At 49.7% G+C, this 57,671-nt stretch carries 51 protein-coding genes (1 of these 51 running past the window's edge); 34 read left to right on the top strand and 17 right to left on the bottom strand.

Going from position 1 to position 57,671, the window contains the following annotated elements; genetic code table 11:
• Positions 1 to 1,320: the 5' portion of a hypothetical protein gene (locus tag EA408_02335; protein ID TVR74568.1), read on the bottom strand. Its footprint begins 198 nt before the window's first position; only the first 1,320 of its 1,518 coding nucleotides appear in the window; the start codon lies at positions 1,318 to 1,320; its stop codon lies beyond the left edge, outside the window.
• A gap of 106 nt (positions 1,321 to 1,426) precedes the next feature.
• Complete coding sequence (locus EA408_02330) at positions 1,427 to 2,944, bottom strand: hypothetical protein (protein ID TVR74567.1); 1,518 nt, start codon at positions 2,942 to 2,944, stop codon at positions 1,427 to 1,429.
• On the opposite strand from EA408_02330, the gene EA408_02325 reads away from it, so the two are divergent.
• The 3 genes from EA408_02325 to EA408_02315 are packed head-to-tail and all read left to right on the top strand — an operon-like array spanning position 2,945 to position 5,508.
• A complete protein-coding gene (locus tag EA408_02325) occupies positions 2,945 to 3,391 on the top strand; it encodes a DUF393 domain-containing protein (protein ID TVR74566.1) in 447 nt (148 codons plus the stop codon).
• Between the two features lie 12 nt (positions 3,392 to 3,403).
• Positions 3,404 to 4,552 (top strand): DUF3078 domain-containing protein, encoded by a 1,149-nt coding sequence (locus EA408_02320; protein ID TVR74565.1) that lies wholly within the window; start codon positions 3,404 to 3,406, stop codon positions 4,550 to 4,552.
• Positions 4,553 to 4,572: 20 nt separating this feature from the next.
• Positions 4,573 to 5,508: a DUF2279 domain-containing protein gene (locus EA408_02315; protein TVR74564.1), complete on the top strand. Its 936-nt coding sequence runs from the start codon at positions 4,573 to 4,575 to the stop codon at positions 5,506 to 5,508.
• A gap of 5 nt (positions 5,509 to 5,513) precedes the next feature.
• Here the strand turns inward: EA408_02315 and EA408_02310 are convergent, their stop codons facing one another.
• From EA408_02310 to EA408_02285, 6 genes are all read right to left on the bottom strand, one after another.
• On the bottom strand, positions 5,514 to 5,912 hold the full coding sequence (locus EA408_02310; protein TVR74563.1) for an RNA-binding S4 domain-containing protein: 399 nt from the start codon (positions 5,910 to 5,912) through the stop codon (positions 5,514 to 5,516).
• 50 nt (positions 5,913 to 5,962) lie between these two features.
• Positions 5,963 to 6,526: an aminoacyl-tRNA hydrolase gene (locus EA408_02305; GenBank protein TVR74562.1), complete on the bottom strand. Its 564-nt coding sequence runs from the start codon at positions 6,524 to 6,526 to the stop codon at positions 5,963 to 5,965.
• A gap of 24 nt (positions 6,527 to 6,550) precedes the next feature.
• Positions 6,551 to 7,228: a 50S ribosomal protein L25/general stress protein Ctc gene (locus EA408_02300; GenBank protein TVR74561.1), complete on the bottom strand. Its 678-nt coding sequence runs from the start codon at positions 7,226 to 7,228 to the stop codon at positions 6,551 to 6,553.
• Positions 7,229 to 7,343: 115 nt separating this feature from the next.
• Positions 7,344 to 8,282, bottom strand: coding sequence for a ribose-phosphate pyrophosphokinase (locus tag EA408_02295; protein TVR74560.1), 939 nt, complete (start codon positions 8,280 to 8,282; stop codon positions 7,344 to 7,346).
• Positions 8,283 to 8,344: 62 nt separating this feature from the next.
• Complete coding sequence (locus tag EA408_02290) at positions 8,345 to 8,956, bottom strand: YihA family ribosome biogenesis GTP-binding protein (protein TVR74559.1); 612 nt, start codon at positions 8,954 to 8,956, stop codon at positions 8,345 to 8,347.
• A 16-nt stretch (positions 8,957 to 8,972) separates the two neighbouring features.
• Positions 8,973 to 9,962, bottom strand: a complete 990-nt coding sequence (locus tag EA408_02285) for a mannose-6-phosphate isomerase (protein TVR74558.1) — start codon at positions 9,960 to 9,962, stop codon at positions 8,973 to 8,975.
• Positions 9,963 to 10,059: 97 nt separating this feature from the next.
• Between EA408_02285 and EA408_02280 the strand changes: the two genes are divergently transcribed.
• Positions 10,060 to 10,683 (top strand): uridine kinase, encoded by a 624-nt coding sequence (locus EA408_02280; protein TVR74557.1) that lies wholly within the window; start codon positions 10,060 to 10,062, stop codon positions 10,681 to 10,683.
• A gap of 15 nt (positions 10,684 to 10,698) precedes the next feature.
• Here EA408_02280 and EA408_02275 read toward each other — a convergent pair whose 3' ends face one another.
• Together EA408_02275 and EA408_02270 are read right to left on the bottom strand one after the other, a co-directional pair.
• Positions 10,699 to 11,502, bottom strand: coding sequence for an alpha/beta fold hydrolase (locus tag EA408_02275; protein ID TVR74556.1), 804 nt, complete (start codon positions 11,500 to 11,502; stop codon positions 10,699 to 10,701).
• 25 nt (positions 11,503 to 11,527) lie between these two features.
• On the bottom strand, positions 11,528 to 12,268 hold the full coding sequence (locus EA408_02270; GenBank protein ID TVR74641.1) for a pyridoxine 5'-phosphate synthase: 741 nt from the start codon (positions 12,266 to 12,268) through the stop codon (positions 11,528 to 11,530).
• A 63-nt stretch (positions 12,269 to 12,331) separates the two neighbouring features.
• On the opposite strand from EA408_02270, the gene EA408_02265 reads away from it, so the two are divergent.
• The 9 genes from EA408_02265 to murI all read left to right on the top strand — a co-directional run bounded on the left by EA408_02265 (position 12,332) and on the right by murI (position 20,854).
• On the top strand, positions 12,332 to 12,997 hold the full coding sequence (locus EA408_02265) for a CBS domain-containing protein (protein TVR74555.1): 666 nt from the start codon (positions 12,332 to 12,334) through the stop codon (positions 12,995 to 12,997).
• A 13-nt stretch (positions 12,998 to 13,010) separates the two neighbouring features.
• Complete coding sequence (locus EA408_02260) at positions 13,011 to 13,889, top strand: NAD kinase (GenBank protein ID TVR74554.1); 879 nt, start codon at positions 13,011 to 13,013, stop codon at positions 13,887 to 13,889.
• 111 nt (positions 13,890 to 14,000) lie between these two features.
• Positions 14,001 to 14,735, top strand: coding sequence for a hypothetical protein (locus EA408_02255; protein ID TVR74553.1), 735 nt, complete (start codon positions 14,001 to 14,003; stop codon positions 14,733 to 14,735).
• A 21-nt stretch (positions 14,736 to 14,756) separates the two neighbouring features.
• Positions 14,757 to 15,422 (top strand): hypothetical protein, encoded by a 666-nt coding sequence (locus tag EA408_02250; protein ID TVR74552.1) that lies wholly within the window; start codon positions 14,757 to 14,759, stop codon positions 15,420 to 15,422.
• 11 nt (positions 15,423 to 15,433) lie between these two features.
• Positions 15,434 to 16,183 carry an isoprenyl transferase gene (locus tag EA408_02245; protein ID TVR74551.1) on the top strand — a complete coding sequence of 250 codons (750 nt, stop codon included), beginning with the start codon at positions 15,434 to 15,436 and terminating at the stop codon, positions 16,181 to 16,183.
• Between the two features lie 3 nt (positions 16,184 to 16,186).
• Positions 16,187 to 18,679, top strand: a complete 2,493-nt coding sequence (gene bamA / locus EA408_02240) for an outer membrane protein assembly factor BamA (protein TVR74550.1) — start codon at positions 16,187 to 16,189, stop codon at positions 18,677 to 18,679.
• Between the two features lie 108 nt (positions 18,680 to 18,787).
• Positions 18,788 to 19,285 carry an OmpH family outer membrane protein gene (locus EA408_02235; GenBank protein ID TVR74640.1) on the top strand — a complete coding sequence of 166 codons (498 nt, stop codon included), beginning with the start codon at positions 18,788 to 18,790 and terminating at the stop codon, positions 19,283 to 19,285.
• Positions 19,286 to 19,400: 115 nt separating this feature from the next.
• The gene (locus EA408_02230; protein TVR74549.1) at positions 19,401 to 19,913 is read left to right on the top strand and encodes an OmpH family outer membrane protein; all 513 of its coding nucleotides are present in this window, start codon (positions 19,401 to 19,403) and stop codon (positions 19,911 to 19,913) included.
• A gap of 5 nt (positions 19,914 to 19,918) precedes the next feature.
• Positions 19,919 to 20,854 (top strand): glutamate racemase, encoded by a 936-nt coding sequence (gene murI, locus EA408_02225; GenBank protein TVR74548.1) that lies wholly within the window; start codon positions 19,919 to 19,921, stop codon positions 20,852 to 20,854.
• 1 nt (position 20,855) lies between these two features.
• On the opposite strand, the gene EA408_02220 is transcribed toward murI, so the two are convergent.
• A complete protein-coding gene (locus EA408_02220; protein TVR74639.1) occupies positions 20,856 to 21,371 on the bottom strand; it encodes a gamma carbonic anhydrase family protein in 516 nt (171 codons plus the stop codon).
• Between the two features lie 297 nt (positions 21,372 to 21,668).
• Here EA408_02220 and EA408_02215 point away from each other — a divergent pair, with 297 nt between their 5' ends.
• The 4 genes from EA408_02215 to EA408_02200 all read left to right on the top strand — a co-directional run bounded on the left by EA408_02215 (position 21,669) and on the right by EA408_02200 (position 28,319).
• Positions 21,669 to 23,522, top strand: coding sequence for a 2-oxoacid:acceptor oxidoreductase subunit alpha (locus EA408_02215; protein TVR74547.1), 1,854 nt, complete (start codon positions 21,669 to 21,671; stop codon positions 23,520 to 23,522).
• Positions 23,519 to 24,553: a 2-oxoacid:ferredoxin oxidoreductase subunit beta gene (locus EA408_02210; protein TVR74546.1), complete on the top strand. Its 1,035-nt coding sequence runs from the start codon at positions 23,519 to 23,521 to the stop codon at positions 24,551 to 24,553. The genes EA408_02215 and EA408_02210 overlap by 4 nt, the downstream gene beginning before the upstream one ends.
• A gap of 1 nt (position 24,554) precedes the next feature.
• Positions 24,555 to 25,043: a protease complex subunit PrcB family protein gene (locus EA408_02205; GenBank protein TVR74545.1), complete on the top strand. Its 489-nt coding sequence runs from the start codon at positions 24,555 to 24,557 to the stop codon at positions 25,041 to 25,043.
• Between the two features lie 177 nt (positions 25,044 to 25,220).
• Positions 25,221 to 28,319 carry a tolB protein precursor gene (locus tag EA408_02200; protein TVR74544.1) on the top strand — a complete coding sequence of 1,033 codons (3,099 nt, stop codon included), beginning with the start codon at positions 25,221 to 25,223 and terminating at the stop codon, positions 28,317 to 28,319.
• 43 nt (positions 28,320 to 28,362) lie between these two features.
• Here EA408_02200 and EA408_02195 read toward each other — a convergent pair whose 3' ends face one another.
• Genes EA408_02195 through ychF form a run of 3 tightly spaced genes read right to left on the bottom strand, consistent with a single transcriptional unit; the run spans position 28,363 to position 32,890 of the window.
• Positions 28,363 to 29,976 (bottom strand): alkaline phosphatase family protein, encoded by a 1,614-nt coding sequence (locus EA408_02195; GenBank protein ID TVR74543.1) that lies wholly within the window; start codon positions 29,974 to 29,976, stop codon positions 28,363 to 28,365.
• 49 nt (positions 29,977 to 30,025) lie between these two features.
• A complete protein-coding gene (locus EA408_02190) occupies positions 30,026 to 31,786 on the bottom strand; it encodes a hypothetical protein (protein ID TVR74542.1) in 1,761 nt (586 codons plus the stop codon).
• Between the two features lie 12 nt (positions 31,787 to 31,798).
• Positions 31,799 to 32,890: a redox-regulated ATPase YchF gene (ychF, locus tag EA408_02185; GenBank protein TVR74541.1), complete on the bottom strand. Its 1,092-nt coding sequence runs from the start codon at positions 32,888 to 32,890 to the stop codon at positions 31,799 to 31,801.
• Positions 32,891 to 33,156: 266 nt separating this feature from the next.
• On the opposite strand from ychF, the gene EA408_02180 reads away from it, so the two are divergent.
• The 5 genes from EA408_02180 to EA408_02160 all read left to right on the top strand — a co-directional run bounded on the left by EA408_02180 (position 33,157) and on the right by EA408_02160 (position 38,054).
• Positions 33,157 to 35,223 carry a transketolase gene (locus EA408_02180; GenBank protein ID TVR74540.1) on the top strand — a complete coding sequence of 689 codons (2,067 nt, stop codon included), beginning with the start codon at positions 33,157 to 33,159 and terminating at the stop codon, positions 35,221 to 35,223.
• A gap of 209 nt (positions 35,224 to 35,432) precedes the next feature.
• The gene (locus tag EA408_02175; protein TVR74539.1) at positions 35,433 to 35,981 is read left to right on the top strand and encodes a sigma-70 family RNA polymerase sigma factor; all 549 of its coding nucleotides are present in this window, start codon (positions 35,433 to 35,435) and stop codon (positions 35,979 to 35,981) included.
• Positions 35,982 to 36,015: 34 nt separating this feature from the next.
• Positions 36,016 to 36,486 carry a hypothetical protein gene (locus EA408_02170; GenBank protein ID TVR74538.1) on the top strand — a complete coding sequence of 157 codons (471 nt, stop codon included), beginning with the start codon at positions 36,016 to 36,018 and terminating at the stop codon, positions 36,484 to 36,486.
• Positions 36,487 to 36,502: 16 nt separating this feature from the next.
• Positions 36,503 to 36,991: a hypothetical protein gene (locus EA408_02165; protein TVR74537.1), complete on the top strand. Its 489-nt coding sequence runs from the start codon at positions 36,503 to 36,505 to the stop codon at positions 36,989 to 36,991.
• Positions 36,992 to 37,256: 265 nt separating this feature from the next.
• Positions 37,257 to 38,054, top strand: coding sequence for an ion transporter (locus EA408_02160; GenBank protein ID TVR74536.1), 798 nt, complete (start codon positions 37,257 to 37,259; stop codon positions 38,052 to 38,054).
• Between the two features lie 179 nt (positions 38,055 to 38,233).
• Here the strand turns inward: EA408_02160 and hutH are convergent, their stop codons facing one another.
• From hutH to EA408_02145, 3 genes are all read right to left on the bottom strand, one after another.
• Positions 38,234 to 39,736: a histidine ammonia-lyase gene (hutH, locus tag EA408_02155; protein TVR74535.1), complete on the bottom strand. Its 1,503-nt coding sequence runs from the start codon at positions 39,734 to 39,736 to the stop codon at positions 38,234 to 38,236.
• A 6-nt stretch (positions 39,737 to 39,742) separates the two neighbouring features.
• Positions 39,743 to 41,884, bottom strand: a complete 2,142-nt coding sequence (locus EA408_02150; GenBank protein TVR74638.1) for a hydrolase — start codon at positions 41,882 to 41,884, stop codon at positions 39,743 to 39,745.
• A 113-nt stretch (positions 41,885 to 41,997) separates the two neighbouring features.
• Complete coding sequence (locus EA408_02145) at positions 41,998 to 42,765, bottom strand: DUF1080 domain-containing protein (protein TVR74534.1); 768 nt, start codon at positions 42,763 to 42,765, stop codon at positions 41,998 to 42,000.
• Between the two features lie 237 nt (positions 42,766 to 43,002).
• Here EA408_02145 and EA408_02140 point away from each other — a divergent pair, with 237 nt between their 5' ends.
• From EA408_02140 to EA408_02085, 12 genes are all read left to right on the top strand, one after another.
• Positions 43,003 to 43,965 carry a nitrilase gene (locus EA408_02140; protein TVR74533.1) on the top strand — a complete coding sequence of 321 codons (963 nt, stop codon included), beginning with the start codon at positions 43,003 to 43,005 and terminating at the stop codon, positions 43,963 to 43,965.
• A 239-nt stretch (positions 43,966 to 44,204) separates the two neighbouring features.
• Positions 44,205 to 45,005: a hypothetical protein gene (locus tag EA408_02135; GenBank protein TVR74532.1), complete on the top strand. Its 801-nt coding sequence runs from the start codon at positions 44,205 to 44,207 to the stop codon at positions 45,003 to 45,005.
• A 360-nt stretch (positions 45,006 to 45,365) separates the two neighbouring features.
• Complete coding sequence (locus EA408_02130) at positions 45,366 to 46,586, top strand: alcohol dehydrogenase (protein ID TVR74531.1); 1,221 nt, start codon at positions 45,366 to 45,368, stop codon at positions 46,584 to 46,586.
• Between the two features lie 19 nt (positions 46,587 to 46,605).
• Positions 46,606 to 47,820, top strand: coding sequence for an alcohol dehydrogenase (locus EA408_02125; protein ID TVR74530.1), 1,215 nt, complete (start codon positions 46,606 to 46,608; stop codon positions 47,818 to 47,820).
• 208 nt (positions 47,821 to 48,028) lie between these two features.
• On the top strand, positions 48,029 to 49,282 hold the full coding sequence (locus EA408_02120; protein TVR74529.1) for an alcohol dehydrogenase: 1,254 nt from the start codon (positions 48,029 to 48,031) through the stop codon (positions 49,280 to 49,282).
• 69 nt (positions 49,283 to 49,351) lie between these two features.
• On the top strand, positions 49,352 to 50,788 hold the full coding sequence (locus EA408_02115; GenBank protein TVR74528.1) for a hypothetical protein: 1,437 nt from the start codon (positions 49,352 to 49,354) through the stop codon (positions 50,786 to 50,788).
• 5 nt (positions 50,789 to 50,793) lie between these two features.
• Positions 50,794 to 51,756, top strand: a complete 963-nt coding sequence (locus EA408_02110) for a hypothetical protein (protein TVR74527.1) — start codon at positions 50,794 to 50,796, stop codon at positions 51,754 to 51,756.
• Complete coding sequence (locus EA408_02105; protein TVR74526.1) at positions 51,753 to 51,974, top strand: hypothetical protein; 222 nt, start codon at positions 51,753 to 51,755, stop codon at positions 51,972 to 51,974. The genes EA408_02110 and EA408_02105 overlap by 4 nt, the downstream gene beginning before the upstream one ends.
• Positions 51,975 to 51,986: 12 nt before the next feature.
• The gene (locus tag EA408_02100; GenBank protein ID TVR74525.1) at positions 51,987 to 52,565 is read left to right on the top strand and encodes a ferredoxin; all 579 of its coding nucleotides are present in this window, start codon (positions 51,987 to 51,989) and stop codon (positions 52,563 to 52,565) included.
• Between the two features lie 33 nt (positions 52,566 to 52,598).
• Positions 52,599 to 53,939 (top strand): 4Fe-4S binding protein, encoded by a 1,341-nt coding sequence (locus EA408_02095; GenBank protein ID TVR74524.1) that lies wholly within the window; start codon positions 52,599 to 52,601, stop codon positions 53,937 to 53,939.
• A gap of 67 nt (positions 53,940 to 54,006) precedes the next feature.
• Positions 54,007 to 55,857 (top strand): hypothetical protein, encoded by a 1,851-nt coding sequence (locus EA408_02090; protein TVR74523.1) that lies wholly within the window; start codon positions 54,007 to 54,009, stop codon positions 55,855 to 55,857.
• Between the two features lie 16 nt (positions 55,858 to 55,873).
• Positions 55,874 to 57,671, top strand: a 1,798-nt coding sequence (locus EA408_02085; GenBank protein TVR74522.1) for a proton-conducting membrane transporter, incomplete at its 3' end; no start/stop codon positions are given.

Genomic DNA, 57,671 nt, shown 5'->3' with positions numbered 1-57,671 from the left:
TGCAGGTCCTGCCGGATCCACTACGGTCCCTGACGGGTACAATGAATAGGCATCAGGCGCATACCAGTCCCCCGTAAACTCAAACACATTTCCCAGCATATGCTCAAGTCCGAATGGATTGGGCCTGACAGATCCCGGAGGCTGGGTGCGTGCTTCACTGTTCTCCCTGTAGATAACATAGGAGCTGATCACTGCAGTGTCGGGACCAAAGATCCTGTTGCGCAGACTTTCACGGGTAAACCTCCTGGGGTCTCCCTCAAAGAAATAGGGACCTTCAGTTCCGCCACGTGCAGCATACTCCCATTCGGCCTCTGTCGGCAACCTGTAGGTTCTGCCGGTCACTGCGGAGAGCCACCTGCAGTAGGTTTCTGCTGCATACCATGTCATTGTTATTGCAGGCCTGGACCCCATCCCCCATCCCTGGTCGGGCAGTCCCCACGGGGGAGTGGGTCCCGATATGGCATCAACCTCTCCGAGGTTGGTGGCGTAAATATTATCCTGCCTGCCCTCAGCTGCAGTCGCATTGTAAAAGGCAAGAAACTCATCCCAGCTCACCTGGGCACGACCCATAAAAAAAGAACTTACCTCTACATCCCTTACGGGCCCCTCGTCATCCCTCCTGTAAGATTCGTCGGGAGGGCTTCCCATTTTAAAGGTCCCGCCGGGGATGGCTGCCATCTCAAAGCTGACAGAAGTTCCCGGAATCTTTTCGGTAAAGTTCACAAAATCTTCAACCTGGGCCGGTTCGGTGAATACTTCCCTCGCAACTTCATCTGCAACCCCGAACTGAATACCCTCCTGCACAATATCGGAGTAGTGACCGGTATGGAGGTGGCAGTTGAGGCAGCTCAGATCGTCCTCATGCTGCTGATAGTAAAGATGTGCCTGCTGTCCGTCCTGCGAAAGCTGCATGGGAAAAAGATTCTGGTGGCACTTGATACACGATTCGTCATATGTGTACCTGACAGCCTTTTCAACTGTCCGCTTTGCTTCCCAGTTGATCGACTCCGGATCCTTGAACAGCCAGCCGTAAACATCATGGGCTCCGTGCTTTGCCTTGGCAAGAAGGTATTTCAGGTTGCCGGGAGGCGGAAGGTGGCACTCCGCACACTGGACATATATCCCTGAACGGTTATCGTAGTGGGATGACCTCCTCCAGGACTCCTCAGCATGCGGATGGCTGTGGCAGGCATAACAGAATTCGTTTGTGGAGGTGTAACGGACTATACGGTCACCCATAAAAAGGAACAATGCGGTAAGTATTACGGGCAGTATTATTATGTACCTGCGCCCGCGCCTGGTAGATCTGCTCTTGCTCATCAAACTAATAATATTGAAATACGGGTTACTGACCCGGTAAATAAAAAGTCAGATTTTTTAACAGAAGCAATAATACGCATATTTTTCAAAAATCCTAATGATATTATTATATATTTATCGCGGTTTTTTCCCTGCAGGATCTCATTACCGGGTCAAGTCCCGCAGCAATATCATCAGCAAGTTCTGTGACAGTTTTCCGGTCATCAGGTGCAGATACAAGGGAACGGTAAACAGCGGTCATCCTGCCGGCCCTTTCCGAATACCTGTAACACCAGTGGGCAAGAAGTCCGGTAACCGGCATGGCAACAAGGAGCGTAGCGGCAACACCCGCAGGAAGGGTTAAAAAAAGAATAATCCCTGCAATCAGGTAATTAAGGGGAACAAGAACGAAGCCAAGGACATATTTGAAGGAGCTTATGAACTGCGGGTCCTTTAACTTCATCAATGCAAGCCTTATCAATGCAAGAGGCACCAGGTGGATGACCGCTCCTGCAAGGAAAACCGGATAGCAGAGCAATCTCAGCATTCCGGCAGCCAGGATCCTTCCCCTTCCGGGCAAGCGGACTGCCGTCAGGTCAGCTCCATGCCTGTTAAGCAGTTCCAGCAGCCTGCCGCCAAGATCACGCAGCTCTTCTGCAGCCGAAGGCTCACGGTCAAAATATTCGTACATTGCCTCTGCGAAAGCTTTCTGAATTAAAAAACGGCTGCTGCATCCGGGGCCATCACCTGTCTCCTGCTTTTTAAGAGTCCCGGAACCGGTCTCCATCAATAACCGGTCAACCTCATAGTTCTTCTCATCCCTGATATTGATCACCAAATCCTGCATCCTGGCCGACAACTCATCCCTGATGGCATTGATGCCTTTTTGCGGATGTTCCCTGTAAAGGTCCATGTAACCGGAGACGGCTATCGGACTGCCGTAATTGACAACCAGCTCTTCACGAAAACGCCTGGTATCAGTAAAGTCAAGTCCCACAGGCACTATCCTTACTCCGTGCCCATTTCTGAAATCATCCATCGCCCTGAACGCTATCCGGAAGATCCCCTTTTTCAGCATACGAATCCTTTTCTGGTCACCGTGGTTTCCTTCAGGCATTATACCTATACATCCCCCGCCGGCCAGCACAGCTGACGTTTTTTCGAATGTCGCCTCATTCTGTCCCATTGACCCCACCCCATCCCTGAAACGGTAAACCGGCACGATCTTCAGGAACCGGAGTATCATGGCAGCAAACCTGTTTCTGAAAATATCAGCCCTTGCAAGGTAGACCGGCTGGTATTGATTCGTAAGCAGCACCGCCAGGGCGTCCATCAGTGCATTCCTGTGGTTTGCCGCAAAGATAAGTCCCCCGTCCCCGGGTATGTTTTCCCGGCCGTATACTTCTATCCTTCTGTAGAATATAAAAAACGCAGCCCTTGCAAGGTTTTTCAGCGCCTGGTAACCTGTTGACCACCGGCCCGTATTTTCGTGCATCTCTTTTTCCATTTGACAGGCAAGATAGCCATTATTTGAAAAATTCCAATTGTGAGGCTGCCCCCTTATGATAAGCAGAAAATCGATTTCCATCAATAATTTGTAATTTAGCCGCCTGCATAATTGTTTGAACCGGGAGCGACCTGGCATATGAGCGGTAAAACTTTCAGAGAAAAAGAAAACAACAAACTATTTGTGCTCTTTGACGGGCATTGTGTGCTGTGTTCCAGGACGGTGAATTTTATCATTCGCAGGGACAAAAAGGACCTGTTCAGATTTGCACCTTTACAGGGACCGGGAATATCGGGGAAAATACCCGGATCATGGATACCGGAAAACAATGACAGTGTAATACTGATTGAGAAAGGCAGGGTCTGGCACAGGTCTTCTGCAGTATTAAGGATAATGCGCCGGCTTCCTTACGGCTGGCCTCTTCTTTACCTGCTTATCATCATCCCGGCGCCGGTTCGTGACTTTTTTTATAAATTTGTCGCCAAAAGCAGATACAGATGGTTCGGCAGGTATGACAACTGCCTGGTGCCTGACAAAAGAATAAGAAACAAGTTTACAGAAGATATCCCTATCCAAATTGATTAATATTAAAGACCTATGCGCCTGATAAGAAATATTATAATATTAGCCCTGCTGCTAGTTTTTCCGGCAGCAGGTTTTCCCGGCACGGATAATGCCAGGCAAAAGAATGATACGAAACACACGAGCCATATTGAACACTATGCGGGCCTGAGCAAACTGACTGGTATACTGAACCCTGTCGACACCCTGCAGACCAATGACACAGTTCAGCTCAACGGCACTGTGCAACCTGGCGACACCCTGCAGGTCAATGACACCCTGCAGGTCAATGACACCTTGCAGATCAATGACACCTTGCAGATCAACGATAAGATCCCTGCAGAAGAGATTGCTCCTGATGAAGAGGTTGCTGAAGAGCCCAAACCTTCATACTGGTCCAAAGGGCTCCACACGGCTGCCAATTTTTCGCAGATATCGCTTTCAAACTGGACTGCCGGGGGGCAAAATTCGGTTTCGCTAACATCCTTCTTCAATGCCTTTATAAACTACGAAGCCCCCGATGAACGGTTTACCTGGGAAAACAGCCTGGACCTTGGATACGGTCTTATCAACCAGGAACACAGGCGAACAGTCAAAAGTGACGACAAGATCGACTTTTCCACCAAATTCGGCCGGAGAGCTTCAGAAACATGGTCATACAGCACATTGCTTAATTTCCGCACGCAGTTTGCTCCCGGGTTTAAGTCACCCGGCGACACCCTTAAAATATCAAATTTCATGGCTCCGGGATATCTCAACCTCTCTGTTGGCATGAACCACCGGCTCGATCAGTATATTACCCTGTACATGTCGCCGCTGGCCGGCAGGATAGTTTACCTCTGGGACGAGGAGCTTGACGGCTCTTTCGGCGTTGAAGCCGGAGAGAATAAAAGGTATGAGCTTGGAGGCTTTATAAGGATTCAGTTCAGGGCCAGCCTGATGGACAATATAAATGTTAACTCAAGGCTTGAGCTGTTTTCCAATTACCTTGACAAGCCAAAAAATTTTGATGTCAACGCCGAAGCCAGGATAACCATGCAGATCACCCGCTTTATTGCTGCAAATATTTTGTTGCAGGCTGTTTACAATGAAAATGCCAGGGTAAGGCTGGCAGACGGCACCGAACTGGGACCGAGACTGCAGCTCAAACAGGTATTCGGGCTGGGCTTGTCATACAGACTCTGATATCTGCTAACGCCACAAATATGTGCCTGTTCTTATCCCCGAAAGGGGGGAAATTCTTAATTTCTGCCGGACTTGCAATCATTGTTGTTGCAAGAGCCTTTGCTTCGGCCGACACCATTCCTGCCAATACCACAGACCGGAAAAGGTTATGCATTACTCTTTCAGCCACTGCCGTCGCATGGGGAGGCGGGATGTTACTGCTGAACGAAGCATGGTACAAAAACTACCCCAGATCATCGTTCCACTTCTATAATGATATGGGACAGTGGTACGACATGGATAAGACCGGCCACCTTTTCTCTTCCTATACCTTAAGCCTTGCAGGTATGCACCTGATGAAACAGACCGGCATGGAAAGCCGGAAGGCGGCATGGATCGGGGGGCTATACGGGCCTGTTTTTCTTTCAACAATTGAGATACTTGACGGATTCTCAGAGGAGTGGGGATTTTCGGTGCCCGACATGGCCTTCAACATTGCGGGCTCGGCCATAGCGGTATCACAGGAGCTTTTGTTTGGCCGCCAGGTTGCAAGAATAAAGTATTCCTACCGTGATAGCGGACTGGCTCACTACCGTCCCGATGCACTCGGCAGCAATCTACCCGAAAGGATGCTTAAAGATTATAACGGGCAAACACACTGGCTTTCGGTCAGTCCCGGCCGGTTTCCGGGAGAGGGTGCACCTATACCCCCGTGGCTGGCTATATCAATTGGATACGGTGCACACGGATTGCTCGGAGGCAGTTCAAACCCGCCAGAACATGACGGCCGCGAACTGCCGCATTATGAACGTTACAGGAGGTTTTTCATCTCTCCTGACCTGGATCTTTCTGAGATTGAAACCGGATCGGAGATCATTAACAGGGTGCTGCGGCTGCTTAATTTCCTGAAGGTGCCTGCCCCGGCTGTTGAGTTCAACAGGGTTGACGGGATAAGGTTTCATATCCTGTTTTTTTGAATCGGTCAGTCGTTGCCGGAAAGCCTGTCAAGTATCCTCCTCTCCTTCTTGGTGGGCCGGCCTGCGCCCCTGTCGCGGCGCACAAACATCACGAGATTGCGGTGACCGGCCTTCTCTTTTTCTTCCTCCGGAGTCAGATCCTCCAGGTAGTTGGCGACCAGCCTGGCCGGCTGCCTCTTCCCGACCGTCTGCAACACCCTGTAGGTATACACTGATGGCGGGCGCCTGAGGTTAATTTTGTCTCCCTCCTTTACTGAACGGGATGGTTTAACCGGAACATCCCCTATTTTGACACGTCCCGTTCGGCAGGCCTCGGTTGCAAGGCTCCGCGTCTTGAAAAGCCTTACCGCCCAGAGCCACTTATCGATCCTTACTTCGTCGTTCTCATCTTCACTTTTTCCCATAACCGTTCAACATTTGCCTTCAGGACCAGCCGGAACAAGCTGTAATTCCCCTACCTGTTATTGTACAGGTTCATTGTCCGTTCAATGCCTGCTGTTACAAAGCTGTGGACCGCATCAATAACCTTCTCAACCCTTGCAGGGAGTATTTCCTGCTCCTGATCATCCATTTCTCCAAGAACATAGTCCACCTGTGATCCTCTGCCGTACTCTCCGCCTATCCCGAATCTCAACCTCGGATAATCCTGCCTGCCGAGAACCTGGTTTATGTTGTAAAGACCGTTATGGCCGCCGTCACCTCCTTTTGCCCTTATCCTTATAGTTCCAAAAGGAAGTGCAAGGTCATCAACAATAACGAACATGTTCTCAACGGGAATTTTCTCTTTCTGCAGCCAGTAATTAACTGCGCGGCCGCTGAGGTTCATATAGGTGGTCGGTTTAAGAAGTACGCAGGTCCGTGCCCTGTACCTGTATCCGGCAACAAAGCCATAACGGCGGTCCTCAAAAGAAATATTGGACACCCCTGCAAGAGTGTCCAATACCATAAACCCTATGTTATGCCTTGTATTGGCATACTTTTCGCCAAAGTTTCCTAGTCCGGCAATGAGATACTTCATAGGCACCGGTTAAAATTCAGCTTATCAACTATCAACCTGGCCTTCTGCACCAGAACCTTCCTGTTTTTCACCTTCCGGCTTATCTCCTTCGCCTTCGCCCTCTCCTTCGACAGCTTCTTCGCCTTCAGCCTCCTCTTCTTCATCCGTCAAACCACGTGCAGCTCTTGTAAGCTTGACTGATGCTATCACAAGGTTTGGAAAATCAAGCAATTCCAATCCTTCAAATTCAAGTTCACCCACTTTAACCGACTTGCCCAGCCCTATGTTGGTAACATCAACATTCAGAATGTCGGGCATGTCTTTTGGAAGGCCCCTTACCCTTAGCCTGCGGGCCTCAAGAGCAAGCTTCCCCCCATGCTTTACACCTTCAGGCACTCCATGCAGCTGAACAGGCACATCTATTGAAACGGGCCTGTCTTCAAATACCTGGAAAAAATCCATATGCAGAATCCGGTCTGTTACCGGATGAAACTGAATATCCTGAAGAACCGCATCATAAACCTTTCCCTCAATGTCAAGCTTCAGCAGAAAAACCTTGGGGCTGTAAACCAGGTGCCTGAAATCATTCTCGGGTGCGGTAAAATGGATGTTTTCACCTCCCCCGTAAAGCACACAGGGCACACCACCCTGTTTTCTGAGCTTTCTGGAATCCTTCTTGCCTACCGACTCGCGCAGGCTGCACTTAATCTCTAACAACTTCATCAATGAAAATTTAACTATTAATAATGGGTGCTACTTAGTTCCGGATTAAGAGAAAAACATCGCGGACCTCCATCACACCATTGCCTGTAAATTTTGAGGTGCAAATATAGTAAACTTAGACAATAAAAGTGGAACTGATTGACTGGTAATTGTAAACTTTGCCAATAACCTCGGCAAACAGGTCGGCCACGGTAAGGACCGTAATCTTGTCAGATTTTTGTTTCAACGGTATTGTATCCGTCACAACAACCTCGCGTAGAGAAGACTTTTCAATTTTTTCAATCGCCTGCCCTGACAGAACCGGATGTGTTGAAACTGCCCGCACCGAACTGGCTCCTTTCTGCATCATCAGGTCGGCAGCCAGAAGCAATGTGCCGGCCGTATCGATCATGTCATCAACTATCACCACGTTCTTCCCCTCCACATCACCTATTATGGTAATCTCATCAACGAAGTTGGCCTTTTTCCTGAGCTTGTAGCAGATGACCATTTCTGAATTAAGAAAACGTGAATAGGCATTTGCCCGCTTGGTTCCTCCCATATCGGGAGCCGCTATCGCCAGGTTGTCCAGTTGCATTTTCTTAATGTAGGGAACAAATATGGCTGAAGCATAAAGGTGGTCGACTGGCACGTCGAAGAACCCCTGTATCTGGTCTGCATGCAGATCCATGGTCATTATCCTTGAGACTCCGGCCTTGGAGAGAAGGTCGGCCACCAGTTTTGCCCCGATCGATACTCTCGGCTTATCTTTCCTGTCCTGCCGGGCAAAACCGAGGTAGGGAATTACCGCAACAACCTTGTAGGCAGAAGCCCTTTTCGCAGCATCTATCATGAGCAGCAGCTCAAAAAGATTTTCAGTCGGCGGGAAAGTGGATTGAACGATGAAGACCACACAACCTCTTACCGATTCATCAAAACATGGCTGAAATTCACCGTCGCTGAACTGGATCACGGAAGACTTACCGAGTTCCATGCCGTAGCTCTTGGCAATTTTGTCGGCAAGATACATTGAAGACTTGCCTGAAAAGAATTTGATCGGAGCTTTATGGGTCATTTTGGCTATGATTATTATTACGATATCAGGGTTGCAAAAATAAATATTATAAGCAAATATTTCTAATTTCCGATGGCAGCATAATTATAGTTCCCATTTTCAATATATCCAAGGATCTCCTCCCGCCCCCTGTAGTCGTTCACAGACGCACAAAACCAGGGCGGAGGTGTTTCCCACTCCTGTTCCAGGCGTTTCAGATAAACATCTACATTTCTCTGCAGGAGCGCGGGCGACAATTTGTCGCTTTTCGTGAATACAATAGCAAAGGGGACCCCGTTATAACCGAGTGAATTAATGAAATTCAAATCTGATACCTGCGGCTCATGCCTGGAATCAACAAGGACAAACAGCGACACAAGGTTTTCACGCACTCTTATATAACTCTCTATCAGCCTGCCGAAACCCTTTCTTTCACTGCGTGAAGTCCGCGCATAACCGTACCCCGGCAGGTCGGCCAGGTACCACTGGTCATTGATCAGGAAATGATTCACAAGCTTTGTCTTTCCTGGAGTTGAGGAGGTCTTTGCCAGCCTTTTGTGACCTGTGAGCATATTTATCAGCGAGGATTTACCGACATTTGACCTGCCGGTAAAAGCATATTCGGGTATGTCCGGTGGAGGAAACTGACCGGCAGCGGCCGAGCTTTTGACAAATTCTGCACTTTTTATAACCATTGGCGGATTATCAGCGTTAATTTTTTATGTACACTTCAAGTATCTCTGTAATTGCACTGGTTTCAAGCACCACCTCATCAAGAACGGCAGGTATCAGCACTGTTTCTCCCCCCGAAACCGCAACTCTATCCTTTCCGCCATTATATATAATATTATACCCACCCTTTGTGCATATATGAATTACAAATGAATCGGCAAGGCTGTAATCACGCGGGAGTCTCCGTCTGAACAAGAGGCGCTGTGTCGTGAACCACTGGCAGTCAGCCAGCAATACAGGCACATCCTCCCGGCCGGAAACAACTGTCTTGTAATCATTATGACATGTATAGTCGATCGCATCAAGCGCAAGATCGACATGAAGCTCCCGGGACTTTCCTTCAGAATCAACCCTGTCCCAGTCATATACCCTGTAGGTAATATCGGAGGACTGCTGTATCTCGGCAAGTACTATCCCCTTGCCAATTGCATGAATTCTACCGGCAGGCATAAAGAAAACATCCCCAGGAACCACCTTTTCAAAGTTAAGCAATTCAGGTAAGTTACCGCTATTTAATTTCTCCTGGAAAATGCCGCGGCTCACCTCTCTGCTGAACCCTGAGATCAATTCAGCACCCGGCTCAGCATCGAGCACATACCACATTTCAGTTTTACCCCTTCCGTTGTGACGGGTCCCGGCAAGTTCATCATCTGGGTGCACCTGTATGGAAAGGTTTTCATTGGCATCAATAAGCTTGATCAACAGCGGGAATTCAATTCCATAACGGTCGAAAACCTTTTCTCCGACAAGATCACCCATGTAAACCTCTGTCAGCTCCTCAATGGAATTACCCTGTAAAAAGCCATTGGCTGCAACTGACAATTTGCCAGGGTAACCAGAAATCTCCCAGCTTTCACCAATTCTGGCCTCCGGAGGGAAACTCTTGTTGTATTTCTTTTGCAGTTTGTCTCCTCCCCAGATCATTTCCCTGGGTATCGGGGTGAATTTAAGCGGGTACAATGCTCGCATTAGGCTCTCGTTTTAAGTTTCACCTCCGGCCGGCCATTATGACCGACGTAAAGTTTATGGTTTTAAAATTAATTATATTTTTGAAGAAAAAAGAAATATGCTGATTGTCGGTATTGCAGGAGGGTCAGGTTCAGGAAAAACAACTGTTGTCAGGAAGGTTATGTCAAGCCTGCCTGAGAACAAAGTGGTGCTGATACCCCAGGACTCCTATTATCGTGACAATTCACATCTGCCGCCCGCCGAAAGGCAGAAGATAAATTTTGACCACCCGAGGGCTCTTGAATTCAGTCTGCTGATCAGGCATGTAAAAATGCTACGCGAGGGCAAGGCAATACAACAGCCCGTATATTCCTACCTTACATGCACCCGATCGGAAGAGACCATGGAGATCATGCCGAAACAGGTAGTAATAATAGAGGGTATCCTTATTCTTACAAGCCGCCTGCTCAGAGAGCTAATGGACATAAAAGTATTTGTCGACGCCGATGCCGATGACAGGCTTTCCAGGGTGATATCAAGAGATATCAGCGAGCGGGGCAGGTCTGTTACCGCAGTACTCGACCGGTACAATAAAACGGTTAAACCAATGCACCTTCAGTTTATCGAACCCACAAAAAGATATGCAGATATCATTATTCCGCAGGGCGGAAACAACAAGGTGGGGATCAATATCCTTACCGAAATTATAAGAAGCAGCCTGAACAACCGCAAAACGCGATAATAATTATTCACGACTTCAGACTGCTGTGAATTCCAGCACTGCCTCAACAAATGCAGCGGGTTGTTCAGCATGCAGCCAATGCCCTGCACCGTTTATGGTAACAATTTTAGCTGAAGGAAAGATCCTTTCAATGACCTCAATATCCTCATCAAGAACATACGCCGACTTACCGCCCCTGATAAAAAGGACAGGAAACCCGGTGAGGGGAAACTCCGGATCAAAGCAATCGGAGTTAACCCCGTCCATTATATTATCAAGCTCCTTTATAAGCACGTCCAGGTTCAGAGTCCACCGGTAACTACCGTCATCACCCCTGTCAAGGTTTTTCATGAGGAATCCTCTTATCCTGGCAGATTTAATGGTGGCCTGCAGCATATCATCAACATCCCTGCGCGTTCCTGCAGAAGAAACATCTGCCTTCTTCATCGCCTGCAGGATATCATGATGATTTAGCGGTTCTTCCCTGTAGAGGTCTTTGTAGGACTTGGGTGCAATATCTGCTACGATCAGCTTCTCAATACGGTCGGGATGATGCTGTGCAAAACACATGGCAGCCTTGCCGCCCATGGAATGCCCGATAATGACCGGCTTCTCAATGCCGGCATCATCAATGAATTCCAGGATATCATTTCTGATCATCTCATAAGTGTGGTTCCTATCATGCGGTGATCTTCCGTGGTTTCTGAGATCGGGCAGCCAGACCTCAAAATGGCCGGACAGCGATTTGGCAACACTCATCCAGTTATCTGACGAACCGTAAAGGCCGTGTAAAATTATCAATGGCCTACCCGACCCTGTTTTTCTGTAAAACAGCTTCATGATACAAGATATAATTATTACCCGGTCATATGCTGCCGGATCGTGCACCCTTAAGCTCAAGTTGCCGAAGGTACATCTGGATCACATTTTCAAGTCCGAAATAAATAGCATCGGAGATGAGGGCGTGGCCGATCGAGACTTCCAGGAGTCCCGGCACCCTGCCGGCAAAATAGCCTAAATTTTCAAGGTTCAGGTCATGCCCGGCATTAATACCCAGCCCGGCTTCACCGGCCATTTTTGCAGCAGCTGTAAAGGGCTCTGCCGCCCCAGCTGGATCTGCCGGGAAATGCCGTGCATAGGGTTCGGTGTAAAGCTCGATCCTGTCGGTGCCAGTCAGTGCCGCATGTTCAATATGGTTCAGATCGGTGCCGGTAAAGATCGATGTCCTTATACCATGTTCATGAAACCTTGCAATAACCTCGGTAAGGAAGCCCCTCTGCGAGATGGTATCCCATCCCTCACTCGAGGTAATAGCATCGGGAGGGTCAGGCACCAGCGTTACCTGGTGAGGCATTACTGATAAGACAAGCTGAATAAAAGATTCAGACGGGTATCCCTCTATATTGAACTCGGTAGTGATCAGAGGCCTGATATCACGAACATCCTGGTACCTTATGTGCCGCTCATCGGGGCGCGGATGCACCGTTATACCATGTGCCCCGAAGTCCTGGCAATCCACCGCCGCTTTAATCACATCAGGTATATTTCCGCCCCTGGCATTCCTCAATGTGGCAATTTTGTTTATATTTACGCTTAATCGGGTCATGGCACGTTGTTTGTTCATACAGAACACAAAATTAGTGCTAATTTACAACAAATAAAACCGGATATGCTAGCCAGGGAACTTGTATCAGATGTTATTCCGGCACTCCGAACCTCCGACACCGGAGCCCGTGCACTCAGCTGGATGGAAATATTCCGGATATCCCATCTTCCCATTGTCAATAACCAGGAGTTTCTCGGACTTATCTCAGATACCGACATATACGACCTTGGCATGACCGACGAACCTATCGGAAATCACAAGCTGTCGCTGTTCAGTCCCTTTGTGTATGATCACCAGCATATTTACGAAGTGATTGAGATTGCCTCCCGCCTCAGGCTGACTGTCATACCGGTTCTTGATGAAAAGAAGAGCTATACAGGACTGATCGGACAGAATGACCTGCTGGCCCATTTTGCAACTCTTACAGCTGTCAGTGAACCCGGAGGGCTTATAGTGCTGGAGATGAACCACCACGACTACTCAATAAGCCAGATAGGCCAGATCATTGAAAGCAACAACGCCAGGATACTTAGCCTCTATACGCGGAATACGGAAGACAGCACCCTTATGGAAGTAACGATCAAGATCAACCGAACCGACCTTACACCTGTCATCAGGACATTCCAGAGGTATGACTATAACATCAAGGCATCATATATGGATGACGAAAACCTTGACGGTTTTTACAAAAACAGGTATGAACAGTTCATGCGTTATCTGAACGTTTAATAATACTCAGTCAATGCAGATATCTGTATACGGACGGCAGTTCAACCCTCATTTCAATGATTACGCGAAGAGGTTGTTTACAAAGCTCCGGGAGAACAGACTCCGTATATCCTTATATGAACCTTTCTACGATTTCCTCGTCAGGAAAGCAGGTATTGACCCTGAGCCGGAAGCCATTTTTAATTCACATGATGATCTTGACAGGTCAAGTGATTTTATCTTCGCAATCGGCGGTGACGGAACAATTCTGGAGACCATAACGTTGGTAAGGGATTCAGGTATTCCGGTACTCGGGTTCAACAGCGGCAAACTGGGATTCCTTGCAAATATCTCAGGGGATGATATTGATAAAGCAATAGGGGCGGTAATGACAGGCAACTATACCACCGAAAAAAGAAGCCTGCTTCAGTTGCAAAGCCCCGAAAAGTTATTCAGCGTATTTGACTGCGCACTCAATGAGTTCACCATCCAGAAAAAAGATTCAACCATGATAACGATCCAGGCCTGGCTGAACGATCATTTCCTGAATTCCTACTGGGCAGACGGACTTATCATCTCAACACCGACAGGATCAACGGCATATTCATTAAGCGCAGGGGGACCATTGCTGACCCCTGATACCGGCGCCATTATTATTTCACCTATTGCCCCGCATAATCTTACCGTGAGGCCGATTGTAGTTCCCGATAACAACACAATAAGGCTCAGGGTAACCGGAAACAGACCGGAGTTCCTGCTTTCGATGGATTCCAGGAGCAGACTGGTAGCAATGGAGACTGAAATTGTTATCAGGAAACCGGATTACTATATCAACCTGATCAGACTCAACAGCCAGGATTTCTACACTACGCTTCGAAATAAACTTATGTGGGGAGCTGATAAAAGGAACTGAAACAGATGACTAAATTCGCCTTTATTACCCGGTTGCCGGCAATAATTAAGACCCCACTAATGTTTTATTACCACTTATTTTCATTAAATTTGCAGTCCTAAAAAACAGAAGATGCGCATCGGTATCCTGGTCACCCTTCTATTTCCGGTTATCCTGGCATTGCCTGCAGAGGGACAGAGCTGGCGGTCCCTGCCCTATGAGCTCTACGCGGGTATCGGCCCGGCAAACTACTTTGGAGATATCGGGGGGACAGCAGATGAGAATAACTGGTTCGGATTAAAAGACCTGGATCTGTTAAGGAGCAGACCGGGTTTCATCGCCGGACTCAGGTACATCCCGGGCAACTATTTTGGCATAAACGGAAGTGCTGCACTGGGATGGCTGAGCGGTGACGATGCAGGTGGAAGGAACGAAGCAAGGGGGTATGTTTTCAACACGACATTCCTTGAGCTGGCTGCCCGGGGTGAGTTCTTCCCCGTAAAGGACCTGAGGTTTCTCAGGGGAGTAGACAGAAGGGGGCTGGTCAGGAACTATGGAACCATCTCTTTTTATCTTTTCGGCGGAGCCGGGGCAATAGTCTATTATGTAATACCTAATGAAAGTCTCAAAAACAGAAGGGAAAGGGACAACATTGACCACGGGATGGTCACGATGGTGCTGCCGGCCGGAATCGGTGCAAAACTTGGCATCAGCAATCATATGGATATAGGTTTTGAGATAGGGGGACGCTATTCACTGAATGATTACCTTGACGGCTTTACAAGTCCCACTGCGACCGCAAATGATATATATTACCTGACAACTGTACAGATTATCTACAGGCTGACCGGACTGAGGCCGGAATAATTATAAATATTAAAGGAAATTATGATCAGAGCCGCTGCAATTTGTTTAATGCTGACACTTTTCGCCGGCAAGGGTTATTCCTCCGACGAGCTGGATGCCGGAATATTTGCAGGCACTTCCTATTACAGGGGCAACCTGAACCCGTCCCTTCATTTTCACAGGCCTTCACCTGCATTCGGAGCACTGATGAGATACAATTTCAATGAACACTATGCCCTCAAAATGGGTTTTAATTTCGGGCAGATCAGTGCAGAGGACACTGATTTTGAATATCCGCTAAACCAGGCAAGACAAGCCGGGTTTGTTAACAATTTTTATGATTTCTCACTTACCGGTGAGTTCAATTTCATGCCTTTCAAGGTTACCATATTCAGTAAACCAATAAGCACATATATTACAGCAGGTATAGCCTATACATTCGTTCCTGATGGAGATGGCCCGGCATCCACATACCTTAACCTGCCTTTCGGCGGAGGTGTAAAATACGGGATCAGCAGGAGGATTACAATCGGATTGGAATGGATTTTGAAGAAGAACTTCAGGGATGATATTGACGGAGTTAAAAGTTTCGGACAATTTGATTCTCCGTCTTTTATTCATAACAATGATTGGGTATCTTTGGCCGGATTTTTCGTTACTATAAAACCCTTTGAGCGCAGGGGCGACTGCCCGGTATACTGGTACTAAGCTTCAGTTTTATGACAGGAATTAAGGATAAAATAGACAAGAACAAGCTCCCGCGCCATATTGCCATTATCATGGACGGAAACGGCAGATGGGCCAAAGAGAGGGGCTCCCACAGGATATTCGGGCACCAGAACGGCGTCACTGCCGTTAAACAGGCCGTTGAGGGAGCCGGCGAGCTTGGCGTGGAATATCTGACGCTGTATGCATTTTCCAAGGAAAACTGGTGCCGGCCCCAGGAAGAGATAGATGCCCTGCTGGACCTTATGGTATCATCAATTAATTCTGAAAGCGAGGCACTAATTGAGAACAATGTCCGTTTATTGGTTATCGGCGACATGGATAACCTGCCGCCGGCAATTGTTGACAGGCTTATTGACGTAATTAACAAGACAAAAGAAAACACCGGGCTGACACTTATTGTCGCGCTGAGTTACAGTGCACGGTGGGAGATTGCAAGGGCAGCAAGGCTTATTGCAGAAGATGTCAGATCGGGCAGAATAGCCGGGAGTGATATTGATGAAGAAAAATTTGCCTGTTACCTTGCCACGGCAGACATACCTGATCCCGAACTTCTTATCAGAACAAGCGGGGAGTACCGGCTCAGTAATTTTATGCTATGGCAGCTTGCATATGCTGAAATGTATTTTACGCCCACTTTGTGGCCCGATTTCCGGAAAAAGCATTTGTACGGCGCAATTGCTGATTTTCAGAAAAGAGAGAGAAGGTTTGGTAAAACAAGCGAACAATTAAACTGCGATTGATTTATGCTGGCAAAAAAATTAACGTCTTTTGTTTTCTTCATGCTTGCCCTGGTTTGTATGCTACCCGACGGTAAAGCACAGACAGACTACCCGGCCTTGCCGGTTATGGATTACTCCAGGGCCAGGGAATATGTAATAAGGGAAGTTACAGTATCCGGAATTCAGCATCTTGACCCGGGTGTTGTAGTAAATGCATCCGGCCTGACAAGGGGCAGAAGGATCACTGTACCAGGAGATGACATAGCTGAGGCGATCCGAAAATTATGGGATCAAAGGCTTTTCTCAGATGTAAGGATAACTACCACCCGGATTGAAGGCACTGAGATAGACCTCAATATATGGCTCCAGGAGCCACCCCGGTTGTCGGCCCTGAATATCGAGGGGCTTAGAAGAAGCGAACTGAGGGATATTGAAGACAAGATAAGATTGAGGACCGGCAGGCTCGTTGACGAAAATACGCTCAACAACACCAGGGATATTATTCAAAAGCACTTTGTCGAGAAAGGGTTCCTCAATACCGAGGTTGATATCAGGATGGAGGATGACCCGGTACAACCCAACAGGGTAATACTGTACATTGATGTCGATAAAAATGAGAGGGTCAGGATTTCCGACATCTATTTCATTGGCAATGAGAATTTCACCGACCGCCGGCTCAGAAGGGTCATGAAGAATACAAACAAGCGAAACCTTAACATCTTCAGAACCTCAAAGCTGGTAGCAGAAGACTACAGGGAAGATAAACAGAACCTGATTTCATTCTACAACGAACACGGATTCAGAGATGCCGTCGTAGTTTCAGATACCATTTACCATACCGAGGAGAACAGGATCAATGTCGGGATAGAAATTGAGGAGGGGATCCAATACTATTTCAGGGATATTACATGGGTGGGCAACACCAAGTACCCTGCCGAATTTCTTACCGCCGTGCTCGGCATTGAAAAAGGAGAGGTGTACGACCAGACAAAGCTCTATAACAGGCTGCGGCTGGATGATGATGCTGTAAGTTCCATTTATCTTGATGATGGTTACCTGTTCTTTCAGATCAATCCGGTTGAACTCCGGATCGATAATGATTCTATCGACCTGGAAATGCGCATACGCGAGGGAGACCAGGCAAGGATAAACCGGGTGCTTATATCAGGGAACACGAAGACCAACGAGCATGTGATAAGACGGGAGATAAGAACCAAGCCCGGGCAGCTTTTCAGTAAGACCAACCTTATGCGTTCGCACAGGGAAATATCCAGTCTGGGGCATTTTGATCCGGAAAGGCTGGAAATAAACCCTTTGCCCAATCCGAATGACGGAACAGTTGACATAGAATATGTTGTAGAGGAGAGGGCAAATGACCAGCTTGAGATTTCAGGCGGCTGGGGCGCCGGCATGCTGATAGGGACCATCGGTGTTCGCTTCAATAATTTCTCTACAAGAAATATCTTTAACAGGGAGGCTTGGAGGCCTCTTCCCTCAGGTGACGGACAGACACTGAGCATCCGGGCCCAGTCCAACGGCAGCTACTACCAGGCATACAACCTGACCTTTGTCGAGCCATATGTTGGAGGCACCAGGCCCAACTCACTCTCCTTCTCGGTCTATCACACCATCCAGACCAACAGGTATAACCGCAGGGTACAGGACTGGTCATCCATAAAGATCTCCGGGGCTTCGCTGGGTATGGGAAGAAGGCTGGACTGGCCCGATGATTTCTTCACACTTTACAACGAGATCAGCTATCAGAATTATGAACTGGATGACTGGTTCGGCCAGTTCCTGTTCCAGGACGGGAGTTCAAACAACTTAAGTGTAAGAACATCCTTCGGGAGAAACTCAGTTGACCAGCCGATATATCCGCGCCGTGGTAATTCCTTCAACCTTTCACTCCAGATAACTCCGCCATATTCACTTCTGAGTGACAAGGATTTTTCCTCTATGCCGGCCAGCGAAAAATACAAGTGGATAGAGTACCATAAATGGACATTCAGGAGCAACTGGTACACAGCACTGACCGGGAACCTCGTCCTTAGCGCCGGTGCCCAGTTCGGGATCCTGGGTTATTTCAACAGCGACATTGGCCCGTCACCCTTTGAGAGTTTTGATCTGGGCGGTGACGGCATGTCCGGGTATAACCTCTACGGCAGGGAGACTATCGGACTGAGAGGTTATGAAAATGGCTCACTGACTCCGATAGTAAGGGGACACAAGGCAGGTAACATCTACAACAAGTTCACCATGGAGCTGAGGTATCCTGTCTCAACAAATCCCAACGCATTCATATACCCTCTTATCTTCGTTGAGGCGGGCAATGCCTGGTATGATTTCAAGGAGTTCAATCCGTTTGCGGTCAAGCGTTCGGCAGGTGTCGGACTCAGAGCCTTCCTCCCGATGTTCGGTCTGCTTGGTATTGACTGGGCCTACGGGTTTGACCAGATACCCGGCAGGCCGGGTGCGAGTGGCAGTCAGTTCCATTTCGTTCTGGGACAGCAATTCTAATAACCATTTAACCTTATACTCATGGACAGTAAGCAAAAAATCATCGATACCAGCAAAACTATTGCAGGTAAACGGGCAATTACCGGTTTCACAATCCGGCTGGCCCTAATGGCGCTGATGCTGGTTGTTACAGCGCATATAGCTTCAGCACAGCGATTCGCATGGGTTGACAGTGAATATATTCTCAGCAATATACCCGAATACAGGGCAGCACAGGAGCAGCTGGAAAAACTTTCAGCCGAGTGGCAGAAAGAGATAGAGGAGAGATACCAGCAGGTTGAAGCCCTCTACAGAACCTACCAGAATGACAGGGTGCTTATGAGCGAAGAGATGAGGAGAAAAAGAGAAGACGAGATAGTCAACATGGAGGCTGCGGCTGCCGATCTTCAGAGAAAATACTTCGGTCCGGAAGGAGAGCTATTCAACAGCCAGGAGGAATTAATAAGACCAATTCAGGACAGGATATACAAAGCCGTGGAGAAAATGGCACAGGATGGTAACTACGCGGTGATATTCGATACCGCCAACTCACCTACCATGCTCTATACAAATCCCCGCAACGATCTCAGTGATGATATCCTGAGAATGCTGGGCTACCGGAACTGAGATGGGGATTCGTAAAAACAAAGCATGGGGGTTCCATAAGTTCAAGGCACTGAATACCGTTAGCATACCAAACATAATTCATTGATTATTAACTTCATTAACCTACTCTACACAGATGAAACTTTTACTAAAGGCAATACTTGTCACCACACTGCTGGCTGCCGGACCAATGGCAACCGCCCAGAACGTTAAGTTCGGACATATTAACTCATCACAGTTGCTCAGGATCATGCCCGAAAGGGAGGCTGCCCAGAGACAACTCGAACGTGAAGCCAGAAGCCTTGGTGAAGAGCTGGAGAAACTCCAGGTCGAATACAACAATAAACTCCAGAATTACATTGAAGCACAGGATACCCTTACTAATGTGGTAAGACAACTTCGTGAACGTGAACTGAGAGAACTTCAGAACAGAATTCAGGAGTTCCAGGCAGGAGCGCAGGAAGACCTTCAGATGAGGGAAATGGAGCTGATCCAGCCTATCTTTGAAAAGATAGAGAAAGCCATATCAGAAGTTGCACGGGAAAGAGGATATATTTACGTATTTGACATAGATGCCAACGCCATTCTTTACTTCAGCGACGATAGCGAAGATATCCTTCCCTACGTAAGGGAAAAGATGGGGCTGTAGCAGCTATGACCAGACTGAATACCGGTCCCATAGGCATATTTGATTCGGGGGTTGGGGGACTTACGGTGGCAGCGGCCGTAAAGCAGATCCTGCCTGAGGAGACGATAATCTATTTCGGCGATACCGCTCACCTTCCTTACGGGGACAAATCGTCTGAGGCAATCTTGCATTACAGCAAAAAAATAAGCGATTTTCTTCTGGGACACAACTGCCGGGTCATACTGGCGGCATGCAATACGGTTTCGGCTACGGTATGGAGTGAACTGGAAAGCTATATTGGTGAGCGTGCAATTGCAGTGAATGTGATCGATCCCGTTGCAAACAGGCTTGCAAACACGTTATCAGGATCTACCGTAGGCGTAATAGGAACGAAGAACACTGTAAATTCGGGAGCCTACCCCGAAAAGATCAATAAGGTACGCGGGGATGTAAGGGTCCGCTCCCTGGCAACCCCCCTGCTGGTTCCCATGATAGAGGAGGGATTCGTGTATGATGACATAAGCAATGCGATAATCAGGACCTACCTCTCCGATTCACGCCTCAAGGGGATCGACACCCTGATACTCGGTTGCACCCATTACCCCATAATCAGGAACCAGATCAGGAAATTCTACGATTTCAAGGTTGATGTGATCGATTCGGCAATGATGGTTGCCGAAGAGCTCAGGGACCTGATCGAAAAAAATGAAGCACACATGAACGGGCAAGCCGGCTGCACCGGAGCAGCCAGCCGGGAATGCGGCGATGTGCGGCAGGGCAACACAAATGATGCCGGCGATTTTCGGCATGGCAATACAAAGGATGGCGGCGATGTGCGGCAGGGTGATCCGGTAACCGGCGACAGGTTCTTCGTGTCAGACCACACCGAATACTTTTCGAGAATTGCGGCGATATTCTTTGAAAAGGAGATCGCACTTGAGAAGCACGACCTCTGGAAATAGATCACTCCCGGTACCAATCGGCATATCGCAGATAGTTCCCGGAGTGTCTTTCTACCATTTCGGCAATCTGTTGCCTCTCAATTTCCTTGATGCGGCGGGCAGGCACCCCTCCGTAAATAGTGCCCGATTCAACCCTGGTCTTTTCAAGCACCACGGCTCCGGCAGCTATGATCGCATCCGGCTCAACAACCACGTCGTCCATTAAAACAGCACCCATCCCGACCAGTACATTATCTCCTATATGGGCACCGTGAACAATCACATTGTGACCGATCGATACATTGTTGCCAATAACAATGGTTGTCTTTTCAAAGGTGCAGTGCATTACTGAATTGTCCTGTACGTTTACCCTGTTGCCGATCCGTATTGAGTTTACATCTCCCCTGATTACTACGCCGAACCATATGCTGCATTCATCTCCGGCAACAACATCACCAATAACCGTGGAATTATCAGCCAGGTAACAATTACTGCCGAAACGGGGTGTGAACCCCCTTACTGTTTTAATTAGCGCCATACCTTTTTTTATGCAAATCTGATAAATTTTAACCTGTCTGCCATCCAATTCATGCTGTAAAACATCCACATCCAATGATGATTTTAATCATATCAGTTTGTATGCCGTTGTATTACAATCTCTTGATGGCTTGCGCCGGGGACCCGAAAGGCCAAAAAAAAATATAATTCATAACCTCATAATAGAGAAAATAGTATTTTTGCATAAAAGATATATCCGTTTATTACCAAATATTTATCGCCTTTATTTAACAATAAGGTTCAGGTTTCCAGTATTTCCTAATTTCAATACCGCATAATGACTAAAAAGGCAACTTTCAAGAACAGGGAATCGGTCGTAATAAAGTTCGTTGGCGACTCGGGTGACGGTATGCAGCTTGCAGGCACCCTTTTCTCAGATACCGCTGCAGTATTTGGAAATGATCTTTTTACGTTTCCCGATTACCCCGCCGAGATAAGGGCGCCTCACAATACCCTGGCAGGCGTATCAGGTTTCCAGGTTCAGATAGGGAGCGAAAAGATCTTTTCACCCGGTGATTTATGCGACATCCTTGTTGCGATGAACCCGGCATCATTAAAAACAAATCTTAAATGGGTAAGGGCTGGTGGCATCATAGTGACCGATGCCGATGCATTCAACGAAAAGGCCCTTGAGAAATCAGGATATGAATCAAATCCGCTTGAAGACGGCAGTCTCGATGTATACAGACTGATCAAGGCCCCGGTATCAAGCATGACCAGGAGCAGCCTTTCACACCTTAAGGTGAGCGCCCGTATGGCTGAACGAAGCAGGAACATGATGGCACTGGGCATCGTCTCATTTCTGCTTAACCAGGATCTGGATGCAACTTTCAAGTTTCTTGAAGACAAATTCGGATCCAAACAACAGGTGCTTGAGTTAAACAAAACCGCCCTTTCAGCCGGCTACAATTTTGCCGAGACAATAGAGGCAATCGGCACAACATACAAAGTACCCAAAGCATCACTGAAGAAAGGAACATACCGCAATATCTCAGGTAATGTGGCAACGGCCTGGGGTTTTCTTGCAGCTTCAGAACGTTCGGGACGACCACTCTTTCTGGGATCATACCCCATTACCCCGGCCACTGAAATACTTATTGAGCTTTCACAGCAGAAGGCCCTTGGCGTAAAGGTGTTCCAGGCTGAAGATGAGATAGCAGGTATCTGTTCCGCTATCGGTGCAAGTTATACAGGCTCCCTTGCCATCACAACGACATCGGGACCCGGACTCTCTCTTAAGTCAGAGGCTATCGGACTGGCGGTAATGACAGAACTTCCCCTGGTAATCGTTAATGTTCAGCGGGCTGGGCCATCAACAGGCATGCCTACCAAATCGGAACAATCCGACCTCCTCCAGGCGCTGTACGGCCGCAATGGAGAATGCCCCGTGATCATAATGGCAGCATCCACACCGGCAAACTGCTTCTATTATGCTTATGAAGCCGCCAAGATAAGCATGGAACACATGACCCCCGTCATCCTTCTTACCGACGGATACCTCGGCAACGGCTCGGAGCTTTTCAGGATACCCCGGGTGGCTGATCTCCCTCCAATCAACCCACCGCTAGCAACGGCAAACGACGAAAATTACAAACCTTACAGGAGGGATCCGGAAACGCTCGTAAGGCAATGGGCGATACCGGGAACTGAAGGGTTGAGACACAGGATCGGGGGACTTGAAAAGACGGATATTTACGGTACCGTATCGACCGATCCACAGAATCACCAGATGATGACCGGAATAAGAGAAGAGAAGGTAATGAAGGTTGCCGAAAAAATCCCTCCCCAGAAGATAACGGGTGAGGAAACAGGCGACCTGCTCGTCGTAAGCTGGGGCGGAACAGAAGGATCTATCCTGACACCCGTAAAAGCACTTCAGAAAGAGGGCAAAAAGATCGGGCACGCACATTTCAACCATATCATGCCACTGCCCAAAAACACCAGGGAGGTGCTCCAGGGCTACCGGAAAGTCATCGTGTGTGAATTGAACAGCGGCCAGTTTGTCAAATACCTGAAAACCGAATTTCCCGAGATCAAATATCTTCAGTATAATAAGATACAGGGGTTGCCATTCTTTACCGGCGAACTTACTGAACTGTTTAACAAACTACTTGAAACCGAACAGACATGATCAGCAACCGCATTTTGCAATCGGAACAGGAACTCCGTAAAGAGGATTTTGTAAGCGATCAGATGGTCAAATGGTGTCCCGGATGCGGGGCGCATGCCATCCTTAAAGCTATTGAGAACGTGTTCCCGGAGATAGGCTACAAAAAAGAGAACTTCATGTTCGTATCGGGTATCGGATGCTCCTCCCGTTTTCCTTACTACGTAAACACCTATGGAATACATGGTATTCACGGCAGGGCTGCCGCCATAGCAACAGGGGTAAAGCTGGCCAATCCCGGACTGAGTGTTTGGATAGCTACGGGTGACGGCGATTCCATGGCTATCGGCGGAAACCATTTTATTCACATTATCAGGAGAAACCTGGATGTAAATATCCTGCTCTTCAACAACCAGATCTACGGTCTGACAAAAGGACAGTACTCTCCCACAACACCTATAGGAAGCATAACCCGGTCATCACCCCACGGAACCGTTGAGCATCCTTTCGTTACAGCGGGTCTTGTTATGGGTGCACAGGGAACTTTCTTTGCCCGGGTGCCGGACAATAATATTAAAATGATGACGGAGGTTATGTTTGAGGCTGCCAGGCATGACGGAACCGCAGTTATTGAGATATTGCAGAACTGCATCATCTTTGCCGACGGGACCCATTCACAGGTAACCGACAAGGAGGTAAGGGATGACTACCAGCTCCACCTCAAACATGGTGAACCTATGCTGTATGGCAAGAACAAGGAGAAGGGCATACAGATGAAAGGGCAAAAACTCCAGGGTGTTGTGGTGGGACTAAACGGAGTGGAGATAGAAGATATACTTATCCATGACCGGTACGAAAAAAATCCCGGTATCCACAGGATGCTGGGTAAGATGGGGCCTCCTGAACTGCCGGTGGCCCTTGGAGTTATAAGGTCGGCAGAATTTGAGACCTACGATGACATGGTCGAGGTCCAGATTGAGTCCGCCCGCGAACAAACCGAAATCAAATCTGTCGATGACTTGCTGGAAAGCGGTGAAACTTTTAATGTAAAATAATATGAGGGCTCTGATCCTGTTAGTTTTAATCCTGGCTGCCCCGGCAACAGTATCGCTGTCTTGCCAGCGAAGAGTTACGGGTGTTTCAGGGACAAATGATACCGGTGAAATGAAGGAGATTGAAATAACGCATATAACCCGTGGCCCTTTTTGCGGTGTTGAGCAGCAGCAAAACATTGCGGTAACCGACAACGCGCATTGGAAAGAGCTATGGACAACAGTTCAGCGCAACAGGCATCCGGCTGATGATCTGCCGGAGATAGACTTCAGCAGGCAAACAATAATTTGTGTCTTTTTGGGAACCAGGTCCACGGGAGGTTACAGTGTGGAAATACTTGGTGCATCATTGCAAGGGGATACACTCACCGTTCTTTACACTACAGAATCACCTGCACCCGGGGATATGGTCAGTATGGCCATTACACATCCCTGCCATATAGTTAGTGTTGATGTGACCGCTGAACAGGTGGAGTTTTCAAGGAAGGACTGATAAAACCCGGGCAGGTCTCACGTTAATTTCCGCTGTTCATATTTCCAAATCAACTTTCTCTGTAAACAATCCTTATAATTTATTTGTTTATGGCATACAATTTGGTGTTATTTTCAGTTATTAAGATATATTGTGTTGTTTAACTTCCCCGGAAACGGGTTACCAAATATACGGATAATGTCCAGCTTCAGGAATTCATTTGCAGGAACGAACGGACTGAACTACGGCAAACTGTTGTTGATTTTTATATTGCTGTTTTCGGGAAGCGACCTTTTTTCTCAGGGTTTCGGGCGTACAAAACCGGGATACAAGACTTTCGATTTCAATGTTTACAAAACGCCTAACTTCGAAATATATCACTATTTTCAAAATGATTCCGTTCTGCACGAGTTCGCCCTGATGAGTGAAAAGTGGTATTACCGGCATGCCAGGGTGCTTGGTGATACCATCAAGGACAGGAACCCGCTTATAATCTATGAGAACCACCCCGACTTTCAGCAGACTACTGCAGTAGGCAGCCTGATAGGGATTGGCACAGGAGGAGTTACCGAATCGCTAAAGAACAGGGTGGTAATGCCCATACTGGAAACCAGGGGACAGACCGATCATGTGCTGGGACACGAACTGGTGCATGCCTTCCACTTCAATGAACTGCTGCGAAACGATACGATGAATGTCTACTCCATAAGGAACCTTCCTCTATGGTTCATCGAGGGAATGGCCGAATACATGTCGATCGGAAGCGTAGACCCCAACACCGCCATGTGGATGCGCGATGCGATAATCAACGACGATTTTCCCACCCTCAGGGATATGACCACCAGTTACAGGTATTTTCCATACCGCTTCGGGCACGCTTTCTTTGCTTTTGTAGCGCGAACATGGGGAGACTCCATAATAATGCCGCTTTTTCAGCAGACAGCAAGATTTGGTTATGAGAGGGCAATAGAGAATGTGCTCGATATGAGGGCCAACACCTTTTCCGATGTATGGCAGTCATCATTCAGAATGCATTACGACGAGCTTATCAGAAACACCGACAGCGAGATGAGCGGCGAGAAGCTGATATTCGAGGAGACAGGCGGAAGAATGAATGTGTCACCGTCGGTAAGCCCTGATGGACAATACGTTGCATTCTATTCTGAAAAGAATGTGTTCACACTTGACCTGTTCATAGCAAACACAGATGACGGCAAAATAGTAAGAACCCTCACAAGCTCAACAAGGGATACCGATATTGACGGCTATAACTTCCTTGAGTCCATGGGCACATGGTCGCCCGACAGCCGTTATTTTGCCTATGTCGCCGTTAAAAAAGGCAGAAGCCACATTCTCATAACCGATATCAACAGGCCCCGCAGGACCAGGGAGATAAGCATACCCGGGGTTCCCTTCGTCAACAATCCCTCCTGGTCGCCCGACGGCAGGCATCTTGTCATGACCGGACTGGTTGACGGCGTCAACAACCTTTATCTTTATGACCTGGAAACCGGTGATGTTGAACAGATCACCAACGACCCCTACTCCTATGTACATGCATCCTGGTCGCCCGATGGCAGGTACATTGCCTATGCAACCGACAAGAAGCAGCCCGGCGACACCAGCACCGCAGTAACCTACAGTCTTAACCTGGGTATAATCGACACCCATGACAACAACAGGCGAAGGGTGCTGCCGGTTTTCAGGGGAGCAGACAATATCAACCCGGTATTTTCGGCCGATGGAAAATCCATCTATTTCCTGTCAGACAGCGACGGGTTCCGCAACCTGTACCGTTATGTCATAGATAATGAGGAGGTTTTTAGGGCCACAAATTACCCTACAGGCATAAGCGGCATAACTTCGTTATCGCCGGCTATCAGCATTGCACGTGAAACAGGCCTTATCACATATTCCTACTACTTTGGGGGAAATCACACCATCTATTCAGCCATGCCCGAAGACTTCAGGGAAGAGCCCGCTGATCCGGAACATATTGACATGCTTGCTGCAACCCTGCCCCCCTTCCAGCGTGTTGCGACAAATATTGTTGACCGCCTCCTGGCCGACAATGACAGGTTCCCCAGGTTTCCTGAAGAAGAATTCCAGCACCAGAAGTATGAGCCCAGGTTCCAGCTTGATTACATCGGGAACACCGGCGTTGGAATTGCCGTTAACAGCTATTACGGTACGGGCATGTCGGGAGGGGTACAGATGCTGTTCAGCGATATACTGGGTGACAACACCCTTTTCGGCGCCGTGGCCGTAAACGGGGAAATATATGACTTCGGCGGCATGTTCAGCTACATGAACCAGAAAAGAAAGATCAACTGGGGAGGTTCAATTTCTCATATACCTTACCGCACGGCATCCCTGGGCATCGAAGAAGAGAGAATATTCAACGAAGACAGCACGGCATACTATCTCCGCACCAATTTCCAGCTATATAACATCAGGACCTTCGAAGATCAACTTTCCCTTTTTGCCTATTATCCTTTCTCCATGTCAAGACGCCTGGAGATAGGCGGATCCATGGCAAGATATTACTACCGGATTGACAGGTGGAACCACTACTATGAAGGGGGTTTCTACAGGGGCGAATCACGCGAAAGGGTCGATGCCCCGCCCGGATTTAACCTTGCAAGGCTGAATCTGGCCTACGTGGGCGACAATTCTTATTTCGGACTTGCCTCACCGATGAGGGGACACAGGTACAGGATACAGGGTGATAAATACTTCGGAAGGCTTGAGTTTTATCAGTTACTGACTGATTACAGGCAATATTACTTCCAGAACCCTCTTAGTTTTGCGTTCAGGTTCTATCATGCCGGCCGTTACGGCCCGACTGCCGAGAATAATCTCTTTTGGCCCATGTATCTCGGATTCCCCGGGTTTGTAAGAGGGTACTCCTCGAACCAGTTTTACCAGCTTCAGTCTTTTCAGAATATTAATTTCTCTATAAACGACCTGATCGGAAGCCGTATGGCCGTGACCAATTTTGAGGTAAGACTTCCCTTTACTGGCCCCGAACAGCTGGCAGTAATCCAGTCCGGTATCTTCTTTACCGAGCTTGCCCTGTTTTTTGATGCAGGTGTGGCATGGACTACAGACACACGGCCTACATTGGATATAGATGATATGTCGCCCGACCGCAGGTTTCCGTTCTTCAGTACCGGACTGTCATTAAGGGTTAATCTTTTCGGTGCACTTATTATCGAACCCTACTATGCATTCCCATTCCACAGGAATGGTATCAGTGAAGGCGTTCTCGGCCTGAACTTCATTCCTGGCTGGTAGCGTTGCTGCTATGCAAGGTTGATGCCCCCGGGAATCTTTAATATCAGCGAATGACTTCCAGTAAAGGTGAACCCGTGGAGTAAGCCGGCCGCGATATATTCAGCAATATCGACACTGTCGGGGCAATATCCCTTACTGAAACCTCCCGCTTTATCTTATTCTGCTCAAACTTCCAGCCATAAAAAACCAGTGGCACATGGGGGTCGTAATCAACAAGTTCAATACCTTCGCCCGAAACACTCCTTTCATACCAGCCCTGGCGGAGATATATCATAAGATCGCCCGAGCGCGCCCGGTGGAAACCGGACTGCAACCTTGCGTTGATGCCCGAATTAAAATAGTTCCTGCTGAGAACATCCTCACTCACTGCACCGGCCACACCGGAAAGCTGGCCGAGGAACCTGGCGCTCCTTTCCTGTATATCCGCAAGGGGGATATTACTCCTCTCAATCAGATCATGGTTTAAATAAACCATACCTGCATTATAGGCCTGAACCCAGTCCCCCTCCCCATAGCTCACATTCAGGTAACTTCGAAGCAATGTCATTGCTATTCCGGGACTGAATATTCCCGATGGCTGCCGGGCTGCCTGCCGGTATGCTTCAGGGTAACCCGCCCCTTTGTCGGATGTAAGGAATACCAGAACGTTTGACATGCCCAGGTGATCATCCAAAAAACGCAGGAGATGAGCTATATCGAGATCGAGCCTGATATACGCATCCTGCAGCTCAGCGGAAAATGTTCCGTAGTAGCGGCTTATTTCAGCAGTGGCAGCAAAGCCGATCATTATTACATCTGTACTGCCGCCTTTACCGAGATTCTCGTTAAGGATAAGGTTCTGTGCAAAATCCCCTGTAAAGGTATTTCCGTATGGTGTTCGCCTGAGCATCCTGTAATCATCACCCCTTCTGCGCATGCGCCTGAGATCGTGCCTGAAGGGTGATGTGTTTTTTTCCGTTCCTTCAGGCCTGTATGACTGCCAGTGGGCAGCGGGTTCCCATACCCTGCCCAGGTAGGTTTCAGGAAGCATGCTGTTGTTGAAAACTCTTACCCATGATGGAAGTGAATCGAGATAAAACGTGCTGGTCATCCAGGAACCGCTTGAATTATCATACCACCATGAGGTGTTGGCAGAATAGCCTCCCGCCAGTATTGCTGCATAATCGTTAAGTGAAACCGAATAGACACGTGACCGGAAATCGGCCGCCTTCCGGAGCTCATCTCCAAAAGTACCTGACATCATAGACAGGGGTGATCGCATCCCGTTCTGAAATGTTCCTCCTACTGCAGCCCTCTGCCCGTCATATACCGGGTTCCTGAGCTCGTTTCTCAGACGGTCATACCAGGTATCAGCAATGATCCCGTGAACCGACGGATCGGAACCTGTTACAATGGTGGCATAGCCTGAAGCGGACTGGTTGACCATGTGGGAATAACGGGCATTGGTGAATGAGGTGCCCCCGGAGAAGAGCCTTTTAAAGCCATCGTCTCCGAACATGTCCCACATCCTGTCGACATAATCAAACCTCATCCTGTCAACAACAATTCCTACAACAAGATCGGGCCTGTCATCCTCTCTCCCCTGGCCGCCATTCAGTTCCAACACCCCGGCTAAGCCGGTTAACATCAAAAAAATCACCCTTTTCAACACACACATACTATCTATCCGTTTATTATCTGAAAAATAAAAAGCTAACCACAACCGCTCAGTTTGTGATAAAAATCCTACGGCCAAGAAAGGAGTCTCCGTAATCCATCCTTATGATATAAATACCCGGCCGTATACTGCCGGCATCAATCTTAAATATCAGCGCACCAGGACCGGCATACCCCCTGTAAACATCTTTCAATTTTCTTCCCGAAATGTCATATAGGCCAACCATTACAGGCAACTCCCCGGGCAATAATGCTTCTGCATGGATCAGGCCGCCTTTGGAGGACCGGATCTCAAGACTCGCATCAAATTCTCCCTGCCGGTCAAGTATATAGGTGGTAACCGGAACGAGCTGCACATTGAGAATGGTCGTGTCACGGTTCCACACCTGAACATTGTCAAATTGCCTGCTGTGATAACCTTCAGCAGAAAAAACAATGTCATAACTCCCCTCAACGGCCAGCCTGAAATACCACCCGGTCGAATCGCAGGAGTATACATGTGAGGAATCCCTGTCGTGACCCGGTATCTCTATCCTGGCTGCAACAGGCTCGCCTGTTGCAGCATCTGTAACCCGCCCCCTCAGACCGAACATTGCCTGTTCCATGTAACCCAGGAGCGACCGCCAATTGTATTCCCAGTAATCCGGCAGCCTGCCAGGCAACGGGTGCTTGGTGTCGCTGATCTCCATTGTAACCTCCCGGCCCCCGGTGTAGTAGGTGACAAAATCCTGCCTCCCGCCGTTGATCTTGTACCAGCCGGCCCCGTGCGTAACCCCGCCGAGCAGGGTCATATATCCGTCCGGACTGTAGTGCCAGGCGGTGTCAACGTATTCGCGGCATATGTAGTAAAACCATAAGTCGTCGGCATGGCGCCTGTCCCACGTATCCCACGGGTAATTCATTACCTCGGCCCCTGTGTGAATATTGGCCGACAACAAAAAATGTGTCTCTTCCATCAGATCCACCATAACAACTGTTTCGGGCTGACGGCCTTCAGTGTCATATTCGGTTTGGCCTGTCAGCGGGAAGTTCCTGTTAAGGTCGATATTATTTGCATTCCTCCGCCTGGGAGAGACAATTGTATTGCCGTCACCACCATGGTAGGCACCGTCGGGATTGGCCAGGGGATTTATCCATACCTCAACATTGTCGAGCAATCTCTCAACCATAGGATCGCCGGGGTACCCCCTGAGAAGATATTCTATGAGCCTGAGCATCAATACATATCCTACAGTCTCGTCACCATGCATTGTCGATGAATACATGAAGCGGGGTTTGGGGTGATCATGTTTCCTGTTACCGGTTAATACCAGGAACAGGATGCTGCGCCCCTCAACGGTGCCGCCTGCATCAACCAGGGTGCAGATATCCGGGTACTCTTCTGCCCACGATTCCATCATCTCAACATATTCCGAATAGAGAGGATAATAATTCCATTCTCCCTTTACGGGGAAGAAAACGTCCTTGTCTCTTTCGGCCTCCTCCTCCCGGTGAACCACCGGCAGAATAACCGAAAAAGGAATTCCCTGTCTGAGGAATAATTCAAACTCGGTACTGCAGACATTAACAATGGCCGTGTCGCCCGAATAGCTGCAAACCGACAGCATATTGCTTAACATGTTAACCTCATCCGGAGTGGCAGGGAAACTGAGATAGACTTCTCCTCTATGAATCAGCAGTTGCCGGGCCATGGCCGTATCATTTTCATGGGCCTCCTGTGAGTTGGCTGTCTGTAGTATTGTCAGCGCCGCCAGCAGTAGAATGAGCCGGCAGGATGCAGATGATCTCTTCAAATAAGGTTCCTGATCCATAACCCGGGATTTTTATACGTTAAACCTTATATTGAGCAGGTCGCCGTCTTTTACTTCATAATTCCGGCCTTCGACCGAAAGCTTTCCCTTATCCCTGCATGCTGCCTCAGAACCAAGTGAGACGAAATCATCATACGCTATCACCTCGGCCCTGATAAAGCCTCTCTCAAGGTCGCTATGGATGACACCTGCAGCCTGCTGAGCTGTCATGCCAGCCCTGATGGTCCACGCCCTCACCTCTTTCGGACCTACAGTAAAGAATGTCCGCAGGTCAAGAAGCCTGTATGCCGCCCTTATCACACGGTTAACACCCGGCTCAGCCAGACCCATATCCTGAAGGAACGCACTGCGGTCCTCCTCACTATCAAGCTCAGCAATATCGGCTTCAACGGCTGCTGCCACGGCAAGTACCTCGGCACGCTCACCCTCAAGAGCCTTTTCGACCTGACGTGAATACCTGTTTCCGTCTGCAGCAGAAGACTCATCAACATTGCATATATAGATGACCGGTTTGTCCGACAACAGGAACAGGTCGCCGGCATGCAGCCTGTCACCCGCATCAAGCGGAACGGTGCGCGCCGGCCTGAACGATTCCAGGTGTTCCCTGTAAACAGTCAGCGCTCCTGCAGCCTTCCCGGCCTCCTTATCACCTATTCTCACAAGCTTCTCCACCTTCTCAAGCTTCCTGCCAACAGATTCAAGGTCCTTGACCTGAAGTTCAAGATTGACCGTCTCAATATCCCTGACCGGGTCAACAGACCCCTCAACATGGGGAAGTGCATCGTCATCAAAACAACGTACCACATGCAACAGGGCATCGGTATTCCTTACATCGGAAAGGAACCTGTTCCCCTGTCCGGCTCCTCCTCCTTTTGCAAGGCCCGGTATATCGACAAACTCGATGGTGGTATGTACGATCTTTTTGGTGGGCTGCAGCTCCGCAAGCCTGTAAAGCCTGCTGTCTGGCACATGCACGACTCCGAGATTTGATCTTGTTCCACTGAATGCTGCCGTCGATGCTTCCGCCCTCGTGTTCGACATACAGTTGAAGAGTGTGGTTTTACCTGAATTTGCAAGCCCTACTATTCCACATTTTAAAGCCATCCTTGTCCTGCTGTTATTATTCCTTTCACCTGATTATTGATACTGCAATGAATGACCGCATCATGGTGTTAACTTCCCGGCAAATCATGTTCCGGATCAATTTTTTCAGGTGCCAACCGGTTGATCCGACTGCCTTGCGACAGGGGATCAGCAAAATTACTTTTTTATACCGTAATAAGTTTATCAGGTCATCAAATTATTGAAGCAACAAAAAAAATTCTATTTTTACATCCTTATCAGGCAAATGCCTAAAATTTTTAAATATAATGGACAAAAAACTTACAGACAAGGCATCAGACAATATCCGCATACTATCGGCGGCAATGGTTGAAAAGGCAAAATCAGGGCATCCCGGCGGAGCCATGGGTGGAGCGGACTTTATCAACATCCTATATTCGGAGTTTCTCCGGTTCGACCCCGGCGACATGGAGTGGTTTCTGAGGGACAGGTTCTTCCTTGACCCTGGCCATATGTCGCCCATGCTCTATTCTGCACTATGCCTTACCGGGCACTTTTCAACAGACGACCTGAAAAACTTCAGGCAGTGGGGCAGTCCCACCCCGGGCCATCCCGAGAAGGATCCTGCCAGGGGCATTGAGAACACTTCAGGACCGCTCGGACAGGGGCACACCATGGCTGTTGGCGCAGCAATTGCAGAACGGTTCATGGCTGCCCGCTTCGGCGAATGGATGTCCCACAAGATATATACTTTTATTTCCGACGGAGGCGTTCAGGAGGAGATATCCCAGGGTGCCGGACGCATAGCCGGTTACCTGGGTCTGAGTAACCTGATCATGTTTTACGATGCAAACGATATACAGCTTTCTACAACCACCAGTGCGGTGACCAGCGAAGATACAGGGAAGAAATATGAGGCATGGGGATGGAGAGTGATCACCATTGACGGTAATAGCCAGGATGAAATAAGGAATGCCTTGAAAGCAGCCAACCAGGAATCCGATAAGCCGGTGCTGATAATTGGTAAAACGGTCATGGGCAAAGGATCGGTTACGTCCGACGGCAGCTCTTTCGAGGGAAAGCCGTCAACCCACGGGCAACCTCTGTCGGCAGCAGGGGCAGACTTCGAAAGGACAGTAAAGAATTTGGGAGGGGACCCCTCCGATCCTGTCGCAGTATTCGACGATGTCAAAGAGTATTACGCCAGGATGATGGACAAAAAGAGGGCTGAAGCCGCAGGCCGTAAGGAGGAGCAGGCGAAGTGGGAAAAAGATAACCCTGAGCTGGCAAAAAAACTTGAGCAGTTCCTCTCCGGTGTCATCCCGCCGATTGACTATGCCGGGATATCCCAGAAAGCTGATATATCTACCAGGGCTGCCTCCGGTGTTGTTCTCGGGCATTTTGCCGAAAAAATTGAAAATCTCATTGTCGCCTCGGCAGACCTGGCAAACAGTGATAAGACCGACGGTTTCCTCAAGGCTTCCAAACCATTTACAAGGGGAGATTTCACCGGGGCGTTCCTCCATGCCGGGGTATCTGAACTGACACTTGCCGCCCTTGCAAACGGAATGGCGTTACACGGAGGTGTTGTCCCTGCCATAGGCACCTTCTTTGTCTTTTCCGATTACATGAAACCGGCAGTCAGGCTTGCAGCGCTTATGGAACTGCCTGTAAAATACATATGGACCCATGATGCTTTCAGGGTGGGCGAAGATGGCCCCACCCACCAGCCGGTTGAGCATGAGGCCCAGATCAGGCTGATGGAAGAGCTCAGGAACCATTCGGGAAAACCGAGCATGCTTGTCCTCCGCCCCGCCGACGCGGCAGAGACAACGGTGGCCTGGAAAATGGCCATGGAAAACACCGATACACCCACCGCACTGATCCTCTCAAGGCAGAATATCAAAGATATTCCCGCTGCCGGAGATAAGAAAAGGTACGAAGAGGCCCTTGCCGCATCCAAAGGAGCATATATTGTCACTGACGACGGGGGAACCCCCGACCTGATACTCGTGGGTAGCGGCTCTGAAGTATCGACCCTGGTCGGCGGGGCCGGACTTCTTCGCGACAGGAAAAGTCTGACGGTAAGGGTGGTATCACTTATATCAGAAACCCTTTTCATGCAGCAGGATACTGAATACAGGAAACGGTTAATGCCGGCGGGACTCCCGGTATTCGGGCTGACAGCCGGACTGCCTTCGGTGTTGCGAAATATTGCAGGCCCCCGGGGCAAGGTGTACGGACTTGACCATTTTGGCTATTCTGCTCCCGCCGGTGTGCTGGACGAGAAATTCGGGTTCACCCCCGAAAATGTCTACAGTGAGGCTGTCGGTTACCTCGAAGAGTATAAAATCAGCAGCGGGGCCGGCCTTTAAGCCGGCAGCTTCAGGTATCACTGGCAAAAGGCCCGGCAGGTATTCATCCGGTGCGGTCTGGCGGGCGGGCGAGCCAGCAGTTGGAGGTCACAGCAACAGGTGGCCCTGTTGCAAAACATTGCACCGGCCGTGGAGGACCTTCAGCGATCCCGGTCCGCTAAACCTTTACCGGTTTTTCCGGTCAAAGCTGTATCATCAAATAACAGGCAATGCAGGAACACAGTGACAGCGAACTGATCTCCCTGTTTCGTGACCCGGACCGGAAAAACTATGCCTTTAACATGATAGTCAGAAAGTACCAGGAACGGCTTTACTGGCATATCAGGAAGATGGTTGTCGTACATGACGACGCCGATGATCTTCTGCAGAACAGCTTCATGAAAGCCTGGAAGGGACTTGAAAATTTCAGGGAAGAATCACAGCTGTATACCTGGCTTTACAGAATTGCAACAAACGAGGCGCTCTCATTTCTTAAAGATAAGAAAAGGAAGTATTTCCTGCCGGTTGTTGATGTTGAGGCTGAGCTGAGTTCTAAACTTGAGGGTGACGAATACTTTGACGGCGATGAGCTCCAGATGAAATTGCAGAAAGCTATCCTGCTGCTTCCCGAAAAGCAGAGGCTGGTGTTCAATATGCGTTATTTTGACGAGATGAAATACGAGGAGATGGCCGGAATACTCGATACATCGGTAGGCGCACTGAAGGCCTCCTACCATCATGCAGTTAAAAAAATTGAAAAAATGATAAAAGGCGATTAAACCAATGCTCTCTCTTAACGTCAAATAATCAGTCATGGAAGAAAATGATAACATAAGAAACTTGCCGGGCGGAACAGGTAAAAAGAACCCCTTTTCAGTTCCCGAAGGATACTTCGACAGTTTTCCGGCCAGGATGGCAGAGAGGTTGCAGGATGAAGAACCTCTACCTGCAGCCACAAGGCCCGGAATATGGCAGACCATTCGTCCGCAGCTGGCCCTCGCGGCAACAATAACTGCATTTGCCGTGATCGGCTACCTTGGGTTCAGGAGTTTCATGGTTACAGACGATCAGTGGCTGAGCGATGAAATGATCACCGGATATATTGAATACTACCAGTATGAATTCAGCGAGCCTTACCTGCTCGGATTGCTGGCAGAAGACGATTACTACCTTGACGATTACCCTGAAGACGGCGGCTGGGCGGAGGCTGATGATCCCGATCTTTATATTGATTACCTTTACCAGGAAGAGATTGACCTTTACCTGATAATGACAGAGTTTTAACCTAAAGCATGCAATTATGGCAAAATATATTCTTATAGCAGTATTAATTATACTCCCCTGTACCCTGATTGATGCACAGCAGCCTCAACGAAGGGGAAGAGCTGACTTTGAGCAGGTTGAGGCTGAAAGAATTGCATTCCTCACCCGCTACCTGGAGCTTACCAGTGACGAGGCCAAAGAGTTCTGGCCGGTATATGACGACTACAGGAACCGCAGGGAGCTGCTGGCACAGGAGAGGCAATCGGCAGCCTGGTATTTCAACCAGAACTGGCGCAACCTAGAGGTGGATGAAATAGAGGAGATAGCCGACAAATTTATCTCACTACAGGTAAAGGAGGCGAAACTGTCTGAAGAATATCACGAAAAATTCAAGTCGGTCCTGCCGGCCGTTAAGGTTATGCGGCTGTATGAAGCTGAGAATATGTTCAGGATGCAGCTTCTCAGGCGCGTGAGAGGAGCAGGTACCGGCGCTCCGGGACGGGGACAGGGCGGACCCCCGCAATAGTCTACCCGGTCAGCTAAATTTGCTTAACACTCCTGCCTGGAAACCAACAGGTAATTCCAGCCGGTGGCAAACTCCCAACGGTGAAAAGGGACAAGCGGTCGTAAACCATTACGGCCGCTTTTTTTATTTGTAATTCTCTTTACCTGTTTACTTTTGAAAACTCCCCGGGTTTATTAATTTTATCAAATATTTGTTTTGAACGGATAGCCATGGTTGCTTTTAGCGGTTTTTCCGGGTTATAACCAAATTACATAAACCACCATCAATGATTCAGGTCAAGAAGGTTGTTCATAATATTCTCGAGGTATCCGATCCGGATGACAAATTCGGTAAAACATTCGACATAATCCTCATTACACTTATCCTGCTAAATGTTGCTGCCCTTATACTGGAAACCGTTGAACCGGTAAATGCAGTTATGGGCAATTTCTTTTTCTGGTTCGAATTCTACTCCGTCATATTCTTTTCTTTTGAATACATAATGCGATTATGGACAATAACCCTCAATCCCCGATACTCGCACCCGGTTACCGGCAGGCTCAGATACATGGTCACGGCAATCGCGCTGATAGACCTTTTCGCCATCCTGCCATTCTTCATGCCGTTTCTCAACATCGACCTGAGATTTCTGAGGATATTCCGGGTATTCAGAATATTCAGGCTGCTTAAGGTTGCCAGGTACTTCAAGGCCCTCAATCTCATGATCAGGGTATTCCAGAATAAAAAGGAGGAGCTTGTCATGATGCTCACCTTTATCCTTTTTATGCTCGTACTGTCAGCCTCCCTCATGTACTACATAGAGAATGCCGCCCAGCCGGAGGCATTTGCCAGCATTCCCGATGCCATGTGGTGGGGAATTGCCACCCTTACCACTGTAGGTTACGGCGACGTCTACCCGATAACGGCGCTGGGCCAGTTGCTGGGGGCTGTAATTGCCATCCTGGGAATAGGCTTTTTTGCCCTTCCCACAGGAATTCTCGCCTCAGGGTTCTCAGAGGAGGTAAGAAAAAACAAGGATAAAGCGAGCTCCTGCCCCCATTGCGGGAAAGAACTCCCCGATTAAGACCCTTAAAACTTACCGTTTGAATCAAAGCTGTCCGCAACAATCAGTACGGCTGTCCGCATTACAACAAAACACGAGGCACAGGGACTAAAACGGGGAGGTGTCACTGTACCTTTCAGCCGGGGATGACAGGTGTTCCCATGACTTCTGCCCGGGAACGGCAGGTATTCCAATGATTTCTACCCGGGGATGACAGGGCTGATCGACCGGAGGAAGTCAATCGACTCCCTGATATCCTCAAACATCACCCGGTCATTATCAATGAAAGGAACCTTTTTCCGGTAGGATTCCACAATGCCCTCCAGGTACGCCGAGCTGCGTGCCGGACGGCGGAACTCAAGCGCCTGGGCAGCATTATAAAGCTCGATAGCCAGCACTTTCTCAGTATTTTCGACAACCTTCAGGGCCTTTACCGCGGCATTCGCGCCCATGCTCACATGATCCTCCTGTCCCCCACTCGATTCGATCGTATCTACCGAGGCAGGAGTGCAAAGCTGCTTGTTCTCGCTTACTATGGCAGCCGCTGTGTACTGCGGTATCATAAACCCGCTGTTCAGACCCGGATTGGCCACCAGGAACAGGGGCAATCCACGCTTACCGGAAAGCAGCCTGTATATGCGCCTTTCAGAAATGCTTGCCAGCTCGGCAACGGCAATGCACAGATGGTCCAGTGCCAGGGCCAGCGGTTGTCCGTGAAAGTTGCCCCCTGAAAGCACCAGGTCCTCATCCGGGAATATTGTCGGGTTATCGGTAACAGAATTTATTTCGCGTTCAAACACACTCCCCACGTACTCGAGGGCATCCCCTGAGGCGCCGTGAACCTGTGGTATGCACCTGAAAGAATAGGGGTCCTGCACATGCTTCTTGGTCCGCGACACGATCTCACTACCCTCCAGTATCTTCAGCACCCTTGCGGCCGTCTCTGCCTGCCCCCGGTGCGGCCTCAACTTATGCAAAAGCTCATGGAATGCCCCGGGGCAGCCGTCGTATGCATCGAGGGAGAGGGCGGCTGTTATATCGGCAATGTGCAGGAGCCTGCGGGCCTCGATACAGCACCAGGTACCGTAAGCGCCCATGAACTGGGTTCCGTTGAGCAGTGCCAGGCCCTCTTTGGACTTAAGCACGAGAGGCTCCCATTCGTACATCGAAAGCGCTTCGGAGGCTGCCATCCTGCTGCCTTTATGGTAAACCTCACCAAGTCCGATCAGTGGCAGGCTGAGGTGGGCAAGCGGAGCCAGATCGCCCGAGGCGCCCAACGAACCCTGCTGGTAAACAACAGGCAGAACATCATTATTGAAAAAATCGACCAGCCTCTGCACCGTGGTAAGATGCACACCTGAATGGCCGCGGGAAAGTGATACAATCTTAAGCAGAAGCATCAGTTTTACAAGGTGTCCCGGCACCTCCCCGCCCGTTCCGCAGGCATGCGACATCACCAGGTTCTTCTGAAGGGTATTGAGGTCTTTCGGCGGTATCCTCCTGTCATACAGCGAACCAAATCCGGTATTGATGCCGTAGACGGGTTCGTCCGATTCCGCGAGCTTATTGTCAAGGTATTCCCTGCAACGGGTAATCAGGCCGTACACCTCCTCTGACAGCCCCAGCTTAAGGTTCCCCGAAAGGATATTCCTGATATCTGCGGGTGTTATACCGCCAGTCGTGATATTGTATAATTTCTCCACTTTCCGTCAGTTAAACCAGTACGACATCTTGAACACCACCGCCCTGTTGCGGGCATCCATGGTTTCGGGGAAGTAGTTGTCGGTATAGACAAGGAATATGTCCGATACCGGCTTGTACCTCCACTGAAGCCTTGCATTGATGTTCAGGTTGTCAAGCTGTTCGTTGTACTGGATAAAGGTAGTAAAGAAAAGTGTATTGGTAAAGGTTACATCAATTTTGGGTCCTATCAGCCAGAAACTGTTCCTGTCCCATGGCTCAGGCAGCAGCAGGTCATTGTAGCTGAAGAACAACGAAACGCTTCCATAGGGCTGGTAACGGTAATTGAGGTCCCCCTCCACGAACCGGCGGTTACCGTTGTAGAAACCGCCATATCCGGCAGCAACCCTGTACCTGAAAAGCTTGCGGGTATCTGACCTGTACATTACCGATGCCTCCGACCAGTCGTGCTCGCTGCCCGCCGGCAGCAGGCCGGTGCCGGTGTTGGTAGGGTCAAAATCACGCCTCAGCATCACGTAGTTGTGGTTATATACAATATCTATCCTGCTCAGGTTGTGAAATGTAAAGTAGTAGCCCAGGCTGCTCTCCCTGTCGGTCATACTGAAATCAGAAGGCCTGAAGTAGCTGTTTACCAGTCCCATTATCCCATGCTGCTCAAGGCGGGACGCTTCAGGGTAGAACCTTACCGTCAGCCGGGGGCCGATCTGAAAGAAATCCGTGCGCGGCACAAATCCCGCAGCAGCCACATAGTTGTCGCCCACATAATACTGTTCAATGCCGAGACGAATCCTCTGGCGGTGATAGTTGAGCTCCATACCCTGGGTAAATTGCGATCCGCCTTCAGCGCCATCGGTAACCGATCCAAGTCCGAAAAAGCTGCCGCTCCATAAATTATCAGGGCTCGCAAGGTTGAACTGCAACCCGCCGGTCCGGTTGTAGCCAGATCCCTCCCATCCTTCGGGCTGGCCAAAATTCTGCCGGTTGACAAATATTCCGGTAATATTGGAGCGCGAGAATACCCGCCGCTGCAGCGATGCCACGAAGAAATTGCGTGACGGATTTTCCGGTGTCTGCTCAGTATGCATATCCATCACCCCTATCCGCCAGTCCTGTCCCATATTGCCACTGAGCCTCGCCCCTGCCAGCACCGGCGCATCAAGTCCGATCCGCCGCGAAAAGAACGGACGTATCCTCCTTGACCCGAAGTTGGCAAACAGGTCGGAGTTCTCAAGGAAGAACTGCCTCTTCTCGGGAAAGAACAGCTCGAACCTGTCGAGGTCGGTTATCTGCTGATCAACATCAGCCTGTGAAAAATCAGGATTATAAGTAAGATCAAGGTTAAGCGATGTTGACAGGGCAACCTTTGCGTCAAGGCCGGCATCACCACGGTAGCGTGTACCGGTGCCTGCAACAAAATCGCGTGAGGCACCGCCAAACACATAGGGTATGAGCGAGAGCCTGATACCGGGATCGGGCGGCGGCTCGTCCCACTGCAGTATGCCGCAGTAGGCAAGCGATGCTGTCGGAAACTGCCTTGGCACTGGAGCCCAGGAGGATTTTTCGTTGATCTTCAGATCCAACCGGCTGAAGTTTATGTTCCACCTGTCCAGTCCCGCCCTGTACCTTATCGAGCTGAAGGGTATGCGCATCTCTGCCACCCACCGGTCATCATAACTTCTGGTCACCACCTCCCATTTGGCGTCCCATGTAAGGTCGACGGCATGGCCATTGTTCATGGTACCGTCCCACATGGCCCCTGCCGCATTAACCCCGAATGAATACCCGGTGGTCAGGTCGTTGAAAGGGTCGATGAACATCAGGAAGTTGTCGTTCGTTCCGAAGCTGAAGTCCCTGCGCAACGATTCGACAACACGCGGGCCGGGTATCACATCATAAAATACAAGTGAAAGATAAAGTGCGTCGTCATCATAGGTCATCCTTATCTCCGAAACCGCCTCGCTGTAGCTGGTATCATAGGGTGTTACCATGAAAAAGTCGGTTGCAACGTCGGCCCGCAGCCAGTCCTCCTCATCGACAACACCGTCAAGAACTATCTCCCCTTCCATCTTTCTGATGTTGAGAACGTAGTCGCTGTTAATTGGTTGCCCGGAGGCCCGGACCTCCACCGGTTGTCCGTGTACCTCATTCATGCCTCCCGCACTACCCGAAATAAGACCCCAAACCAGAAACAGGAGAAATGCCGGCAGACCAGCCGGCCGGTTATCTTTGAACATATTTATCAAGTCAGTATAATGCCGGGAAACTACAACTCTTTTATTGAAATGTTGCGGAACTGCACGAGTGAGGGAGAACTAACCCATTCTCCGTCAACCATGCGGCCATGATGCTGCAGTGCTATGGGACCGCTTTCAGGCACACCGGGTAACTGTGCATTTTCGATTACCGTATGGCCGTTCAGTACAACCGTGAGCCGGTCACCCTTCATTGTGATCTCAAATGTGTTCCACTCACCTATATGGTTATCGGCCATCATCGAGGGTGTCACTCCGGCCCTTACCTCAGGAGGCATATTTTGGTCCATCCTGTAGCCGTAAACCTCGCCCGACCCTATCGGCCAGGTCCAGATATTGACCTGGGCCTTCGATGTACCTCTAAGGTAGACCCCTGAATCACTGTCCGGCACCGATATCCTGATAACCTCGCCGTCGGCATTGAGCTGGTGGGTCCCGTCAGGCCTTATAATGGGTACATTGTGGTTTATGAACGGGGTCTCCTTTATCCGCCAGTCCATCTTCAGAACAAAATCACTATAAGAATCCCTGGTCCAAAGATTCTTGTCGCCCGGCGCCTCGCTAAGGGCATCATAATCAATAACCCCATCAATGACCTGCCAGTGTCCGTTATCTCCTTCGGGCACTATCCAGCCTGTGAAGTCCTTTCCGTTAAACAGCTCCTTCCACCCACGGGCCTCCTCATTTTCAGCAAATGCGGAACCGATAACTGTTACAGCAATAAGTAATGCGGTTACACCGGCTGTTTTTTTCAACCTGGTAAAAGTGTATGATCTCATGATTAAATGCTTTAAGTTTATACGGTTAAATCAATGCCCGGTCATCTGCTGCCTGAAGTGGCACGCCGGGCTTTGCTATGAAGGGCTAAATTAAATAATAAAATTAATTTAAAAGCCCCTGTCAGTTTATTTAACACTTAACAATGTTTATTCATAACTTGCAGGCCTTATACAAACAAATTTATTAACTCACATGATCCTGTATTGGATGTTTAACCCTTTAAACCCAGGTTTAACATGGAAGCTTTGAAAGTTGCCACAGCACAGTTTGAACACAGGAGCGGTGACAAACAGTACAATATACGGCAGATTGAAAAATTGTCAGCCATTGCTGCCGGACAGGGTGCGCGTGCTGTTGCATTTCATGAATGCTCGCTTACCGGCTATACCTTTGCCCGCAAGCTGTCGCTCAACCAGATGCTTGAGCTGGCCGAGCCTTTGCCGGAAGGCAAAAGCATTGAACAGCTCAGAATGGTAGCCGAAAAGCATAATGTAGCGGTACTGGCCGGACTATTTGAAAGAGACAGCGAAAACAGAATTCACAAGGCCTATGTCTGTGTTGACAAGACAGGAATGATTGCCAGTCACAGGAAGCTTCACCCGTTCATTAACCCTCATATCACTCCGGGAAACAGCTATACGGTATTTGACCTTCATGGCTGGAAGTGCGGCATACTTATCTGTTATGACAATAATGTGCCTGAAAATGTCAGGGCAACCGGACTTCTGGGTGCAGATATCATCTTCATGCCCCATGTTACCATGTGTACTCCGTCAAGCCGGCCCGGGGCAGGGTTTGTTGACCCTGAACTGTGGAAAAACAGGGAAACCGATCCCACCTCGCTGCGTCTTGAGTTTGACGGGATGAAAGGCCGCCAATGGCTTATGAAATGGCTTCCTTCAAGAGCATATGACAATGCGGCGTATGTTATATTCTCAAATCCCATCGGGATGGATGATGACCAGCTGAAAAACGGCTGTTCAATGATCATTGATCCCTTTGGTGACATAATTGCAGAATGCCGGAACCTTGGCGATGATGTTCAGAGCGCCCTCTGTACACCTGAAAAGCTCACCCTTGCCGGAGGCCATCGCTACAGGCAGGCAAGAAGGCCGGACCTTTACCGCGATATCCTGGGAATTGAACACAACCCGGGGCAGAAGGTTGCCTGGATGGACAGTGATGAAGATCCAGGTTAATTCCAGAGGTGCCTGACAAATTACTGCTCATCAACAATAACCTGCTATTAGTCAATTTTTCAGACAATTAACCGGTAAAACCACAACAAATCCACAAATTAACTGTATATTTAGTCATATTCTGGCACTGTATTTGAAATAACTACCTCTTCAGTAGCCGGAAGAACTACTTAATGCTCTTAACAGAGGTTGACCGGATATAATTAATATAATACTTTAACCTTTAAAAACTGTTTATTATGAAAAAGAGGAATTTACTGCTGATGGCAGCATTACTGATAACGGCTGCCATGTTTACCGCCTGTGAAGATGATGAGATCTTCGATCCCCCCACCGTATTAACCTCGGCCGGAGGTGAAATAGTCCTGGCCGAAGGAGTTGAGGAGTACACCGTGGAAGGCACTGTACTGTCTGATGCCGGCGTTGCCGAGATCAAGCTCCTTCAAGTGACCGATGACGGCAATTTCCAGATCGGGAACACCCTTACCAATTTTGAGAATCCCAATTCAGTTCCCTACAGCTTTACCATTACCGGCATAACCGATGTTATGGTTGTAAAGGTCGAAGCGACAGATGTTGAGATGCAGACCAGCTACTCAGACGAGATAACCCTGGTATATACACCAATACCCGAAACACATCTTACCGATGCCGAAGAGGCAACATGGCAGAGGGTTGGAGGCGCTGCGGGAACAGGCCTTGAAGAGTTCGGGCTGAAATGGACCAGTAATGTTAAATCTATGAACTATGCGGTTATAGCTAAAGATGAAGCGGATAAATTTGTTCAGCTTGCTGCAGATGCCTGGGAAGAGATCACTACCCTTGAAGCTCTTGAAGAAGCAGTTGAACAAGCAGATGACATGAATGATTACAGGGAAGTAAATGTAACTGAGGCCTACAGTGAATATGACGATGTTCTGGCCACAAAAGTCGGCGACGAGTATTTCCTGATATTGGTAAAATCCGCAACAGTAGATGCAACGGAAGATCCAGTAATTTTCACCATCAATATTGATTATAAAACAGCAGAGACGGAATAACAGAGCATGACCCGGCACGGGAGTTGACCTTAAGGCATTTGTCCTGATCTTCATCCCCGGCCGGAACATCAACCAATCCCCGGTAAATCTTCGGATCGCCGGGGATTTTTATTCCGGTAATAATACCTGCCCTGGTGTTCGCTGATGGTTAAAAAAAGTTAACCGGCAGATTGCCTTTAAACGAACCAGGAGCTAATCCCGGCAATATATGCCGTCGAAATACCCTGATTTTAAATGATGTAAAACAGCCTGTATGTTTTTCAGCATATTTAGACTGAAAATAAACTACTTCAGGGTGATAAACCCACTCTGAAACATATGCACCAAGTATTATATTTACACTGTTAACTTTTTAAAATCATGCCTATGAGGTTATTATTCACCCTGAAAATAGTTTTACTGCTTTCACCGACCTGTTTGAATGCCCAGGTGGTTCAGAATTGGCGCGGTCCTGAAAGGATGGGTATCTACCATGAAAAAGGTCTTCTTCAGGAGTGGCCGGCAGCAGGGCCGGAAATGGTTTGGGCGTATGAACAGCTTGGTGAGGGTTTTACCTCTCCGGTTATCAGAGGAGGAATGATATTCATAACAGGAATGGAAGAGAGGAGGGGCTACCTGTATGTTTTGTCAATGAATGGAGCACTTGAAAGAAAATTCCCTTACGGCGAAGAGTACTACCGGAGCTACCCCGGAAGCCGCAGTACTCCGGCAATCGTTGGCAACCATGCATATATAGTCACCGGCCACGGTATGCTGGCATGCATGGATCATACAAGCGGCAACACAGTCTGGCAAATTGACCTGTTCAACGATTTAGACGGCAGCAACATAAGATGGGGCTTTACCGAAAACCTCCTGATCTCGGGTGATACACTCTTCTGCACCCCGGGAGGCAACAAGTATAATGTTGTGGCTCTCAACAGGCATAACGGTGAGGTGATATGGGCAAGCCCCGGGACCGGAGGATTGTCTTCTTATTGTTCGCCGCTTCTGATCAACCACAACGGGCGAAGAATACTGGTAACAATGATGCAGAGGAATATAGTTGGTGTGGATGCTACAACCGGCGAAACACTGTGGACGCATCCTCATGCCAACTTCAGGAACATCCACCCCAATACACCGATCTACCACGAAGGCAGCATCTACGCTTTCAGCGGATATGGAATGGGGGGAGTAAAGCTCAGGCTGAACATGGCCGGAGACGGGGTGACCGAGTTGTGGTTCAACGACGATCTTGACAACCAGTTAGGAGGCACGGTCCTTGTTGACGGGTATATATACGGATCGGGCGACCGCAACAGGTTCTGGTTCTGCGTCGACTGGGAGACAGGCGAAACGGTTTACCGTTCACGCGATATCGACAAAGGAACGGTGATTTGGGCCGACGGCCGACTTTACTGCTATACCGAGAGGGGCGAACTGGCCATCATGGAGCCCACACCTGAGGGATTCATCATCAGGGGCCAGACCAGTATAAAACTGGGTTCGGCACAACACTGGGCCCACCTTGTGATTGACAACGGAATTCTTTACGTCAGGCACGGAAATGCTCTGATGGCATATAACATCAGTGAGTAACCAAATAAATCAGGACTATATGAGAAGAATTGCATTATTGACCACTTTGTTGATCGCCTGCACGGCAGGTATTGCTGCACAGACAGTTCAGAACTGGAGAGGCCCCGAAAGGCAGGGCATCTATCACGAGACCGGGTTGTTGCAGCAATGGCCGGCCGGTGGACCGCAGATGCTCTGGGCCTTTGAACAGCTTGGGGCAGGATTTTCTTCACCTGTGGTGGCAGACGGTAACATATACGTTACCGGGATAGAGGATGGAACAGGTTATGTGTACAAACTTTCCATGAACGGCGATCTTTTAAACAGGTTTGCATACGGGCCGGAATTTCACGGCGAAGGCTATCCGGGCAGCCGGAACACTCCTGCAGTGGTGGATGACAAAATATACATAGTGAGCAGTAACGGTGTCCTGGTCTGCATGGATGCCGGCACAGGCAGGACCATATGGCAGCTCGACCTCTTCAATGATCTTGATGGAAGGAACATACGGTGGGGGCTGACGGAGAACCTGCTTATAGACGGCGACAGGATATACTGTTCCCCGGGTGGCAGAAAGCACAATATTGTTGCCCTCAACCGCCATAATGGTGAGATCATATGGTCTAGCCAGGGCACGGGCGAAGTATCGGCCTACTGCTCGCCGCTGCTGGTCGACCATTACGGGAGGCGCCTGCTTATAACACATATGAAGGACCATATCGTGGCACTTAATGCCGATACCGGCAGGCTGATGTGGTCGCACCGTCACGACAACAGATGGGACGTACACCCCAACACCCCGATATACCACGAAGGCAGTATCTTTGCATTCAGTGGTTACGGCCAGGGAGGGGTTAAGCTTAACATCAATTCAGTGGCCAACGCAGTAAGCGTTGAGTGGACCAATAACCTTGACAACCAGATGGGCGGTGCGGTGCTGGTAGATGGCTTTATCTACGGATCAGGCCAGAACAACAGGTTCTGGGAAAAAGTGGACTGGGAAACGGGCGAGACAATCTACCGGTCGCGCGACATAGCCAAGGGAACCGTAATATGGGCCGACGGACGGCTGTACTGCTACTCCGACAGAGGCGAGCTGGCCCTTGTTGAGCCCGGGCCTGACGGTTTTATTATCAGGGGACAGACCGGTATAACCCTGGGGTCAGGGCAGCACTGGGCCCACCTGGTGATCGACAACGGCGTGCTTTATGTCAGGCGCGGCAATGCCCTGATGGCATTCGATATCGGGAGATGATCCGCCCACAAGAGTATATTGTCTGACTTTTGTAATAAATTAATTAACCCGGGTTGTTTTCCGGCAATCAGGTCATCTTGCTTTGCACAAATAAGTCGTAAACCATACATTATCAATACGTTAAATTTTGTTAACGCGTGGCAGAATATATATTATATCAGTATATTAATCCGCTGAAGTAGAAAAATAGCTAATTTAACCCATATATATGAAACTTCATTTCGCATTTATCTGCCTGCTTATCCTGGGCGCATTAACAATCACCGAACCCCTGGCCGCACAGTCTCAAAATGGCTGGCGGGGCCCATACCGGAATGGGTTATATCCGGAAAGCGAACTGCTGAAATCCTGGCCGACTGAAGGGCCGGATATGCTATGGGAAACATCAGATGCAGGAAGGGGATACTCCAGCCCCGTGATCGCAGGCGACCGCCTGTATATTACAGGGATGAACCAGGGAGGCGACAGGGAGATTTTCTCGGCATACACGCTCAACGGAGAAAAGATCTATGAACTTGAATACGGCTCACCCTGGGATGCAACTTATCCCGAAACACGCACAACCCCAACTATTATGGATGACAGAGCCTGGGTGATCAGCGGAGAGGGAGAGATAGTTTGCATTGAGATCGCTAACGGAGATATATTATGGCATGTAGAAGGGGGAGAATTGTTCGAAAGGGAGACAGGCAGGTGGGGAACGGCTGAATCACCGCTGGTATTTGATAATAAAGTGATCTACACTCCGGGCGGTGACAAGACCACGATGGTTGCACTGGATGCAGAAACCGGCGAAACGGTATGGATGAGTCCGCCACTGGGAGATCACTACGGCTATGTGTCCCCGCTTCTGATAAACCATAACGGAAAAAGGCAGATCATTGCCATGACAGGAGATAATGTGATAGGAGTTGATCCGGAAACCGGTGATATTGAATGGACCTTCGACGACTGGGGGAGGAGAATAGGAGAAAGTATTGTTACCAATACGCCCCTGTTCAGCAACGGGCGTCTCTTTTTCTCCAACGGTTATAGACAGGGCTCCTTCATGCTTGAACTGAACAATGATGCAACTGATGTTTCCCTCGTATGGCGTAATGACGACCACGGCACTCATCACGGGGGATTTGTACTTCTTGACGGGGTTATTTACGGCTCCAACTGGATAAGCAACAACCGGGGAAACTGGGTGGCAGTGGACTGGGATACTGGTGAAACTCTTTACAACGAGTCATGGAACACAAAAGGATCAATAATTACCGACGGAACCATGTTATATAGTTACGAAGAACGCAGGGGGAATGTGGGACTGGTAAAACCAAACCGCCGGAGTTTCGATGTTGTAAGCGAGTTCCGGGTAACCGGAGGAGAAGGCCCGCACTGGGCACACCCGGTAATAAATGACGGAATTCTTTATATTAGACACGGACCGATGCTGAGAGCATACAGCATAAGGAATTGAAACCTGTTACGGTCTTTGTCCGTCAAAATAACAGTGGCCGGACGTACGTTTGGGTAACAGAAATGATTTATGCGGGAATTAGCATATAAATATTTAAACTATCTTCCGGTAATTGTTTTTTTCGGGGGACTTCTGGCGGTTGCCTGGTGGATCATCTATAACCCCTGGGCAACTCTCGCTCCGTCGCTTCCCGGTGCTGACGGGTACACAGGAAGTGAAGGCGGAGTCGAAGAGATGATCGTTATAGGAGCCCACTTTGAGGAGATGAGACCCCCCGTACCCGTTGGTGGAGAGAGCTGGCCGAGGTTCAGGGGTGAGGACTTTGACAACATATACCGCAACCCTGTGCCCCTTATCGACAATTTTTCGCAGGGTGGCACAGATATACTGTGGTCAGTCGATCTGGGCGAGGGTCATGCCGGTCCGGCAATATATGAGGGACTTGTCTACCTGCTCGATTATGATGAGGATCAGAGGGCCGATATGCTGAGGGTTTTTTCGCTCGAAACCGGTGAGGAATTGTGGAGAAGATGGTACAATGTGCATATCCGCAGGAACCACGGCATGTCGCGAACGGTCCCTGCCGTATCTGAGGAATATATCCTCACAATCGGTCCGCGCGGACACGTAATGTGTGTGGACAGGCTTTCGGGCGACCTTCTCTGGGGTATAGACCTCGAAATGGAATGGAACGCCGAAATACCGTTATGGTATACGGGACAGTGTCCGCTCCTCGACGATGGTGTGGCAGTAATTGCCCCGGGGGGAGACGCGCTTATGATAGGAGTAGACGCGGCTACCGGAGAGATTCTCTGGGAAACACCCAATCCGCACGGTTGGGAGATGTCACATTCATCCATCATCCCGTTCATTTATGAGGGGATAAAAATGTATGTTTACAGTGCCGTAGGCGGCGCCATAGGGGTTGCCGCCGAGGGACCCCGGGCTGGTGAGGTGCTCTGGGAAGTGCCGGAATGGAACCACCGGGTGCTGGCCGCCTCACCTGTATGCCTTCCCGACGGCAGGATTTTCCTTACAGCAGGATACGGAGCGGGCAGTATGATGCTGCAGCTTCACAACCGAAACGGCACCCTTGAGCCTGAAATAATTGAAACATACAGGCCGGGAGAGGGCCTGTCGAGTGAACAACAGACACCGGTATTCGCTGACGGACATCTCTTCGGAGTGCTGCCAAAGGATGCCAGGGCAATGAGAAATCAGTTCGTTTGCGTCGATCCGGACGATATAAGCTCCTTCGTGTGGACCAGCGGTTCGACAGCAAGATTTGGACTGGGACCCTTCATTCTTGCAGATGACAAATTCTACCTGCTGGATGATGATGGCACACTCTACATAATTGAGAAGAGTTTGCAGGGATTCAGGCAGCTTGACAGCATGAGGCTGATAGAAGACGGACACGATGCCTGGGCTCCGCTGGCAATAGCCGACGGCTATATGTTATTGAGAGACGACCATACAATGATATGCATTGACCTCAAAAGATAAAGATCATGCGAAAATGGGCAGTCATTTCCATAGTTGTAATTTCGGCAGCCGCCATCATAGCGGTGATAATTGTCGAGCACAGATCCACCCTCCCGGGCAGGAGGCCGGCAAACCCTTTTGCCTACGATGTTGAGGAGTTCAGGTCGGTCGACCAGGAGCTGATCCGCTGGAGGGAAGCGCGGCAAGTGGAACTTGACAGTGAAGATCCCCGCGCAATGACATATGCCTCGGGCAAAATTTACCTGGCCTCACAAAATGAGCTGCAGGTGATTGGAAGTGACTGGAGCCGGATATTAAGGAGAACTCTCCCGGCCATACCAACATGCCTGGCGGTGGCTGAAGAGGGATGGATCGTAGTGGGAATGGGCAATCGGCTTGCCGTTCTTAACAGTGATGGAGAAACCGTTGCAAAGTCGGAACCTCTCCCGGCAGAAAGCAATATCACATCACTGGCAATCCTGGGCGATGATATATATGCTGCCGATGCCTCCGGGCGGCGAGTGCTCATCTTTAACCGCAAACTTGAACAGACTGGTGAGTTCAGGGGTGATTCTGGGGTATCAGATGTGCATGGCTTCATTGTGCCAGGTGCACATTTCACTCTCGCGGTAAATTCAGAAGACGAATTGTGGATAACCAATCCCGGAATTCATTCCCTTCAGAACTACACCGCGTCAGGAAGGCTGAGATCATACATCCAGAGGAGCTCATTCGGTATCGACGGTTTCAGCGGATGCTGCAATCCGGTTCATTTCACATTTCTGCCCGACGGCAGGTTCGTTACCAGTGAAAAAGGAATCATCAGGATCAAGGTGATAATAGGTACGGGGGAAGTTGAATCGGTGGTAGCGCCTTCAGAACTGTTCAGGGAGGGGACAAGGGCGCCCGCGGTGGCAGTCGATGATAACGGCAACGTGCTTGCCCTGGATTTTGACAGGAACATGATAAGAATATTCGAACCAATATGAGCAAAATGCAACGAAGAGAATTTCTGACAACTGCAGGCAGGTATGCACTTTATGCTGCGTTTGGGGTGATTGCTGCAGCAAGCCTGAAAAAGGCCCGGCCGGCATCGGAAAAAGCTTGTCCGCCACACATATCCTGCAGAGACTGCAACCGGCTTCGGGGGTGTAACCTGGAAGAAGCAGAAGAAGCCAGGTCAGCCGAAATGGACCTCAACTCATAAATTTCATAAACCATGGAGAGAAAGAAGACGAAAAGCCGGAGGGAATTCATTAGCAGCAGTGCACGGTTCGGCATGGTACTCGCGCTCGGGGGGATCGGGGGACTGGCTTTCAGGAAGTCCACCGCCGACCAGTGGGTCTGGCAGATTGATCCCTTCAAGTGTTCCTGGTGCGGGAGGTGCGCAACCCACTGCGTGCTGAACCCCTCGGCGGTCAAGTGTGTGCATGCATATGAACTGTGCGGTTACTGCGACCTTTGCGGCGGATACCTGATCCCGGGCCATTCCGACCGCAGCACGGCAGCCGAAAACCAGCTTTGTCCGACCGCTGCAATAGAAAGGAAATTCATCGAAGAACCCTATTATGAGTATAAGATAAACGAGAGTCTCTGTATCGGATGCGCCAAATGTGCAGAGGGCTGCTCCGCATTCGGCAACGGGTCGCTGCACCTCCAGATCATGCACCATCTATGCGTTAACTGCAATGAGTGCGCCATAGCAAGGGTGTGCCCCTCCGATGCCATAAAAAGGGTTAAGGGTTCGGACCCCTACCTGATGAAAGGCGATTTCACCGCCGGGGACGGAGAAACCTGACAATATTTCTCAATCAGGCCTGAAAACTTGAAAATGTTTGAAAATCTCACGAAAAAACCAGTTCATCAGTCCGGAAAACAGAAAAATCTAAATAATAATCAGTATAAATTGAAGATCTCAACCACCATATTGCCTCTCCTGCTGCTTGTGATGACAACATTACCGTTAGAAACATTTTCACAGCAACGTTTTCCGGCGCCTGAATTTGAATCGGGTTATGAGTTACCCGAAGCAACAACGCCCGAACCCCGGGCACTCACCCTCGAATATGGCGACGTGATCGTGCTTCTGGGTTTTCTGATTATAACCTCATGGCTGGTAATCAAAAAGCGCTCCAGGCAATGGATCCTGTGGCTCTCTGTCGGAGCGCTTCTCTATTTCGGCTTCTGGAGAGAAGGGTGTATCTGCTCGGTCGGCTCGGTACAGAACATGGTTCTGTCTCTGTCCGATCCGGCATACATGGTTTCCTATACCGTGATTGCCTTCTTCATGCTGCCGCTGATCTTCAGCCTTTCATTCGGGAGGGTGTTCTGTGCTTCAGCCTGCCCCCTTGGAGTTATACAGGACCTGGTGATAGTCAGGCCGGTGAAGGTGCCGGTATGGATTCAGAAATCACTTGGCTTATTCCCGTTTGTCTACCTTGCACTTGCAGTGCTTTACGCTGCCACCGGCACCGATTTCATCATCTGCCGCTACGACCCCTTCATAGGAATATTCAGGATGGGCGCCGAATTCCACCTTATCGTCCTTGGCATCTCGTTTCTGCTCACCGGTATGTTCGTGGCAAGGCCCTACTGCCGGTTTGTATGTCCCTACGGCGCATTGCTCAAGGTCACATCCATGTTCTCAAAGCGCCACCTTTCGATCACCCCCAACCAGTGCATACAGTGTAAACTTTGCGCCGATTCATGCCCCTTTGGTGCAATTGACAAACCGACCCCCGACAAGCTGGTACAGGACATAAAGGGGCGTACAGGGAAGTTTCTGCTATATGCGGCAATTATACCGCTGCTTATGCTGATCGGGGGATTTGCGCTGTCGTCATCTCACGTTTTCCTGGCAAAGGCCCATCCCGATGTATATCTTGCACACCTCCTTATAGATAACCCTGAGGTTATGGATGACCGTGACAATCTCGACGTACAGACCTTTCTCGGGTCTGACCGCTCCGTTGACGAGCTGGTTGAATCAGCAGGTGAAATACAAGCATCATTTTATACTGGAGCATGGTTTACGGGGGTATTTATCGGACTGGTGGCGGGTCTGTTCCTGATCTCGCAATATATTGTCAGGCGCCGGACAGACTATGAACCAAACAGGGGCGACTGCTACAGCTGCGGACGCTGCATGAAGTATTGCCCGGTGCAGAAATGAGCCGGAGGGAAGCAACCCGTTAATTGCCGGTAGTGCAACAAAAAGTAATGAAAGAACGAACTAAAAAATGAACATCAGCGACAAAATAAAGATTGCAAAACAGACAGCCACGGTGGCAGGGGCATTTTGCCTTGTCATAAGCCTCCTGCTGCTTCTCAACTACCTGCAGATGCGTTCAGCCGACCCGCTTGAAAGCGAGGTAATGGAAACGCTGGTGCAGCGGCTCAGGATGGAGCCCGGCAACGAGCAGCTCAAGCAGGAGATCAGGCAGTTCGACCTGCTGGCAAGAAAGGCATACTTTACAAGCCTGTGGCAGGTGCGCACCGGAGGGTATCTTCTTCTGTTCGCCTCAATAATAATGGTAGTGGCCCTGAGGGTCTACTACTCCCTTATTGCCAGGATAGAAAAACCGGAAGATGAGGAAGAGACCGATGATATCGCGGGCAGGGCGCTTTCACGCAGGTGGATACTTGCCGGCACCGGCATCCTGGTGGCAATAGCGCTGGTGGCGACATTTACCGTCTCCGACCCCGTCGAAAGATACCTGGCCGGTGCACCCATTTCCGAAGAGGTCGAAGATCAGGTTGAACGAATTACAATAACCGATCCCGAACCCAGGCCCGCACCAGTCCCCTTCCCTGACGATACTGCAACCGAAGATGAAGACCGGGTTACAGAACCCGGCGAAGAACCCGGCGAAGCTACGGCTGAACACGCCGCGCCGGAAGTAACCCCGGTAAGCCCCGCCGCTCCGGCCTTCCCCGGCGAGACCGCCATCAGGAACAACCATAATGCTATCAGGGGGCCATGGAGTAACGGGGTGGTCTACCACGATAACCTGCCGGTGGAGTGGGATGGCGAATCGGGCAGCAACATCCTCTGGAAGGTGCCCATCCCGCTCCACGCCTTCAGCTCGCCGGTGATCTGGGGCGACAGGCTGTTTATAACCGGAGCCGATGCAGACGAGAGAAAGGTTTTCTGCTTCGACAGGCACACCGGCGACCTGCTGTGGGAAGCTTCGGCCGATAATATACCCGGGTCACCGGCCACACCGCCAAGAACTACTCCCGATACCGGACTGGGTGCGCCGTCGGCCACCACCGACGGAATTGGCGTATATGCCATTTTCGGCACAGGCGACATAATAGCACTCGACATGGAGGGTAACCGACTGTGGGCGAGAAACCTGGGCGTTCCCGACAACCACTACGGGCACTCCTCATCGCTCATCTCCCGTGGCGAAAAGCTGTTTGTGCAGTATGACGACCTTGACCAGGGCAGGATACTGTGCCTCAACGTGCTTACAGGCGAGACAATATGGGACATTACCAGGGACTCCCATGTATCCTGGGCCTCCCCCATCCTGGCCAATGTTGACGGCAGCTACCAGCTCGTGGTCAAAGGGAACCCCATAGTAGCCGGATACGACATTGAAACAGGCAGGGAGCTGTGGTCGGTAAGCGCCATGGCAGGCGAAGTCGGACCTTCGCCTGCGTATGGTGGGGGACTTGTCTTTGCTGCCAACGAATATGCAACGATGGTGGCAATCGACCCCGCGTCGGGGAATGTTGTGTGGGAGGACAACTACTACCTGCCCGAAGTGGCAAGTCCGGTCTACGCCAACGGATACGTTTTCATAGCAACAACCTATGCAGTGGTTGCCTGCCTGGATGCACAGACCGGTGAAACCCTGTGGGAATACGATACCGATAACATTTTCTACTCATCACCAGTGGTTGCCGGAAACAGGCTCTACGTTACCGATATCAGCGGCAACACCTACATATTTGAAACGGGCGGGGAGCCAAACCTCCTTGCGCAGAACTCCCTCGGCGAAGAGGTGTATACAACTCCCGCCTTTGCCGACGGCAGGATATACATAAGGGGTGAAGATCATCTATACTGCATAGGAAACTGAAATACAAGCAAACAGGATGGATACGCAGTTGAGCAGGATACATAAAGATGTTGATGAGATAACCTCCCTTTCGGGGAAGGACAAGAGCGCCGTAATACCGGTTCTGCAGGCTATCCAAAACAGGTACAACTACCTTCCGCGGGAAGCGCTGAAAAGGGTTTGCGATACAACCAGCATAACACCGGCGGAAATTACGGGCGTTGCAAGCTTTTACACCCAGTTCAGATTTGAGCCTGCAGGCAAACATATTGTCAAAGTCTGCACGGGAACGGCCTGCCACGTAAAAGGAGCCATGCTGGTGCACGATGCCATGGCCAGGGAGATGAAGCTGGCACCGGGACGGTCAACCGACGACAAGAGGCTCTTCACCCTCGAAAAGGTGGCATGCCTGGGCTGCTGCACACTGGCGCCGGTTGTGCAGATTGACGACACAACCTATGGGCATGTTTCTGCCAACCTGTCAGCAGGCGTGCTGAAGGATTTCCTGAGCCGCGACGGTAAGCAAAAGAAAAAGAGGGGTATCATCCTGCCGGGCGGGGAGATACTGGGAGAGATCAGGGTCGGACTCGGTTCCTGCTGCGTTGCAAGCGGCAGCAGCGACATAAAAGATGCCGTTGAAGAATCGGTATCACGCGACCGGATAAACGTGAACATCAAGCAGGTCGGCTGCGTGGGCATGTGCCACCAGGTACCTTTGCTCGAAGTTGTTACAGGCAACGGCGGCACTGAACAGTCCAGGCTGTACGCCAGGGTGTCGCCGGCAGATGTTAAATCGATCGTGAGGTCGCATTTTTCACCTCCCGGATTGCTGACGCGGATAAGGAACGGGATTACCCGTATTGCCGAGACCATACAGACTGACGAGGACTGGGAAGGTATTGAACGCTACTCGTTAGACGTGCGGGAAAATCACGTGGCCTCCTTCCTTGGCAACCAGATACCGATAGCCACCGAGCACAGGGGTGTGCTCGACCCGCTGGATCTTGACGACTATATTGACCGCGGCGGGTTTGGGGGACTCAAACGGGCGCTTGACATGGAGCCTGGTGAAGTGATAAATGAGATTGTTGAGAGCGGACTGCGCGGAATGGGCGGCGCGGGGTTCCCTACAGGTGAAAAATGGAAAGTGGCCGCTTCCCAGCCGGGAGAAGGCAAGATACTCATATGCAACGGCGATGAGGGCGACCCGGGGGCGTTCATGGACAGGATGTTGCTTGAATCATACCCCTTCAGGATAATTGAGGGGATGATAATCGCGGCAAAGGCCGTGGGGACATCCGAAGGCATATTCTATATCAGGGCCGAATATCCCCTGGCCGTCAAACGGGTCAGGCAGGCAATCGGGATGTGCCATGCCAAAGGACTTCTGGGAGATAATATCCTCAACAGCGGCTTCAGTTTCAGCATCAGGATCAAGGAGGGCGCCGGTGCATTTGTGTGCGGAGAAGAGACAGCTCTCATTGAATCGATAGAGGGCAAGAGGGGATTCCCGCGGATCAGGCCGCCGTTCCCAGCCGAGAAGGGATTGTGGGGCAAGCCGACACTGATCAACAACACCGAGACTTTTGCCATGGTGCCATACATACTGGACCAGGGCGGGAAAAAGTTTGCATCAATAGGCACTCCCGAAAGCAGGGGAACCAAAGTATTCGCCCTCGCCGGCAAGATAAGGCGGGGGGGGCTGATAGAGGTGCCGATGGGAATTACCATCAGGGAGATAGTGGAGGATATCGGCGGCGGCATTGCAGGCGACAAGCAATTCAAGGCGGTGCAGATAGGCGGCCCGTCGGGCGGCTGCGTACCACACTACCTGT

The sequence above is a fragment of the Marinilabiliales bacterium genome (assembly GCA_007695015.1).
Classification (GTDB): Bacteria; Bacteroidota; Bacteroidia; order Bacteroidales; family PUMT01; genus PXAP01.
Note: the sequence above shows the minus strand (reverse complement) of the source record. Positions and strands in the feature narration are given on the sequence as shown.

Bases quoted from the DNA above. Each gene is read 5' to 3' on its own strand.
- EA408_02270 (TVR74641.1), bottom strand. From the start codon at position 12,268: ATGACCCGATTAAGCGTAAATATAAACAAAATTGCCACATTGAGGAAT.
- EA408_02230 (TVR74549.1), top strand. From the start codon at position 19,401: ATGAAACTTTTACTAAAGGCAATACTTGTCACCACACTGCTGGCTGCC.
- EA408_02195 (TVR74543.1), bottom strand. From the start codon at position 29,976: ATGTGTGTGTTGAAAAGGGTGATTTTTTTGATGTTAACCGGCTTAGCC.
- ychF (TVR74541.1), bottom strand. From the start codon at position 32,890: ATGGCTTTAAAATGTGGAATAGTAGGGCTTGCAAATTCAGGTAAAACC.
- EA408_02200 (TVR74544.1), top strand. From the start codon at position 25,221: ATGTCCAGCTTCAGGAATTCATTTGCAGGAACGAACGGACTGAACTAC.
- EA408_02100 (TVR74525.1), top strand. From the start codon at position 51,987: ATGGAGAGAAAGAAGACGAAAAGCCGGAGGGAATTCATTAGCAGCAGT.
- EA408_02300 (TVR74561.1), bottom strand. From the start codon at position 7,228: ATGAAGTTGTTAGAGATTAAGTGCAGCCTGCGCGAGTCGGTAGGCAAG.
- EA408_02305 (TVR74562.1), bottom strand. From the start codon at position 6,526: ATGAAGTATCTCATTGCCGGACTAGGAAACTTTGGCGAAAAGTATGCC.
- EA408_02105 (TVR74526.1), top strand. From the start codon at position 51,753: ATGAGCAAAATGCAACGAAGAGAATTTCTGACAACTGCAGGCAGGTAT.
- EA408_02145 (TVR74534.1), bottom strand. From the start codon at position 42,765: ATGAGATCATACACTTTTACCAGGTTGAAAAAAACAGCCGGTGTAACC.
- EA408_02170 (TVR74538.1), top strand. From the start codon at position 36,016: ATGGAAGAAAATGATAACATAAGAAACTTGCCGGGCGGAACAGGTAAA.
- EA408_02220 (TVR74639.1), bottom strand. From the start codon at position 21,371: ATGGCGCTAATTAAAACAGTAAGGGGGTTCACACCCCGTTTCGGCAGT.
- EA408_02255 (TVR74553.1), top strand. From the start codon at position 14,001: ATGCGCATCGGTATCCTGGTCACCCTTCTATTTCCGGTTATCCTGGCA.
- EA408_02210 (TVR74546.1), top strand. From the start codon at position 23,519: ATGATCAGCAACCGCATTTTGCAATCGGAACAGGAACTCCGTAAAGAG.
- EA408_02190 (TVR74542.1), bottom strand. From the start codon at position 31,786: ATGGATCAGGAACCTTATTTGAAGAGATCATCTGCATCCTGCCGGCTC.
- EA408_02115 (TVR74528.1), top strand. From the start codon at position 49,352: ATGCGGGAATTAGCATATAAATATTTAAACTATCTTCCGGTAATTGTT.
- EA408_02320 (TVR74565.1), top strand. From the start codon at position 3,404: ATGCGCCTGATAAGAAATATTATAATATTAGCCCTGCTGCTAGTTTTT.
- EA408_02245 (TVR74551.1), top strand. From the start codon at position 15,434: ATGACAGGAATTAAGGATAAAATAGACAAGAACAAGCTCCCGCGCCAT.
- EA408_02310 (TVR74563.1), bottom strand. From the start codon at position 5,912: ATGGGAAAAAGTGAAGATGAGAACGACGAAGTAAGGATCGATAAGTGG.
- EA408_02130 (TVR74531.1), top strand. From the start codon at position 45,366: ATGCCTATGAGGTTATTATTCACCCTGAAAATAGTTTTACTGCTTTCA.
- EA408_02125 (TVR74530.1), top strand. From the start codon at position 46,606: ATGAGAAGAATTGCATTATTGACCACTTTGTTGATCGCCTGCACGGCA.
- EA408_02135 (TVR74532.1), top strand. From the start codon at position 44,205: ATGAAAAAGAGGAATTTACTGCTGATGGCAGCATTACTGATAACGGCT.
- EA408_02150 (TVR74638.1), bottom strand. From the start codon at position 41,884: ATGAATGAGGTACACGGACAACCGGTGGAGGTCCGGGCCTCCGGGCAA.
- murI (TVR74548.1), top strand. From the start codon at position 19,919: ATGACCAGACTGAATACCGGTCCCATAGGCATATTTGATTCGGGGGTT.
- EA408_02280 (TVR74557.1), top strand. From the start codon at position 10,060: ATGCTGATTGTCGGTATTGCAGGAGGGTCAGGTTCAGGAAAAACAACT.
- EA408_02110 (TVR74527.1), top strand. From the start codon at position 50,794: ATGCGAAAATGGGCAGTCATTTCCATAGTTGTAATTTCGGCAGCCGCC.
- EA408_02090 (TVR74523.1), top strand. From the start codon at position 54,007: ATGAACATCAGCGACAAAATAAAGATTGCAAAACAGACAGCCACGGTG.
- EA408_02295 (TVR74560.1), bottom strand. From the start codon at position 8,282: ATGACCCATAAAGCTCCGATCAAATTCTTTTCAGGCAAGTCTTCAATG.
- EA408_02175 (TVR74539.1), top strand. From the start codon at position 35,433: ATGCAGGAACACAGTGACAGCGAACTGATCTCCCTGTTTCGTGACCCG.
- EA408_02160 (TVR74536.1), top strand. From the start codon at position 37,257: ATGATTCAGGTCAAGAAGGTTGTTCATAATATTCTCGAGGTATCCGAT.
- EA408_02235 (TVR74640.1), top strand. From the start codon at position 18,788: ATGGCGCTGATGCTGGTTGTTACAGCGCATATAGCTTCAGCACAGCGA.
- EA408_02205 (TVR74545.1), top strand. From the start codon at position 24,555: ATGAGGGCTCTGATCCTGTTAGTTTTAATCCTGGCTGCCCCGGCAACA.
- EA408_02275 (TVR74556.1), bottom strand. From the start codon at position 11,502: ATGAAGCTGTTTTACAGAAAAACAGGGTCGGGTAGGCCATTGATAATT.
- EA408_02330 (TVR74567.1), bottom strand. From the start codon at position 2,944: ATGCCAGGTCGCTCCCGGTTCAAACAATTATGCAGGCGGCTAAATTAC.
- EA408_02215 (TVR74547.1), top strand. From the start codon at position 21,669: ATGACTAAAAAGGCAACTTTCAAGAACAGGGAATCGGTCGTAATAAAG.
- EA408_02140 (TVR74533.1), top strand. From the start codon at position 43,003: ATGGAAGCTTTGAAAGTTGCCACAGCACAGTTTGAACACAGGAGCGGT.
- EA408_02290 (TVR74559.1), bottom strand. From the start codon at position 8,956: ATGGTTATAAAAAGTGCAGAATTTGTCAAAAGCTCGGCCGCTGCCGGT.
- EA408_02095 (TVR74524.1), top strand. From the start codon at position 52,599: ATGTTTGAAAATCTCACGAAAAAACCAGTTCATCAGTCCGGAAAACAG.
- EA408_02165 (TVR74537.1), top strand. From the start codon at position 36,503: ATGGCAAAATATATTCTTATAGCAGTATTAATTATACTCCCCTGTACC.
- EA408_02265 (TVR74555.1), top strand. From the start codon at position 12,332: ATGCTAGCCAGGGAACTTGTATCAGATGTTATTCCGGCACTCCGAACC.
- bamA (TVR74550.1), top strand. From the start codon at position 16,187: ATGCTGGCAAAAAAATTAACGTCTTTTGTTTTCTTCATGCTTGCCCTG.
- EA408_02315 (TVR74564.1), top strand. From the start codon at position 4,573: ATGTGCCTGTTCTTATCCCCGAAAGGGGGGAAATTCTTAATTTCTGCC.
- EA408_02120 (TVR74529.1), top strand. From the start codon at position 48,029: ATGAAACTTCATTTCGCATTTATCTGCCTGCTTATCCTGGGCGCATTA.
- EA408_02250 (TVR74552.1), top strand. From the start codon at position 14,757: ATGATCAGAGCCGCTGCAATTTGTTTAATGCTGACACTTTTCGCCGGC.
- EA408_02325 (TVR74566.1), top strand. From the start codon at position 2,945: ATGAGCGGTAAAACTTTCAGAGAAAAAGAAAACAACAAACTATTTGTG.
- EA408_02180 (TVR74540.1), top strand. From the start codon at position 33,157: ATGGACAAAAAACTTACAGACAAGGCATCAGACAATATCCGCATACTA.
- EA408_02285 (TVR74558.1), bottom strand. From the start codon at position 9,962: ATGCGAGCATTGTACCCGCTTAAATTCACCCCGATACCCAGGGAAATG.
- EA408_02260 (TVR74554.1), top strand. From the start codon at position 13,011: ATGCAGATATCTGTATACGGACGGCAGTTCAACCCTCATTTCAATGAT.